The organism is Pseudomonas sp. ARP3 (genome assembly GCF_001029595.1).
GTDB lineage: Bacteria > Pseudomonadota > Gammaproteobacteria > Pseudomonadales > Pseudomonadaceae > Aquipseudomonas > Aquipseudomonas rhodesiae.
Genome location: NZ_LEKF01000032.1, coordinates 1 through 50,627, shown reverse-complemented (window position 1 = coordinate 50,627; position 50,627 = coordinate 1). Strand labels below are relative to the sequence as shown.

Annotated in this window: 48 protein-coding genes; 17 read left to right on the top strand and 31 right to left on the bottom strand. The window is 59.3% G+C overall.

Annotated elements, in window-relative coordinates; all coding sequences use genetic code 11:
- On the top strand, window positions 1–857 hold an 857-nt coding region (locus ABX75_RS26340; protein WP_144419329.1), incomplete at its 5' end, for an IS3 family transposase.
- Window positions 858–1,125: 268 nt separating this feature from the next.
- Here the strand turns inward: ABX75_RS26340 and ABX75_RS26335 are convergent.
- The 13 genes from ABX75_RS26335 to ABX75_RS26275 form a co-directional block, all read right to left on the bottom strand.
- Window positions 1,126–2,046: an LD-carboxypeptidase gene (locus tag ABX75_RS26335; protein ID WP_034100907.1), complete on the bottom strand. Its 921-nt coding sequence runs from the start codon at window positions 2,044–2,046 to the stop codon at window positions 1,126–1,128.
- 151 nt (window positions 2,047–2,197) lie between these two features.
- Window positions 2,198–3,199 carry a lipoyl synthase gene (gene lipA / locus ABX75_RS26330; RefSeq protein ID WP_162276709.1) on the bottom strand — a complete coding sequence of 334 codons (1,002 nt, stop codon included), beginning with the start codon at window positions 3,197–3,199 and terminating at the stop codon, window positions 2,198–2,200.
- A 26-nt stretch (window positions 3,200–3,225) separates the two neighbouring features.
- Complete coding sequence (gene lipB / locus ABX75_RS26325) at window positions 3,226–3,873, bottom strand: lipoyl(octanoyl) transferase LipB (protein ID WP_047882938.1); 648 nt, start codon at window positions 3,871–3,873, stop codon at window positions 3,226–3,228.
- The gene (locus ABX75_RS26320; RefSeq protein WP_034100910.1) at window positions 3,873–4,148 is read right to left on the bottom strand and encodes a DUF493 domain-containing protein; all 276 of its coding nucleotides are present in this window, start codon (window positions 4,146–4,148) and stop codon (window positions 3,873–3,875) included. Before ABX75_RS26320 ends, lipB begins: the two co-directional genes overlap by 1 nt.
- An 84-nt stretch (window positions 4,149–4,232) precedes the next feature.
- Window positions 4,233–5,390: a D-alanyl-D-alanine carboxypeptidase family protein gene (locus ABX75_RS26315; protein ID WP_034100911.1), complete on the bottom strand. Its 1,158-nt coding sequence runs from the start codon at window positions 5,388–5,390 to the stop codon at window positions 4,233–4,235.
- A gap of 185 nt (window positions 5,391–5,575) precedes the next feature.
- Window positions 5,576–6,574 carry a septal ring lytic transglycosylase RlpA family protein gene (locus ABX75_RS26310; RefSeq protein ID WP_034115208.1) on the bottom strand — a complete coding sequence of 333 codons (999 nt, stop codon included), beginning with the start codon at window positions 6,572–6,574 and terminating at the stop codon, window positions 5,576–5,578.
- Window positions 6,574–7,584 carry a lytic murein transglycosylase B gene (gene mltB / locus ABX75_RS26305; protein ID WP_034100913.1) on the bottom strand — a complete coding sequence of 337 codons (1,011 nt, stop codon included), beginning with the start codon at window positions 7,582–7,584 and terminating at the stop codon, window positions 6,574–6,576. Before mltB ends, ABX75_RS26310 begins: the two co-directional genes overlap by 1 nt.
- Window positions 7,585–7,601: 17 nt before the next feature.
- Window positions 7,602–8,705 (bottom strand): rod shape-determining protein RodA, encoded by a 1,104-nt coding sequence (rodA, locus tag ABX75_RS26300; protein WP_015886065.1) that lies wholly within the window; start codon window positions 8,703–8,705, stop codon window positions 7,602–7,604.
- A gap of 31 nt (window positions 8,706–8,736) precedes the next feature.
- The gene (gene mrdA / locus ABX75_RS26295) at window positions 8,737–10,635 is read right to left on the bottom strand and encodes a penicillin-binding protein 2 (RefSeq protein ID WP_034100915.1); all 1,899 of its coding nucleotides are present in this window, start codon (window positions 10,633–10,635) and stop codon (window positions 8,737–8,739) included.
- A gap of 15 nt (window positions 10,636–10,650) precedes the next feature.
- The gene (gene rlmH / locus ABX75_RS26290) at window positions 10,651–11,118 is read right to left on the bottom strand and encodes a 23S rRNA (pseudouridine(1915)-N(3))-methyltransferase RlmH (RefSeq protein WP_003176297.1); all 468 of its coding nucleotides are present in this window, start codon (window positions 11,116–11,118) and stop codon (window positions 10,651–10,653) included.
- A 9-nt stretch (window positions 11,119–11,127) separates the two neighbouring features.
- Window positions 11,128–11,622, bottom strand: coding sequence for a ribosome silencing factor (rsfS, locus tag ABX75_RS26285; RefSeq protein WP_034100916.1), 495 nt, complete (start codon window positions 11,620–11,622; stop codon window positions 11,128–11,130).
- A gap of 69 nt (window positions 11,623–11,691) precedes the next feature.
- A complete protein-coding gene (gene nadD, locus ABX75_RS26280) occupies window positions 11,692–12,336 on the bottom strand; it encodes a nicotinate-nucleotide adenylyltransferase (protein ID WP_034100917.1) in 645 nt (214 codons plus the stop codon).
- Window positions 12,336–13,601, bottom strand: coding sequence for a glutamate-5-semialdehyde dehydrogenase (locus tag ABX75_RS26275; protein WP_047882937.1), 1,266 nt, complete (start codon window positions 13,599–13,601; stop codon window positions 12,336–12,338). Before ABX75_RS26275 ends, nadD begins: the two co-directional genes overlap by 1 nt.
- Before the next feature lie 174 nt (window positions 13,602–13,775).
- Between ABX75_RS26275 and ABX75_RS26270 the strand changes: the two genes are divergently transcribed.
- Together ABX75_RS26270 and ABX75_RS26265 are read left to right on the top strand one after the other, a co-directional pair.
- Window positions 13,776–14,459, top strand: a complete 684-nt coding sequence (locus ABX75_RS26270) for a DNA-3-methyladenine glycosylase (protein ID WP_034100919.1) — start codon at window positions 13,776–13,778, stop codon at window positions 14,457–14,459.
- Between the two features lie 30 nt (window positions 14,460–14,489).
- Window positions 14,490–15,806: a bifunctional DedA family/phosphatase PAP2 family protein gene (locus ABX75_RS26265; protein WP_047882936.1), complete on the top strand. Its 1,317-nt coding sequence runs from the start codon at window positions 14,490–14,492 to the stop codon at window positions 15,804–15,806.
- Here the strand turns inward: ABX75_RS26265 and ABX75_RS26260 are convergent.
- The 3 genes from ABX75_RS26260 to ABX75_RS26250 are packed head-to-tail and all read right to left on the bottom strand — an operon-like array spanning window position 15,803 to window position 17,490.
- A complete protein-coding gene (locus tag ABX75_RS26260) occupies window positions 15,803–16,393 on the bottom strand; it encodes an LON peptidase substrate-binding domain-containing protein (protein WP_034100921.1) in 591 nt (196 codons plus the stop codon). The genes ABX75_RS26265 and ABX75_RS26260 overlap by 4 nt on opposite strands.
- Window positions 16,394–16,414: 21 nt before the next feature.
- A complete protein-coding gene (locus ABX75_RS26255) occupies window positions 16,415–17,131 on the bottom strand; it encodes an LrgB family protein (protein ID WP_034100922.1) in 717 nt (238 codons plus the stop codon).
- Window positions 17,128–17,490, bottom strand: a complete 363-nt coding sequence (locus ABX75_RS26250) for a CidA/LrgA family protein (protein WP_034100923.1) — start codon at window positions 17,488–17,490, stop codon at window positions 17,128–17,130. The genes ABX75_RS26255 and ABX75_RS26250 overlap by 4 nt, the downstream gene beginning before the upstream one ends.
- A gap of 202 nt (window positions 17,491–17,692) precedes the next feature.
- On the opposite strand from ABX75_RS26250, the gene ABX75_RS26245 reads away from it, so the two are divergent.
- From ABX75_RS26245 to ABX75_RS26235, 3 genes are all read left to right on the top strand, one after another.
- A complete protein-coding gene (locus ABX75_RS26245) occupies window positions 17,693–18,148 on the top strand; it encodes a MaoC family dehydratase (RefSeq protein WP_034100924.1) in 456 nt (151 codons plus the stop codon).
- Between the two features lie 105 nt (window positions 18,149–18,253).
- Entirely contained in the window at window positions 18,254–19,972 is a 1,719-nt protein-coding gene (locus tag ABX75_RS26240) for a C13 family peptidase (protein WP_047882935.1), read from the top strand.
- Window positions 19,973–20,001: 29 nt separating this feature from the next.
- A complete protein-coding gene (locus ABX75_RS26235; protein WP_034100926.1) occupies window positions 20,002–20,643 on the top strand; it encodes an oxidoreductase in 642 nt (213 codons plus the stop codon).
- A gap of 62 nt (window positions 20,644–20,705) precedes the next feature.
- Here ABX75_RS26235 and ABX75_RS26230 read toward each other — a convergent pair whose 3' ends face one another.
- The 6 genes from ABX75_RS26230 to ABX75_RS26205 form a co-directional block, all read right to left on the bottom strand.
- The gene (locus tag ABX75_RS26230) at window positions 20,706–20,990 is read right to left on the bottom strand and encodes a YceK/YidQ family lipoprotein (protein WP_034100927.1); all 285 of its coding nucleotides are present in this window, start codon (window positions 20,988–20,990) and stop codon (window positions 20,706–20,708) included.
- Window positions 20,983–21,612, bottom strand: coding sequence for a flavin prenyltransferase UbiX (gene ubiX / locus ABX75_RS26225; RefSeq protein WP_034100928.1), 630 nt, complete (start codon window positions 21,610–21,612; stop codon window positions 20,983–20,985). Before ubiX ends, ABX75_RS26230 begins: the two co-directional genes overlap by 8 nt.
- A complete protein-coding gene (gene mpl / locus ABX75_RS26220) occupies window positions 21,609–22,958 on the bottom strand; it encodes a UDP-N-acetylmuramate:L-alanyl-gamma-D-glutamyl-meso-diaminopimelate ligase (RefSeq protein ID WP_047882934.1) in 1,350 nt (449 codons plus the stop codon). Before mpl ends, ubiX begins: the two co-directional genes overlap by 4 nt.
- 288 nt (window positions 22,959–23,246) lie before the next feature.
- Window positions 23,247–24,224 carry a hypothetical protein gene (locus tag ABX75_RS26215; protein ID WP_144419328.1) on the bottom strand — a complete coding sequence of 326 codons (978 nt, stop codon included), beginning with the start codon at window positions 24,222–24,224 and terminating at the stop codon, window positions 23,247–23,249.
- Between the two features lie 181 nt (window positions 24,225–24,405).
- Window positions 24,406–27,630 carry a hypothetical protein gene (locus ABX75_RS26210; RefSeq protein ID WP_047882933.1) on the bottom strand — a complete coding sequence of 1,075 codons (3,225 nt, stop codon included), beginning with the start codon at window positions 27,628–27,630 and terminating at the stop codon, window positions 24,406–24,408.
- Window positions 27,631–27,785: 155 nt separating this feature from the next.
- Entirely contained in the window at window positions 27,786–29,678 is a 1,893-nt protein-coding gene (locus tag ABX75_RS26205) for a sigma-54-dependent Fis family transcriptional regulator (RefSeq protein ID WP_034115220.1), read from the bottom strand.
- A gap of 272 nt (window positions 29,679–29,950) precedes the next feature.
- Here ABX75_RS26205 and ABX75_RS26200 point away from each other — a divergent pair, with 272 nt between their 5' ends.
- The 9 genes from ABX75_RS26200 to ABX75_RS26160 all read left to right on the top strand — a co-directional run bounded on the left by ABX75_RS26200 (window position 29,951) and on the right by ABX75_RS26160 (window position 39,378).
- Complete coding sequence (locus ABX75_RS26200) at window positions 29,951–31,471, top strand: aldehyde dehydrogenase family protein (RefSeq protein ID WP_034115221.1); 1,521 nt, start codon at window positions 29,951–29,953, stop codon at window positions 31,469–31,471.
- 145 nt (window positions 31,472–31,616) lie between these two features.
- Window positions 31,617–33,050, top strand: a complete 1,434-nt coding sequence (gene eat, locus ABX75_RS26195; protein WP_034100934.1) for an ethanolamine permease — start codon at window positions 31,617–31,619, stop codon at window positions 33,048–33,050.
- A 62-nt stretch (window positions 33,051–33,112) separates the two neighbouring features.
- Entirely contained in the window at window positions 33,113–34,507 is a 1,395-nt protein-coding gene (locus ABX75_RS26190) for an ethanolamine ammonia-lyase subunit EutB (protein WP_034100935.1), read from the top strand.
- A complete protein-coding gene (gene eutC / locus ABX75_RS26185) occupies window positions 34,504–35,340 on the top strand; it encodes an ethanolamine ammonia-lyase subunit EutC (RefSeq protein ID WP_034100936.1) in 837 nt (278 codons plus the stop codon). The genes ABX75_RS26190 and eutC overlap by 4 nt, the downstream gene beginning before the upstream one ends.
- 89 nt (window positions 35,341–35,429) lie before the next feature.
- Window positions 35,430–35,888 (top strand): N-acetyltransferase, encoded by a 459-nt coding sequence (locus ABX75_RS26180; RefSeq protein ID WP_047882932.1) that lies wholly within the window; start codon window positions 35,430–35,432, stop codon window positions 35,886–35,888.
- A gap of 386 nt (window positions 35,889–36,274) precedes the next feature.
- Window positions 36,275–36,931: a DedA family protein gene (locus ABX75_RS26175; protein WP_034100938.1), complete on the top strand. Its 657-nt coding sequence runs from the start codon at window positions 36,275–36,277 to the stop codon at window positions 36,929–36,931.
- Window positions 36,932–36,937: 6 nt separating this feature from the next.
- Window positions 36,938–37,753, top strand: coding sequence for a zinc-dependent peptidase (locus ABX75_RS26170; RefSeq protein ID WP_034115223.1), 816 nt, complete (start codon window positions 36,938–36,940; stop codon window positions 37,751–37,753).
- Between the two features lie 109 nt (window positions 37,754–37,862).
- Window positions 37,863–38,390, top strand: coding sequence for an inorganic diphosphatase (gene ppa, locus ABX75_RS26165; RefSeq protein ID WP_003176323.1), 528 nt, complete (start codon window positions 37,863–37,865; stop codon window positions 38,388–38,390).
- A 214-nt stretch (window positions 38,391–38,604) separates the two neighbouring features.
- Window positions 38,605–39,378: a S24 family peptidase gene (locus ABX75_RS26160; protein ID WP_034100940.1), complete on the top strand. Its 774-nt coding sequence runs from the start codon at window positions 38,605–38,607 to the stop codon at window positions 39,376–39,378.
- Between the two features lie 300 nt (window positions 39,379–39,678).
- On the opposite strand, the gene ABX75_RS26155 is transcribed toward ABX75_RS26160, so the two are convergent.
- From ABX75_RS26155 to ABX75_RS26115, 9 genes are all read right to left on the bottom strand, one after another.
- Window positions 39,679–39,915, bottom strand: a complete 237-nt coding sequence (locus ABX75_RS26155) for a hypothetical protein (RefSeq protein WP_034115225.1) — start codon at window positions 39,913–39,915, stop codon at window positions 39,679–39,681.
- Between the two features lie 333 nt (window positions 39,916–40,248).
- Window positions 40,249–41,406: a glutathionylspermidine synthase family protein gene (locus ABX75_RS26150; protein WP_034115226.1), complete on the bottom strand. Its 1,158-nt coding sequence runs from the start codon at window positions 41,404–41,406 to the stop codon at window positions 40,249–40,251.
- A 13-nt stretch (window positions 41,407–41,419) separates the two neighbouring features.
- Complete coding sequence (locus tag ABX75_RS26145) at window positions 41,420–42,127, bottom strand: DUF1190 domain-containing protein (protein WP_034115227.1); 708 nt, start codon at window positions 42,125–42,127, stop codon at window positions 41,420–41,422.
- Between the two features lie 18 nt (window positions 42,128–42,145).
- Window positions 42,146–42,574, bottom strand: a complete 429-nt coding sequence (locus ABX75_RS26140; RefSeq protein ID WP_034115228.1) for a DUF350 domain-containing protein — start codon at window positions 42,572–42,574, stop codon at window positions 42,146–42,148.
- Between the two features lie 15 nt (window positions 42,575–42,589).
- Window positions 42,590–43,261 (bottom strand): DUF2491 family protein, encoded by a 672-nt coding sequence (locus tag ABX75_RS26135; protein WP_034115229.1) that lies wholly within the window; start codon window positions 43,259–43,261, stop codon window positions 42,590–42,592.
- On the bottom strand, window positions 43,248–44,282 hold the full coding sequence (locus ABX75_RS26130; RefSeq protein WP_034115230.1) for an ion channel: 1,035 nt from the start codon (window positions 44,280–44,282) through the stop codon (window positions 43,248–43,250). The genes ABX75_RS26135 and ABX75_RS26130 overlap by 14 nt, the downstream gene beginning before the upstream one ends.
- A gap of 73 nt (window positions 44,283–44,355) precedes the next feature.
- Entirely contained in the window at window positions 44,356–44,916 is a 561-nt protein-coding gene (locus tag ABX75_RS26125; RefSeq protein WP_034115231.1) for a rhomboid family intramembrane serine protease, read from the bottom strand.
- Between the two features lie 55 nt (window positions 44,917–44,971).
- Window positions 44,972–45,670, bottom strand: a complete 699-nt coding sequence (locus ABX75_RS26120) for a PspA/IM30 family protein (RefSeq protein ID WP_034115232.1) — start codon at window positions 45,668–45,670, stop codon at window positions 44,972–44,974.
- A 17-nt stretch (window positions 45,671–45,687) separates the two neighbouring features.
- Window positions 45,688–46,269: a YjfI family protein gene (locus ABX75_RS26115; RefSeq protein ID WP_034115237.1), complete on the bottom strand. Its 582-nt coding sequence runs from the start codon at window positions 46,267–46,269 to the stop codon at window positions 45,688–45,690.
- A gap of 369 nt (window positions 46,270–46,638) precedes the next feature.
- On the opposite strand from ABX75_RS26115, the gene ycaC reads away from it, so the two are divergent.
- The gene (gene ycaC / locus ABX75_RS26110) at window positions 46,639–47,271 is read left to right on the top strand and encodes an isochorismate family cysteine hydrolase YcaC (protein WP_034100941.1); all 633 of its coding nucleotides are present in this window, start codon (window positions 46,639–46,641) and stop codon (window positions 47,269–47,271) included.
- 250 nt (window positions 47,272–47,521) lie between these two features.
- Window positions 47,522–50,627: DUF6531 domain-containing protein (locus tag ABX75_RS26105; RefSeq protein ID WP_047882931.1), on the top strand; the 3,106-nt coding region annotated here is incomplete at its 3' end.

The following is a 50,627-nucleotide window of genomic DNA, read 5'->3' as shown; positions in this document are numbered from 1 at the left end:
GACATCACAAAGCTCGAATAGTCACTGAGCTGAGACAAGACTTTCCGCTGGCGGACCTGCTCAAACTGCTAGGGCTGGCGCGAAGCACGTACTACTACCAACTCAAGGTCATGGGCGTTGCGGACCGTTTCGTCTCAGTCAAAGCCTCAATCCAGAGCCTTCAGCAAGAGCATAAAGGGCGCCTGGGCTACCGCCGTATGACGCTGGAACTGCGTAAAGAAAGACTACAGATCAACGGTAAAACGGTACGACGATTGATGGGAGCGTTGGGGCTCAAATGCACGGTGCGACCCAAGAAATACAGAGCATATAAAGGGCCGATGGGAGAAATCTCACCCAATACCTTGGCTCGTCGGTTCGAAGCCGAGAAGCCGAATCAGAAATGGGTGACGGATGTCACCGAGTTCAAAGTGGCAGGTAAAAAGCTGTATTTGTCGCCGATCTTGGACTTATACAACGGAGAAATCGTGGCTTATCAGACCGCCATACGCCCCCAATATGCCCTGGTTGGCGACATGCTGGAGCGAGCGCTCGAGCGCCTGCCTGAGGGCGCTAAACCCATGCTGCACTCGGATCAAGGCTGGCACTATCGACACTCGAAGTATCGCGAGCGACTAGAACAGGCGGGGCTGGAACAAAGCATGTCACGCAAAGGAAACTGCTATGACAACGCCACGATGGAGAGCTTCTTCGGCACGTTGAAGTCAGAGTTTTACTACCGCGAAAGCTTCGACAACGAGGCTCAGTTGCAGGCTGGACTGGATCAATACATCCATTACTACAACCATAAGCGAATCAAAACGAAGCTTGGCGGACTGAGCCCTGTAGAGTACAGAGCCCGTTCCGCTGTAGCCTAGACAATTACTGTCCAACTTTTGGGGCGCACTTCATAATGCTATCGGGGGCAAGCCCCCTCCCACAGTTGACCGAGTTGTCATGTCGAGCACTGATCAATGTGAGAGGGGGCTTGCCCCCTCTCACAGTTGACCGAGCTGTCATGTCGATCACTGATCAATTTGAGAGGGGGCTTGCCCCCTCTCACAGTTGACCGAGTTGTCATGTCGATCACTGATCAATGTGGGAGGGGGCTTGCCCCCGATGGCGGTTTAGCGAGTGATCCCAGATTCAAAGTGTAACGACCACATCCTGCTCCAACACCACCCGCTGCTCCCCCGCATCCAGCCGCACCAACGCGCCCATCGGCAGGGTCAGGTTCGGATCGCAATGTCCACTGCGCCAGCCGGCCAGCACCGGAATGCATAACGGTTCAAATGTCTGTTTGAGCAGGCGCTCCAGCGCGACGTTATCCACACCCGCCACGTCCCCGACCAGCACCCCAGCTACCTGAGCCAACTTACCCGCCAGGCGCAAATGCGTGAGCAGACGATCGATGCGGTAGATCGGCTCGTTGACGTCTTCGATAAACAGGATGATGCCCTGCGCGTCGATTTCGTAAGGCGTGCCCATCACCGCCGCAATCATCGACAGGTTGCCCCCCAGCAAGCGCCCACAGGCGATGCCAGGCTCAATGGTGGTCAGCGGGTAGGCCGCAGGGTGCGTGATGAGGTTGCCCGCGCCCAGTTGACCCCGCAGCAGGCTGAACAGTGAGGACTCGGTGGGTTGCTGCTTGTCGCCCAACAGGTCGGCATTGAGCATTGGCCCGTGGAACGTCACGAAGCCCGCGTAGCGGTTGATGGCCAGGTGCAAGGCGGTGATGTCGCTGTAGCCGACGAAGGGTTTGGGGTTGGCGCGCAGCAGGTCGAAGTCCAGACAGTCCAACAGCCGTGGCGTGCCGTAGCCGCCCCGCAGGCAGAAGATCGCATCGATTTCAGGGTCGGCGAAGGCGGCGTGCAGGTCATGCAAGCGCACCTCATCGCTGCCGGCGAGGTAGCCGTCGCGCTCATACACCCCAGGGAAAATCCGCAGGTCGTAGCCGCGGGTGCGCATCCATTGGCCGGCCTTTTCAACATCCAGCACGGCGGGACCGGCGGGAGCGATCAGGGCGATGGTGCCTTCAGAACGAAGGGCTGGAACGGCGGTTGTCATACACAACTCTCCCTGGTTAACGCACAACGAAATGTGGGAGGGGGCTTGGCCCGATAGCGGTGGATCAGGTAGCACATGAGTGACTGACCTTTCGCTATCGGGGCAAGCCCCCTCCCACATAAGCCCCTCGCATTCCGGATTTAAACTCCGATCAGGAGATCAGGCTTGCCTTGACCAGCTTGGCCTGCTCGTCGGCGTGGTACGAAGAACGCACCAGCGGGCCCGATGCCACGTTTTTGAAGCCCATCTTGTAGCCTTCCTCAGCGAACCAGGCGAAGGTGTCCGGGTGCACGAAACGCTGCACCGGCAAGTGGTTACGCGACGGTTGCAGGTACTGGCCCAAGGTCAGCATGTCGATGTCGTGTTCGCGCATGCGCTTCATGACTTCGATCACTTCCTCATCGGTCTCGCCCAGGCCCAGCATCAGGCCGGATTTGGTCGGGATGTGCGGCATCATCTGCTTGAACTTCTGCAGCAGGGTCAATGACCACTGGTAGTCCGAACCGGGACGCGCGGCCTTGTACAGGCGTGGCACGGTTTCCAGGTTGTGGTTGAACACATCCGGCGGCTCGGCGGCGGTGATTTCCAACGCCACGTCCATACGGCCACGGTAGTCCGGCACCAGGGTTTCGAGCACAACGTTCGGCGACAGTTTGCGAATTTCGCGAATGCAGTCGGCAAAGTGCTGGGCACCGCCGTCACGCAAATCGTCGCGGTCCACCGAAGTGATCACCACGTACTTGAGTTTGAGGTCGGCGATGGCGATGGCCAGGCTTTCCGGCTCGTTGACGTCCAGTGGCTTCGGCCGGCCGTGGCCGACGTCGCAGAACGGGCAACGGCGGGTGCAGATGTCACCCATGATCATGAACGTGGCGGTGCCGCCGGAGAAACACTCACCCAGGTTCGGGCAGGAGGCTTCTTCGCACACACTGTGCAGCTTGTGTTTGCGCAGCAGGGCTTTGATACGGTCGACTTCCGGCGAGACAGGGATGCGCACGCGGATCCAGTCAGGCTTTTTCGGCAGTTCGGTGGTCGGAATGATCTTTACCGGGATGCGTGCAACCTTCTCGGCGCCGCGCAGCTTGACGCCGGCTTCCACCTTGGCACGCGGGGCCGGGGCCGGACGCTCGGTTACGTCCAGCGTCGGGATCATGGTTTGCACTGCATCAGTAGTCATAGTCAGTCGATTCCGCCCGTAAGGGTCGTCTGCTCAGCATAGTCGAGGTGTTTGACGAGCTGCGCGCGCAGCCGGGCACTTACCTCGGCAAATTTAATCGGTGTCACATGCTCGCTCAGCTGTGTCATCGCTAACCCGGCATAACCGCACGGGTTGATGCGCCGGAAGGGCGCCAGGTCCATGTCCACGTTCAGGGCCAGGCCATGAAAGGAACAACCGTGGCGAATCCGCAGCCCCAGGGAAGCGATTTTCGCGCCATCCACATACACCCCCGGAGCATCGGGCTTGGCCGCGGCGGTGACGCCGTAACTGGCCAATAGCTCGATCAGGCACGCCTCGATGCGGCTGACCAGATCACGCACACCAAACCCCAGCTTGCGCACATCCAACAATAGGTAAGCCACAAGCTGACCGGGGCCATGGTAAGTCACTTGGCCACCCCGGTCGACCTGCACCACCGGAATCTCCCCCGGCAGCAGCAGATGTTCGGCCTTGCCGGCCTGGCCCTGGGTGAACACCGGTGGATGTTCCACCAGCCAGACCTCATCCGGCGCCGAGGTGCCGCGCTCGTTGGTGAAGCGCTGCATCGCATGCCAGACGGGCTCGTAGGCCATCTGGCTAAGTTCACGAAAGCCCAGGACCTGCGACATCACAACACCATGTGTACGAAGCCGGTGGCCCGCAGTTCACTGTTGATGTTGTAGAGCTGGTCCTGATCCGTCGCCACGATGTGCAACTGGATCGTGGTGTATTTACCGTTGGTACTGGAGCGCTCGTCCACACGGTTGTCGTTGATCGTGGCGTGTTTACGCACGATGTCGAGGATCTTGTCTTTGTTGCCAACACCGGTATCGCTGATCACCTTGACGGGATAATCCGTCACCGGGAACTCGATCTTAGGCGCCTTCACTTCTTTATCGGTCATGGCAGAACGGCCTCGTAAGCGGTAAGCCGTGGCGACGGCAAAGCCCCGCGTCGGTTCAACGCGGGGCTTTGCAGGTGCACACAATCAGTTGAACAAGCCGTAGAAGAATAGACGGATGCTATCCCACACGCGGCGGAAGATACCACCTTCGTCGACGGCGTCCAGCGCGATCAGGTCGGCGCTGTGCACCACCTTGTCGTCCAGTTTCACTTCGACTTTACCGATCACATCGCCCTTGGCGATTGGCGCGACCAATTGCGGATTCATGGTCATGCTGGCAGCGAGCTTTTTCAGCTGGCCTTTAGGCATGGTCAGGGTCAGGTCTTCGGCCAGGCCGGCCTTGACTTGGGAAGCCGCGCCTTTCCACACCGGGGCGGTCGCAAGCTCAGCACCCTTCTGGTAGAAGGTCTGGGTTTCGAAGAAACGGAAACCGTAGGTCAGCAGCTTTTGCGTCTCGGCCGCACGGGCCTGCTCGCTGTTGGTACCGAACACCACGGCGATCAGGCGTTGGCCGTCACGTACCGCCGAGGACACCATGCAGTAGCCGGCCTCTTCGGTGTGACCGGTTTTCAGACCGTCGACGGTCTTGTCGCGCCACAGCAGCAGGTTGCGGTTAGGCTGTTTGATGTTGTTCCAGAAGAACTCCTTCTGGGAATAGATCGCGTAGTGCACCGGGTCGACGCGGATGATCGCGCGCGCCAGGATCGCCATGTCATGGGCCGACGAGTAGTGCTCTGGGTTCGGCAGACCGGTCGGGTTCATGAAGTGGCTGTTGGTCATGCCCAGATCGGCCACGGTTTTGTTCATCATGTCGGCGAACGCGTCTTCGCTGCCGGCGATGTGCTCGGCCAGGGCGACGCTGGCGTCGTTACCGGACTGGATGATGATGCCGTGCAGCAGGTCGCTGACGGTGACTTGGGAGCCCACCTTGATGAACATCCGCGAACCGCCGGTACGCCAGGCGTTTTCGCTGACGGTCACTGGGTCGTTTTCGCCGATCTGGCCGCGACGGATTTCCAGGGTCGCGATATAGGCGGTCATCAGCTTGGTCAGGCTGGCCGGCGGCAGGCGCTGGTCACCGTTGTTCTCGACCAGCACGTTGCCGCTGGCGGCATCCATGAGCACCCAGGCCTTGGCGGCCAGTTGCGGTGAAGCCGGCACCATTTCAACCGCCCAGGCGGCCGGGGTGATGATCAGCGAGATAAGCAGGCACGTGCGTTTGGCTAAGGTGGTGATGTTCATCCGTCTCTCGAAATTGCTTATGGAAACTTGCCCTCGCGGGCAAAACTTATTCAGACAGCCCGCTACCAGACTGTCGCGTGTTCGGTTGCCCGCTCACCCCTTGCTCCCGGGTTTTTATTGTTCAAACGAGCCAACAACCAGAGTTCAAGCCCGCGTACGTGCCTGAACTATCAATCCGTTACTGCTTACTCGGCGGTGACCACACTGGGTTGCCCCAGGTTGGCCAGACGCACACTGTTCTGCACTTGCGCCACCTCGCTCGGCGAGCCAATCGGGCCCATCCGCACGCGGTGCAAGGTTTGCTGGTTGCGCACGATGGAACTGATGAAGACCGGCGCATTGACCATGCTGCTGAGTTTGGACCTTAACAGTTCCGCCGCATCCGGGTTGGCGAAAGCGCCGACCTGCAGGTACTGCCCGCCCGCCACGGAAGCACCCGGCGCGGCCTGGGGCACGGCCACGGTGTCCGGGGCGTGCTGTTGCGGTGGCGGCGTCCACTGTTCGACCTTGCCGGCCGATGCGGTGATCTGCGGTTGCGGGGTCTGCGGCTCGTTGAGCATCAACGGCGCCGGCTTGCCACGCTGAGCCCAATACTGCGCCGGATCGATGCCTTCGACCTTGACCCGCGCAGTGCCGGTTTCGGCGTAGCCAAGCTTTTTGGCGGCGGCGTAGGACAAGTCGATGATACGGTCCGAGTAGAACGGCCCACGGTCATTGACCCGCAGGATCACCGTGCGGTGGTTGTCCAGGTTGGTCACGCGTACATAGCTGGGCAACGGCAAGGTCTTGTGGGCCGCGCTCATGCCGTACAGGTCATACACTTCGCCATTGGCGGTGTTCTGGCCATGGAACTTGGTGCCGTACCAGGAGGCTGTGCCAGACTGCACGTAGGTCTTGGACTCTTGCAGCGGAAAGTAGGTCTTGCCCAGCACGGTGTACGGGTTGGCCTTGTAGGCGCCGGTGTGCAGGGTCGGCGTGGCGTCCGGGATTTTCGAGACATCCACGTCCCACCACGGCGCGCCGTCTTTGTGTGCGCGGTTGATGTCCAGGCCCGGTTGGGACCGGACCACCGCGCCGCCGGACTTCTGCGTCGGCGCGCGGCTGGTGGAACAACTGACAACCAGCAAGGACAACGCGGTGAACGCCACCAGCTTGAGCGGTTTATTGAACGGCGATGCCCGCATTACTTGTTGCCCCGTGCTTGGACCAGCATGTCTGACAGCTGATGCACGGCCATGGCGTACATCACACTGCGGTTATAACGCGTGATTGCGTAGAAATTCTTCAGGCCCATCCAGTATTCAGGGCCATTTTCGCCTTCCAGGCGGAATGCCGTTACCGGCGTGTCGTCGTGTGGCGCATTCTGACTCGACCAACCCAGCGCCCGCAACTCCCCGACGGTCTTGGCCGGCTCGATCCCCTGGGTCAGGCCTTCGTCGGCGCGCTCCCCGGTGACATCCGCGCGGACCACCACCGGCTCGCCGGCAACCCAGCCGTGGCGCTTGAAGTAGCTGGCCACGCTGCCGATGGCATCGTCGGGGTTGCTCCAGATATTGATGTGGCCGTCGTTATCGAAATCCACCGCGTAAGCGCGAAAGCTGCTCGGCATGAATTGCGGCAAGCCCATCGCTCCGGCGTAGGAGCCCTTTAGGGTCAGTGGATCAACCTGCTCTTCGCGGGCCAGCAGCAGGAATTCGCGCAGTTCCTTGCGGAAGAAGTCGGCACGGGGCGGGTAATCGAAGCCCAGGGTCGACAACGCGTCGATCACCCGGTAGCTGCCGGTGTTGCGCCCGTAGAAGGTTTCGATGCCGATGATCGACACAATCACCTGGGCCGGCACACCGTATTCCTGTTCGGCGCGGGCCAGGGCGGCCTCGTGCTCGCGCCAGAAGTCCACACCGCGGGCCACGCGGGCGTCGGTGAGGAACATCGGGCGATATTCTTTCCACTGTTTCACACGTTCAGCAGGGCGGGAAATGGCGTCGAGGATCGCCTGCTTGCGCTGGGCCTCGCGGAACACGCCCATCAACTGCTCACCGGCGAAACCGTAGTCGCGGGTCATTTCACCGACAAACTCGGCGACCTGAGGTGAACCATCGTAGTCACCGGCCAGGGTCTCCTGCGTTGCCCCCAGCAGCCCGATAAGGCCCACCCAGGACGCATGCCGAGTCGCCCAGCCGCGCATTACTTGCATTGACATCTTCACCTTATTCAAACCTGTGCGATCCACTTGCGATGCGTATGAATCGACATCAAAACCCCAAACGCTGACAGCAATGTCACCAGCGAAGTTCCGCCGTAGCTAATGAATGGCAACGGCACCCCAACCACCGGTAACAGGCCACTGACCATACCGATGTTGACGAAAACGTAAACAAAAAACGTCATGGTCAGCGCGCCGGCAAGCAATTTGCCGAACAGCGTCTGCGCTTGCGCGGTAATCACCAGGCCACGCCCGATCAACAACAGGTAGATCAGCAGCAACGCGCAGATCCCCACCAGGCCGAACTCTTCGCCCAATACGGCGATGATGAAGTCGGTGTGGCTCTCGGGCAGAAAGTCCAAGTGCGACTGGGTACCCAGCAACCAGCCTTTGCCAAAGACCCCACCCGAACCGATTGCCGCCTTGGACTGGATGATGTTCCAGCCGGTGCCCAAGGGATCGCTTTCCGGATCGAGGAACGTCAGGATCCGTTGCTTTTGATAGTCGTGCATAAAGAAGAACCACATCGCCACCGCCACCGGCACCGCAGCGGCCAGCACGCTGAGGATCCAGCGCCAGCGCAACCCGCCCATAAACAGCACGAACGCACCGCCGGCCAGGATCAGCAGCGAGGTGCCGAGGTCGGGCTGGCGCACAATCAGGATAAACGGTACGCCGATCAGGATCAGGCTGATGCCTACGTGTTTGAGCTGCGGCGGCAGGGTGCGCTTGGACAGGTACCAGGCGATGGTAGCCGGCATCAGGATCTTCATGAATTCCGACGGCTGGAAGCGAATCACCCCTGGGATGTTGATCCACCGCGTCGCGCCCATGGCGTTGTGGCCCATCACGTCCACCACCACCAGCAGCAACACCCCCGCCACATAGCCCAGCGGCACCCAGCGCGCCATGAAGCGCGGCTCCAACTGAGCGATCACCACCATCGACAACAGGCCCAGGCCGAACGACGACGCTTGCTTGATCAGCAGGTCCCAGTTCTTGCCACTGGCCGAATACAGTACAAACAGACTGCCGGCCGCGAGGGTCAGCAACAGGATCAGCAACGGGCCGTCGATGTGCATGCGTTGCAGCAACGTCGCACGGCGACGCATCACATCCTCGCTGGAGAGGATGCGGTCAAAATTACTCTTCACTGGCCGTAACCTCGGGGCTTGAAGGGGGGCCGCCATATTCAGGCTTGAGCCTGCCGTCCTCGGCCAGAAGCCAGGCGTCCATCACCTGGCGCACCACGGGCGCGGCGACGCCGGAGCCGGACTCGCCGTTCTCGACCATCACCGCCACCACGATTTTCGGGTCGTCCGCCGGCGCAAAACCGACAAACAAGGCGTGGTCGCGGTGACGTTCCTGAACCTTGGAACGGTCGTATTTCTCGCCTTGCTTGATCGCCACCACCTGGGCGGTACCACTCTTGCCGGCGATGCGATATTGCGCACCGATCGCCGCCTTGCGCGCTGTGCCGCGCGCACCGTGCATCACCTGCTGCATGCCGTGGTTGACCTTGGTCCAGTCCGACGGGTCGCGCAGCACAATGTCCGGGATCGGGTTGTCATCCACCGGCTTCTCGCCTTCGATGGTCTTGGCCAGGTGCGGACGGTTCCACACGCCCTTGTTGGCCACCAGCGCCGTGGCCTGAGCCAGTTGCAGCGGCGTGGCCTGCATATAGCCCTGGCCGATCCCCAGGATCAGGGTTTCCCCCGGGAACCACGCCTGGCGGCGGGTCGCGCGCTTCCACTCCCGCGATGGCATCAAGCCTGGCGATTCTTCGAACATGTCCAGGGAAACTTTCTGGCCGAGGCCGAACTTGCCCATGTAGGCCGACAGCCGATCGATGCCCAGCTTGTGGGCAAGGTCATAAAAGTAAGTGTCGTTGGAGCGCATGATTGCGGTGTCCAGGTCGACATAACCGTCACCGGTACGGTTCCAGTTACGGTACTTGTGATCGTAATTGGGCAGCATGTAGTAACCGGGGTCGTACACCCGGCTGGAAGCGGTCACCACGCCAGCGTCCAGGCCGGCAATCGCCACCGCCGGCTTGATGGTCGAACCCGGTGGGTACAAGCCACGCAGCACACGGTTGAACAACGGCCGGTCGATGGAATCACGCAGCTCGGCGTACGCCTTGAAGCTGATACCGGTCACGAACAGGTTCGGGTCGAAGCTGGGTTGACTGACCATGGCCAGCACTTCGCCCGTCTTCGGGTCCAGCGCCACCACCGCGCCGCGTCGGCCGCCCAACGCCATCTCGGCCGCTTCCTGCAGCTTGATGTCCAGGCTCAGTACGATGTCCTTGCCCGGCACCGGGTCGGTACGCTTGAGCACGCGCAGCACACGGCCGCGGGCGTTGGTTTCAACTTCTTCGTAACCCACCTGGCCATGCAGCTCGGGCTCGTAGAAACGCTCGATGCCGGTCTTGCCGATATGATGGGTGCCGCTGTAATTCACCGGATCGAGGGTTTTCAGTTCTTTCTCGTTGATGCGCCCCATATAGCCGACGGAGTGAGCAAAGTGCGGCCCTTGCGGGTAGTGCCGCACCAACTGCGCCACCACTTCCACCCCCGGCAGACGGAACTGGTTCACCGCGATCCGCGCGATCTGCTCTTCGGTCAGCTCGAACAGAATCGGCACCGGCTCGAATGGCCGGCGCCCCTGCCTCATGCGTTTTTCGAAGATCACCCGGTCTTCCGGCGTCAGCTGCAGGACTTCGACGATCACGTCGAGCACTTGCTGCCAATCGCCGGAACGTTCGCGGGTCATGCTCAGGCTGAAGCTGGGCCGGTTATCCGCCACGACAACGCCATTGCGGTCGAAAATCAGCCCACGGGTCGGCGGAATCGGCTGCACATGCACCCGGTTGTTTTCCGACAGCGTGGAGTGATAGTCGTACTGGATCACCTGCAGGAAATACAGGCGCGCAATCAACACCCCGATCAGCGCCACCACCATGATCGCGCCAAACACCACGCGCGCACGTACCAGACGTGCGTCTTTCTCATGGTCCTTGATGCGGATCGGCTGAGTCATCGGGAGGGGCGCAGACTATTTGTGGTAAGGGTGCCCGGACAGAACTGTCCAGGCGCGATACAGCTGTTCACCGATCAGAATCCTTACCAACGGGTGCGGCAACGTCAGTGCCGACAGCGACCAGCGCTGGTCCGCCCGCGCGCAGACTTCCGGCGCCAGCCCTTCGGGGCCACCGACCATGAAGTTGACCGTGCGCGAGTCCAGGCGCCAGCGATCCAGCTCCACCGCCAACTGCTCGGTGCTCCAGGGCTTGCCGTGCACTTCGAGGGTGACGATACGCTCATTGGGGCCGACCTTGGCCAGCATGGCTTCGCCTTCCTGACGGATAAAGCGCGCCACGTCGGCATTCTTGCCCCGGGTGTTGAGCGGTATTTCCACCAGTTCCAGCGACAACTCGGCGGGCAGACGCTTGGCATACTCGTGCCAGCCTTCTTCCACCCACTTGGGCATGCGTGAACCGACAGCAATCAGACGCAGGCGCACAGCCGTTCCTTATTCCTGGTCTTTGTTGAGCTTGTCGAAGTGAGCGTGGCCCACTTCCGGGCTGTGGTGCTTGCCATCGGCGGCACGGCTCTGCTCGGCGCCTTTCCACAGACGCTCCAGGTCGTAGAACTGGCGAGCGTTGGAAGTCATCATGTGGACGATTACGTCGTCCATGTCCAGCAGCACCCAATCACTGTCGCCCTTGCCTTCTTCACCCAACGGCTTGACGCCCTGGGCTTTGACGGCTTCGCGCACTTTGTCCAGCATCGCGCCGATCTGGCGGTTGGAGGTACCGGTGGCGATGATCATGTAGTCGGTGATGCTCTGCTTGTCGCGCACGTCCAGCACCTGGATGTCCTGGGCCTTCACGTCTTCCAGGGCCGCCACGGCGACTTTCACCAGCTCTTCGCCGACCAGTTCCGGACCGGTGTGGGCTTCTACAGGCAGAGGGGCGCTTTTGAACGTGCCTTTGCGCTTAACTTTGCTTACGTCTTTGTTGGTCATATAAAACTCGTTTTGCTCGTATGTTCGGGCGCTCGCTGTACGACTGTTCGTACCCTCAAGCACGCCTTTTCAGTTCGACGCACGGTAAAGCCCGTGCGCATCGATGTAGGCCAGGACCGCGTCAGGCACCAGGAACCGTACCGACTTACCGCTGGCCAGCAGTTGACGGATCTGGGTGGCGGACACCGCAAGCGGGGTCTGCCAGACGAATGCAATATTCCCGTTCGGCCCGGTCAGGGCCAAGGGGTCACTTACCGACCGCGCGGCCAGCAGGTTGCGCAAGGCATCCGGCGGTTCGCTGTCGGCATCCGGGCGTTGCAAAACCAGGATGTGGCAATGCTGGAGGAGATCCTCCCAGCGATGCCAAGAGGGCAGTCCGCAAAATGCGTCCCAGCCCAAAAGCAGAAACAACTGGTCGTCCGCGGCCAGTTCGGCGCGCATCAGTTCCAGGGTGTCGACAGTGTAGGACGGTTTATCGCGCTTGAGCTCGCGGTCGTCCACCACCAACGGTGCAATGCCTTCCACCGCCAGACGCACCATTTCCAGACGCTGCTGGGGCGACACTTGCGGGGTGTCGCGATGGGGCGGCCGGAAATTGGGGATCAGGCGCAGTTCATCCAGCGCCATTGCGTCCGCCACTTCCAGAGCGCTGCGCAGATGGCCGATGTGCACAGGGTCGAAGGTACCGCCGAGCAGCCCGATGCGCTTAGCCATCAAGTGCGCACGTGCCCGTCGCCGAACACCACGTACTTCTCGCTGGTCAGGCCTTCCAGGCCCACCGGGCCGCGTGCGTGGAGCTTATCGGTGGAAATTCCGATCTCCGCGCCCAAGCCGTACTCGAAACCGTCGGCAAAGCGCGTCGAGGCATTGACCATCACCGAAGCGGAGTCCACTTCGGTGAGGAAGCGCCGGGCATCGCTGAAATGCTCGGACACGATCGCGTCGGTGTGCTTGGAACCGTAGGTGTTGATGTGCTCGATGGCCTGATCCAGGTCGTCAACGATGCGGATCGATAGGATCGGCGCCGTGTATTCGGTGTACCAGTCCTGCTCGGTGGCTTCGATCACGTCGGCGCCCAGCAACGCGCGGGTACGCTCGCAACCGCGCAGCTCAACGCCCTTGTCGCGGTAGATCGCGGCCAACGGCGGCAATACGCGCTCGGCGATGCCGGCGTGCACCAACAGGGTTTCCATGGTGTTGCACGGCGCGTAGCGATGGGTCTTGGCGTTGTCGGCGATGCGGATCGCCTTGTCGATATCGGCCGCAATGTCGATGTACACATGGCACACGCCGTCCAGGTGCTTGATCACTGGCACCTTGGCATCGCGGCTCACGCGTTCGATGAGGCTCTTGCCGCCGCGCGGCACGATGACGTCGACGAATTCCGGCATGGTGATCAACGCGCCAACGGCGGCGCGGTCGGTGGTTTCCACCACTTGCACCACTTCGGCCGGCAACTCGGCCACGGCTAGGCCCTGCTGGATGCACGCGGCGATGGCACGGTTGGAATGGATAGCCTCGGAGCCGCCGCGCAGGATGGTGGCGTTGCCGGATTTGAGGCACAGGCTTGCGGCGTCGATGGTCACGTTAGGACGCGACTCGTAGATGATGCCGATCACGCCCAGGGGCACGCGCATCTTGCCCACCTGGATGCCGGACGGCAGGTAACGCATATCGCGGATTTCACCGATGGGGTCAGGCAGCTTGGCTACCTGACGCAGGCCTTCGATCATGTCGTCGATACGCGCCGGGGTCAGTGCCAGGCGGTCCAGCAGGGCCGGCTCCAGGCCATTGGCACGGCCGTAGGCCAGATCCTGTTCGTTGGCGGCGGTCAGCTCGGAGCGCGAGGCATCCAGAGCGTCGGCGGCCGCCAGCAGGGCGCGATTTTTCTGCGCAGTGCTCGCACGGGCGATCAACCGCGACGCCTGGCGGGCAGCGCGACCCAGGCGGGTCATGTAGTCAAGAACGGACTCAGTCATGGTCGGGGAGTCTTGGCAAAGAGGAAAGCGGCAGATTATAGCCGTGACGCCGCCCGACTGACAGCGGTGAGGGGCGGATGGTCGAAATGAACTGTAAAAACATGAGCTTCAGCCGTAATTAAGGTGGGAGTTGTTATCATCCGGTCACATTTAGCCGTAATAACTGCCGACGCCATGCCCAGTTCCGCTCTTCCAACCCCCGCCAGCGCCCTGCCCGACAGCTTCTTCGACCGCGATGCGCAAGTGCTCGCGCGTGAATTGCTCGGAAAAGTCATTCGCCACCGAGTCGGCGAAACCTGGCTTTCGGCGCGAATTATCGAAACCGAAGCTTATTACGCGGCCGAAAAGGGCAGCCACGCGTCTCTCGGTTACACAGAAAAGCGTAAGGCTTTGTTTCTGGATGGGGGGCACATCTACATGTATTACGCCCGTGGCGGCGATTCTCTGAATTTCAGCGCCCATGGCCCAGGTAATGCGGTGCTGATCAAATCCGCCTATCCATGGGTCGACGCAATCGCCGGCCCAGCCAGCCTGGCGCAGATGCTGTTAAACAACCCGGACGCCAAAGGTCTGCCCCGCCCCTCGCACAAACTGTGCGCGGGCCAGACGCTGTTGTGCAAGGCGCTGGGGCTGAAGGTGCCGATGTGGGACGCCAAACGGTTTGACCAAGAACTGCTTTACGTCGAAGACGTCGGCCAGACCCCGACGCAGATCATCCAGACCACCCGCCTGGGCATCCCCAGCGGGCGTGACGAACACCTGATGTACCGCTTCGTCGATGCTGGCTACGCGCCTTATTGCACGCGGAACCCGTTGCGCCGAGGCCAGGTCGAAGGCCGCGACTATTTTTTGCTGTGAATTCCCAAGAACACCGATGGAGTGGATTGTATGGGCCAATGGCTCGATAGCATTACCGGCTGGCTGAGCATCAACCCTCAATGGCTGGCCGTGGCGGTGTTCATCGTCGCGTGCGTGGAGTGCCTGGCGATTGCCGGCTTGATCGTACCGGGCACGGTGCTGCTGTTCGCTATCGCCGCCTTGGCCGGTAGCGGCGCGCTGTCCTTGAGCGAGACGCTGCTGCTGGGGTTCCTCGGCGGCTTGCTCGGCGATGGGGTTTCCTACTTTCTGGGACGACATTTCCATCAGAACATACGGCGTTTGCCCGGCTTACGTCATCACCCCGAATGGATGAACGGCGCCGAGACCTACTTTCACAAATACGGGATCGCCAGCCTGCTGGTGGGCCGTTTTATCGGCCCGCTACGCCCCATGCTGCCGATGGTGGCCGGCATGTGCGACATGCCGTTCCCGCGTTTCGCCGGGGTGAGCATTCTGGCGGCGGCGGGTTGGTCGGTGGCCTATTTGCTGCCGGGTTGGGCGACCGGCGCCGCGTTCCGCTTGCCGTTGCCGGAAGGGTTCTGGCCGGAAGCGGCGGTGGTCGCAGGGTGCCTTGCGGTCGTGATCGGGCTAAGCCTGAATAGCAGCCTGCGGGGGCATCGTCGCGCCACGTTATGGATAGGCGGCGCCAGCCTGACGTTATTGATCGCGCTGTTTATCGGCTATCACTCGCTGGACAATTTTGACCATGGCCTGAGTGCGCTGGTGCAGGAGCATCGCAGCCCTTGGCTGGATGAAGTAATGGTGCGGATCACCCAACTGGGCGAATTCAAAAAAATGTTTTTCGCCAGTGCGGTGTTTACCGGCTTGCTGGTATTGGCGCGGCAATGGCGTCATGCGCTGTTTGTCGGTGCCACGCTGGCGGGGTCTGCGCTTATCAATACCGGGACCAAACTGTTTTTCGCTCGCGGCCGCCCGGAAATCCTCACAGACCCATTGACCAGTTTCAGCATGCCCAGCGGCCATGCGTCCGGCGCGTTCGCGTTTTTCCTGGCGTTGGCGGTCCTGGCCGGTCGCGGCCAGCCCACGCGGCTACGCCTGACCTGGATGCTGCTGGGCTGTATTCCGGCGGCATTCATCGCACTGTCGCGGGTCTACCTCGGCGCCCATTGGCCCACGGACATCCTCGCCGGCACGTTGCTGGCAATGACGGTGTGCGCGTTCAGCCTGGGGCTTAGCGAATATCGAAGCCCCTTGCCCGCCATGCCACGGAAAACTTGGTGGCTGCTACTACCGGCGCTGGTGGCGGTGCTGAGTTTTATCGCGCTGGCGGGCACATCCCATGCCCTGTTGCGCTACGCCTATTAAGTGAACAGCTCGCCCTGAAGTTCGTCGAGCAGGACTTGGATCATATCCAGGCGCTGTTGCGGACTGTCCATTTCCAGCAGCTTGATCTTGTCGTCATCGGTGAACGGCAGCAAATACGCCAGCTGGTTGGCCAACGCTTGTTGGCCCTGAGCGTTGGTGTCCATGTCCAATGAGGCGACCATCGGGTGTTCGGCCAGGACCTGAAGCAAGGCCAGCAGGTCTTCGTCCTCTTCTTCAAGGGCGCTGTCCGGTTGCTCATCCAGCCAGCGCACCTCGCCCACCAGCAACTGGTCTTTCTGCACCGTGACGTCAGATACATGAAAACGTCGCCCGCCCTCAACCCGAATGCCCAGCAGGCCGTTGTCCTGCTGTTTGAAGTCGCGGATCAGCGCTTCACAACCGACCACCGCGTAAGCGTCCGTCATATCGTCGGCCCTGGCCTCTCCAAGGATGCACACCACCCCGAAACCTTCGCCCTTCTTCATACAGCGCCCGATCATATCGAGGTAGCGCGCCTCGAAGATCTGCAGGTCGAGCGTGCAGCCAGGAAACAGCACGGTATTGAGTGGAAACAGCGCCAGATTCATAAAGCGTTCCTTAAACCCGGTTTAAACAATGACCGACACGGCCAGCGGCAGGAACACCGCCGTAGCCACGCCCATCAAACTCATGGCAAGCGCCGCGAAGGCGCCACACTCTTCGCTTTCCTGCAAGGCCACCGAAGTACCGACGGCATGGGCAGTCATGCCCAGGGCCATGCCACGCGCCTCGGCACTGTGAACGCCCAGACGCGATAACAACGCCGGGCCGACCATCGCGCCGACCACGCCGGTGATCAACACAAATACCGCCGCCAGCGCCGCCACGCCGCCGATCTGCTCGGCCACCAGCATGGCGATCGGCGACGTCACCGACTTGGGTGCCATGGTCATCAGCACCATGTGTTCGGCGCCAAACCACCACCCCAGCAGCACGCAAAGACCGGTGGCGAAGACCCCACCTATCACCAGCGTAGTAAAAATCGGCCAGAACAATTGGCGAATCCGCCGCAAATTCAGGTACAGCGGCACCGCCAAGGCCACCGTCGCCGGGCCCAAGAGGATGCCCATGATCTCGGTGCTCTTGCGGTACTCGGCGTAGCTCAGGCCACAGCTGAGCAACACACCGATCACCAGCAGCATCGACACCAACACCGGTTGCAGGAAGATCCAGCGGGTTTTCTCGAAGCCCGCCAGCACCAGTTGATAGGCGCCCAGGGTGATACCGATCCCGAACAAGGGATGATGAATCACTGCCGTCCAGGCTCCGTGCCAGTCGAAGATCATTGGCCCTCCTCCTCACTGGCATGCCGCTTGGCCAAACGCTCCATCATCACGCCGATCACGGCCATGGCAATTACCAGCGACAACACGAGGGCGCCGACAATAGCCCAGAAATCCGCAGCAATAGCCTTGGCATACACCATCACCCCGACTGCCGGCGGCACCAGCAGCAACGGCAGGTAGCGCAACAGGCTGCTGGCGGCCAGGCTCAAGGGCTCACCCACCTCGCCGCGCCACACCAGAAAGCCAAGCATCAGCAGCAGGCCAATGATGGGCCCCGGCAGAACCGGCAACAGCAAATGATTGAGCGCCGTGCCGATCAGTTGAAACAGCACCAGCCACGTCAGGCCACGTAACAGCATCCGTCCTCTCCCCTTTAAGACCCGTCCGCATTATAAGCACGCTGGCGCTATGCCCAGGCATTCGCCATAAGCATGGTGGGTTGACCGAGCTGATGGGCCATGATGATCTACAGTGGATCTCTGTCACCCATAAAAGCCCCGCCGCCACTGGATAAATACATGGCTGTGCCGGGATAAAACCGATGAACCAAGGAGAGACGCAATGCCCTATGTACCCGTAGCGCAGCTCAACGATTATGTCGGCAAGGAACTGGGACGTTCCGAATGGCTCACCATCGACCAGGCCCGTATCAACCTGTTCGCGGAGGCCACCGGCGATCATCAGTTCATCCACGTCGACCCGGTCAAGGCCGCGCAGACGCCGTTCGGCAGCACCATCGCCCATGGGTTTCTGTCGCTGTCACTGATGCCGAAGTTGATGGAAGACATCCTGATCGTGCCTGAGGGCCTGAAAATGGCGATCAATTATGGCCTCGACAGCGTGCGCTTCATCCAGCCGGTGAAAGTCAATTCCAAGGTACGCCTGAACGTCACGCTCACTGACGTCACCGAGAAAAAGCCCGGCCAATGGCTGTTCAAGGCCACCGCCACCCTGGAGATCGAAGGCCAGGAAAAACCCGCTTACATTGCCGAGTCCCTATCGCTCTGCTTCGTATAAGGGTTTGCCTGTGGTGAGGCACGCACACTCACCACAGGGTATGTAAATTTATGTATGAAACTCGCAGCTGCGGCATACTCGGCGCTCAATTATCCGGATCCCGCTATGCGCCCACTCGCCCCTCTTGCACTTGTCCTGTTGCTCACCGCTTGCGGAGATGGCGAATCGCTGTTGCCGCCGGATGCGCGCCTGCCCGATGGCGGCCGTTACCGGGGCGATGTGGTCAATGGTTTGCTGCAAGGCCAGGGCCGCGTGGATTACCCCAACGGCAGTTGGTACGCCGGCACGTTCGACAAGGGCCAGTGGCACGGTCAGGGTGAATGGCATGGCAGTAACGGCGAGGTCTATAAAGGGCAGTTCAAGCAGGGCCTGTTCGACGGCCAAGGCAGCCTTACCACCGCTGGCAGCCAGTATGTGGGCGGGTTCAAGAACGGTCGTCGCCATGGCGAAGGCACCCTCAAAGAAGGGCAGATGACCTACCGTGGCGAGTTCAAGGACGACCAATATTCAGGCCTCGGTCGCCTGGAACTGGCCGACGGCAGCCAGTATCAAGGCCAGTTCGCCCACGGTAAACCCAATGGCGAAGGCCAGCGCAACGACGACAGCGGCAACCAGTTCAGCGGCCACTTCGTCGATGGCCAACTGGAAGGCAACGGCACCTTCAACAGCGCCGATGGCGACATCTACATCGGCCAATTCAAACAGAACCAGCTCAACGGCAAGGGCCGTTACGAAAACGCCGATGGTGACGTATGGATCGGCCAGTTCAAGGAAGGCGCGCTGACCGGTAAGGGCGAGTTGATCGGCGCGGATGGCAGCCACTATGTCGGCGAGTTCGCCGACTGGCGCTTTAGTGGACAAGGCCGCTTGAACCTCACCGACGGCAGTTTCTATATCGGTGGCTTCGACAGCGATAACTACCAGGGCCGTGGCACCCTCGTACTCACCGACGGCACCGTACAGGCCGGCACCTGGATCAATGGCATGCGCGTACGCGACGCGGAGGGCAAGTTATTACCCGACCCGTTAGAAATCGGCGTTCTGGCCCAAGGCCATCTGCTCGATGCCGCTCTCGCGGCCGTACCGGCCTCCACCCCCGCCGTCGAGCTGTACACCCTGGTGTTGGCCGGTGACGGCAAACAGAGCGTGTTCCTGCGCGAAGCCGATTACGTCAGCAATCTGCTGGCAATCCGCTTTGGCGCACGCGGGCAGATTCGCCTGGTCAATCACCGCGATCACATCGCCGACCGCCCGCTGGCCACCCGCGAGAGCCTGCGCCGCTCCGTGCAAACCCTGGCTGATCGCACTGGGCCGGAAGACCTGGTGTTCATCTACCTGACCAGCCACGGCACCCATGAACATGAACTGGTACTGGACCAACCGCGCATGGAGCTGGCCGACCTGCCCGCCGACGAACTGGCGGCCGTAATGGCGCCGCTGAAAAACCGCGACAAAATTATTGTGATTTCCGCCTGTTACTCCGGCGGGTTCATCCCCGCGCTGAAAGACGACCGCACCCTGATCATGACGGCGTCGCGCGCCGACCGCGTGTCCTTCGGTTGTTCCGAAGAAGCCGACTTCACCTACTTCGGCGACGCCCTCTTCGCCCAAGCGCTCAACCAGACCGACGATTTGCAACAGGCCTTCAAGCTGGCCCAAGGGCATGTGAGCGAACGCGAGCAGGCGGACAACTTCGAAGCGTCCGAGCCGCAGATCTGGGCTCCCAAAGGCGTGATCGCCCATTGGCAACTCTTGCGTAAACAGCAGGCACGAAAGGCGCTCGAAAGCGTCTCAATGAATAGCAAGGAAGCCAAAGGCAACTAAGCTGAACCGTGTAACAAGGGGGAAACACCATGTACCTGACGCCTCAGCATATTTTGCTTGCCGGAGCCTCCGGCCTAACTGGCGAACACCTGCTCGACCGCCTGCTCAACGAACCCACCGTCACCCGTGTACTTGCGCCCAGCCGCAAACCGTTGGCCGAACATCCGCGCCTGGAAAACCCAGTGGGCGACCCGGCGGTGTTCCTGCCCCGGCTCAGCGGCCAGGTAGACATTGCTTTCTGCTGCCTGGGCACCACCATCAAGCAAGCAGGCTCCGAAGAAGCGTTCCGCGCGGTGGACCTGGACATGGTGGTGGCTTTCGCCAAGCGAGCCCGGGAAATGGGCGCGCGGCACCTGATCGTGATCAGCGCGATTGGCGCCGATCCGAAGTCGTCGATCTTCTACAACCGCGTGAAAGGGGAAATGGAAGAAGCGCTCAAAGCTCAGGACTGGCCACAACTGACCATCGTGCGCCCGTCGTTGCTGCTGGGCGAACGCCTCAAACCGCGCCTGGCAGAACAACTGGCCGGCCCGCTGTCGCGTCTGATTCCGGGTAAATACCACGGCATCGAAGTGTGCGAACTGGCCCGCGCCATGTGGCGCTTGGCACTGGAAGAGCAAGACGGGGTGCGGGTGGTGGAGTCGGACGAACTGCGCAAGCTCGGTAAATAACCCCAAATATGGGAGGGGGCTTGCCCCCGATGGCGGAAGAACAACTGAGCTATAAACCCAGGTTAAAGCCCGCCCGTGGCGTTGAACCCCACCCCCAGCACCGTCAACACCGACAGTGGCAACAGCAAGGTGTCGAGCAACGCACTGGCCGGCAGGTCGACGCCGGGATAGCTCGGCGCCTCGGCCCCAAACCGGTCCTTGGCGCAGCAGCCGCCATTCATCGCATATAAATCCAAACGCGTGCCGGCATACACCACCGGCGCGTTCGGCTTGGCTGCGTCCAACGTGCGCGCCGTGGCGCAGCCGGTCAGGTGCAACGCCAGCAGCACCAGCAGCGCCTTATTCATCGCTGCTCAAATGGTGCTCGCCCCACCGCGGCAGCATGTCTTGGGGAATATTCAACAGATTGAGAATGCGCGCCACTACAAAATCCACCAGATCATCGATGGTTTGCGGCTGGTGATAGAAGCCTGGCGACGCCGGCAAAATCGTCACGCCCATATTCGATAGCTTGAGCATGTGCTCCAGGTGAATGCTCGAATACGGCGCCTCGCGCGGCACCAGGATCAGTTGGCGCCGCTCCTTCAAGGTCACGTCCGCCGCGCGCTCGATCAAATTGTTGCAGGCGCCTGTGGCAATCGCCGACAAGGTGCCGGTAGAACACGGCACCACCACCATCGCCGCCGGGGCTCCGGAGCCCGAGGCCACCGGCGACATCCAATCTTCCTTGCCGTAGACCTTGATCTGCCCCGCCGCCGCACCGGTGTACTCGGTGAGAAAGGCTTGCATCGATTGCACCTTGGCGGGCAGCGCCACATCGGTCTCGGTGGCCAGCACCAATTGCGCGGCTTTGGAAATCAAGAAGTGCACCTCCCGGTCCTCGCGCACCAGGCAATCGAGCAAGCGCAAGCCATAGGGGGCGCCGGATGCGCCGGTCATCGCCAGGGTGACGCGTTCCGGCCCGCTCATTTCAGGGCCTCGGCCAGTTTGCCATGCAGGCCGCCGAAACCGCCGTTGCTCATGACCACCACATGGGTGCCCGGCGTGGCTTTTTGTTTGACGAACGCAATGATGCCTTCGATGGAGTCGCACACTTGCGAAGGCACTGTGCACTGCGCGGCAATGGCCGGCAGGTCCCAGCCGAGGTTGGCCGGGGCGTACCACACGGCCTGGTCGGCATCATTGACGCTTTCCGGCAAGCCGTCGCGGTGGGCGCCGAGCTTCATGGAATTGGAGCGCGGTTCGACAATGGCGATGATCGGCGCATCACCGACCTGTTTGCGCAGGCCGTCGAGGGTGGTGGCGATGGCCGTCGGGTGGTGGGCAAAGTCATCGTAGATGGTAATGCCATTCACGTCGGCGACTTTTTCCATCCGGCGCTTCACGCTTTTAAATGCGCTCAACGCCACAATGCCCATGGCCGGAACCACGCCCACATGCCGCGCCGCCGCCAGGGTCACCAATGCGTTGGCCACGTTGTGCTGACCGGTCATGTCCCAATCGACAACACCTTGGGCCTCGCCTTCGAACAGCACCTCAAATCGCGAGCCGTCGTCACTGAGCAACTTGACCTGCCACTGGCCGCCAACACCGGTGGTTTGCACCGGGGTCCAGCAGCCCATGTCGATCACTCGCTGCAGGGCCGGTTCGGTGGTCGGGTGGATCACCAGGCCCTCGCTCGGAATGGTGCGCACCAAATGGTGGAACTGCCGTTCGATCGCCGCCAGATCAGGGAAGATATCCGCGTGATCGAATTCCAAATTGTTCAATATCGCTGTGCGCGGGCGGTAGTGCACGAACTTGGAACGCTTGTCGAAGAAAGCGCTGTCGTATTCATCCGCCTCGATCACGAAAAACGGGGTCTGGCCCAGACGCGCCGATACCGAGAAGTTCTGCGGCACGCCGCCGATCAGGAAGCCCGGGCTCATGCCCGCATGCTCCAACACCCAGGCCAGCATGCTGCTGGTGGTGGTCTTGCCGTGGGTGCCCGCAACAGCCAATACCCAGCGACCTTGCAACACATGATCCGCCAGCCACTGCGGGCCGGACACATAAGGTAAGCCTTTATTGAGCACGTACTCGACCGCCGGGTTGCCACGGGACATGGCGTTGCCGATCACGACCAGGTCCGGGACCGGATCGAATTGCGCCGGGTCGTAGCCTTGGGTCAACTCAATGCCCTGAGCTTCCAGTTGCGTGCTCATGGGTGGGTAAACATTGGCATCGGAGCCGGTGACATGATGGCCCAGCTCTTTGGCCAGAACCGCCATCGAGCCCATGAACGTGCCGCAAATACCGAGAATATGAATGTGCATAGTTGACCTCGTAAAACATCGAGGCAGGTTAGCGCAGGGGGCGGGAAATCGCACCTTTTATACAGCAGACGCCCAGCGCAGTAGCGGGGGCCTGCACCTAGCGTGTGCGCCTCGGCGAATACAGGTAACTGCTGAAAAAACACACCCTAGGTGAGGACAGTTATAGTGCCCCTACTTAGGGTGTGTTATTGCTGAACAACAGTGAAAGCAGTTGCCCCGTTTAACCGAGCAACTGCTTATGAACAGTTCCTTCGGAACAGCCCACTACACGATGCGTATCGCCAGCATTCACTGTTGCTTGGACTTTATAACGTCCAACAGCCCTTTAAGGTATGCGATTCTCGTCTGCATACCAATGGCCCGACCCTTGATATCATCTGCTTGTGCGCCTAGTTTCGGAGGCTGAGATTCAGGGCCATCCTTTCCTGCTAATTTAGCAAACTCCACCTCAAGGAAATTAAGCATCTCATCAAGGTAGTCCATACGTTCATCATTTGTCTTGGACAACCACTCTACACTAGGTTCAATGCCCTTTTGTGAACCAAGAGCAGCATACGTATTCATTAACATAAACACGTTCCTCTGAGCATTTTCGACCAATTGCGACTCCATAACATGCTGCTCTGTGGCCGGAGTCGCCGGTGGATTAATTTTGGGTTTTAGATACTCGTAAGCGACGTTGGAGGCAAGTGTCGCGGGAGCCGCGAAGAGCGCGGTGATCGGCGCATTAATCAATGCGGTCTTGACCATATTGCGTATCTGAAGTGGTAGCGCTCGGCCTTCTTTCCCCGCCTTCAATACCGTCTCGACGCTTTCTTCAAGGCCGCTCTGCGAAAATGGTTCAGGCGTCTTTCCGTCTATGTGACCTGAGGTCGGCTGTGCAAATAACTGATCCCGCTTTTTTGCGTCTTGTTCAGCTTGCCACTTCTTCTGCTGTGCGTCTCTATATTCAACCTGTTCTGGAGTAAGAGTGGTCTCTGTAGTGGGAGCAGACCCAGGTTCTTTCTGACCAAGGACCTGTCCTTCCCCTTCAAATTTACCCACTTGTTTATCAATGTAGGTTTGATCGTAATCGGTCTTGCCACCGTCTCCCGACTTTGGTGTTGAAACGTCTCCTGGCTTAGGCCCATCCACTTTCCCTCCCCCAGGCACATCCACTTTAGGTGGTTTAGGTGGTTTAGGTGGTTTGGGGGGGAGAATTATTGAACCAATATCCCCAATAATTCCAAAAACGACAGGCCGCGCAACCGAATTTAAAAACATCATAATATTCTACCTAATGATTGATTTACATTAGGAAGTCGTCCCTTACTCCCAATCACTAAGTAACCCAAAGAGCTAAAACAGTTCCGCACTACTTCAAGTAAAACTACACAACCATCCCGCCACCCACCAGCCGAAATATTTAATATTCACACGATAACTTCCCCCGCTTATCCCATTGCAATCATTGCTGGCTAGGCATCGTTTGGCTCAGAACACCAAACTGCACTAACTGGGGACCAAACGGTGTATTCTTGACGGTACTGTATGCATACCACGCCCCCTTGCGAAATATAGCGATCACCGGCATACGCACTCCATCAGACTCCACCTGATGGAAACCCTTGACGACATCACCTTCTTTATAAACTCTTGTCACATCATAAGTTCTATAATTCCCTTTTAATCGAGGCAGTATCTCGTCTGCATGCTTGTACAGTTTCTTCGCATCCTTACCAAGTGCCCCAAGCCCTCGGTAAACGTTTTTCGGGAGATCTATCGCATCGGTAACGCCTACGGAAGCGCCAACCCCAGCCAATATAGAACGCTTGAGTATCTTGCCTAACGACTTACCGGCCTTCGCCGCTTTTTTCGCGGCGCCAAGCCCGGGAATAAGAAATCCTAAAATATCGAAAACGATATTAGTAACCGCCCCTACAACCTGACCTTTGATCGCCTCATCAATTCCGTCATAAAAAGGAATAAGCGAAAGAAGAAAATCATTGACAGCTTTGTTACCCTTAATATTTTTCTCAATTACTGTTTGTCCGTAAGCCGCCCCTTTTAACTCACCGAAATTTTTCGTGAAAAAGTTCCCCACCACTGACGCCAGCGCGCCATTTCGTCGAGAAAAATAAGGAACTTTTTCTTCCTCGCTAACACCGGTTGAATCCTGCTTATGATTGGTCTCACCAAATTTCTTGAAAACGTCATACGTGCCTGATACACGCGCCTTGGTACCCGAAGGAAAATATTTACTATCATCAAAATCTACTCGTTCTTGCGGTACACCCTGTTCCTTAATGAACTCTCCTGAAGTGGGATAATAACTGTAATATTCGACCTTGCCATCCGCCCCCTCAACTTTCATAAGGACACCATGCCCCCCTTCTAACGCCATGAGTTCACGCGGGGTTGGTTCTCGCAGCACTTCAGCGGGGTGCAGGCTCAGGCCAGTATTACTCTTTAACTCTGTCTCCAAGAATGGACGAGACAGTCCCATGAACGTTATATCTGATTTTTTTATACGCTCTTGCACAGCAAAAGGAAGCAAAGAAAGATGATATTTGAATAAAACAGCCCTCGCTGCGGTTTGACTTTTTGTGTACTCGCCAAACCTGTCAGAAAACTTTTTATCAATATCGGTTGCCAGCTCAGAAAAGCGCGACTTTATTGATTTCCAAGGGAGTTCCTTTTCATCTTTCGACACCCAGAAATCCAACCAATCTGGAAGACTGGACTTCGTCATATAGACATCTAGGGGAGAGACGACATAGTTCTTGTCATTGATACTGCGCAAGCTTGCCTTAGTCGGATCGACATCCGGGAACACCCGCTTGAACTCCGCCAGCGCCACATCCCGTCGAGTCGGAGCCGGCTTCATTAGTTCAGCACCTGCCCACTTCAATTCCTTTTTCTGCTTTTCCAGTACCTCTTGTGATTTTTCAACCTCCTCGATCGTGTACTGCCCGTTGGGGTTGCTTTTAATCACCTGATTAACAATGCCCCACGCAGTAACTGCATCCTTTGATGCTGCTGCTAACTCGAAGTCACCGTCGAGAATTCCAAGCTGCGCCTCCGCGTACCTTATGACCTGACTGAACGTCATGTTCGCCGATGCGCCAGGCGCTTCCTGCTCTACCAATGCAACCGCTGTAGAGAAGGTCGTCCATGTATGAGAGCTATTAGCAAGATCAGGAGGAATGTCTTTCACCAGAAATTCAGGAGCAACGGCTGAGAGTAATAGCCGCGCAGCAAGCGGTGCTGCTGCAACTCCCACCTTGGTTTCAAGGTAAGCGGTAAAACGTTTAACGATTTCAGCAGCGCTAACCCCTGCATTGTCGAGTTGATAGAGGTTATAGCCTGCCAAGTTGAAACGGGACCTTCCAGAATTAGGATCAAGCTCTTGCACGAGCGCCGCAGTTAACGCCTCGATTGCAGCGGTCGGCGATTCGGCTAATCTGAGTTTCTCTTGTATGGCTTTACCCAATGCCTGCGCCTCGGGCGACCGAATGAGCTGGTCCAGTGCCGATGATGGATTGTGCGCAATATCCTTCTTTGCAGCCGGAGACAGCCCGGTGATCAGACTATGCAACAAACTACCTGCCCCGGCCCCTGCTTGAGGTTCTAGTGCTTGGTTTGCATGCTTGAGCTTCCAATCACCCACCACCGCTTTCATCTTGCGTACTAAGGTTTTGTTCAGTTGCCCGACAATATGCCTCACTCCCCCGGCGTCAGTTCCAGGCGACCGATGGACAAGGTCAAAGGACAGTGCTTCAGCCAACGCATGCGCTTGCGTACTGTCGCCGGGAAGTTTATGCCCCTGCTTTTCAAGTAATTGCGCAAGACTCATTTCCTGACGCTGTTCGGTGAGATACAAACTTGACCGTCGGTCAATCGGTACCCTGGCGTTATTCAGGTCGATCTTCCCGTCGGCATCGCCTTTCAGCGATCTCAGCGCCTCAAGAAGCGCATGACGGTTAGCGTCATTACCCAGCGCCTCATTCTGCTGCGCTAAAGCCTCTATAGAGCGCTGCGATGCATGCTGCAAAGGTGCAAACTCAAACGTGGCCCCTGCTTTCAATTTCTCCCGGTGCGCGGCGGCTTGCGAAGGAGAGAGGTCGATAGGTTCTCCATAAAATCGCCCCACTGTGTATGACGGCACCTTACCTTCCGGCCATGGATAATTGAACGCCTGTCCGGGCATTGGAGCGATCACCCTTGCAATCGACAACAGCACTCGAGAAATATCTGCCCAACCCGAATCGTCTTTAAGGGAGAACGTCTTCATCTTGCCATTGACTATCCCCGTCAACTCCCCGAGGTACGGATCCAGCTTGACACTTTTGAGATCAAGCCCCTGCTCTTTCGCCCACGCTAAAAATCCAGGGCTTTTAAATGCACTGTCCAATAGGGTGCGCCAACGTCCGAGTGTCGACTCTGGGGCAACTTGAATATCAGACTGCGCTATCGAGGTTTGATAGGAGCGCGTCGCTAATGCGATCGCATAGGGTTTGCCCAACTGAGCGTCAGCCTTTGCACGCGCTTCAGGAGTGTCAGGCACTTGCGCGAAAGTTCTGTTGCCAACAACTGCACCAGTGCTGCCCGGCTCGGTGGTAATAGAAGGATATTGCCCAGCCACGTCACTCGCAAAGTTTGACGTTGGCCTGGTACTTTCTAAAGTTTTCATTTTCCACACCAAAGGACGATTTCAGATTAATAGCTGCTCGTACCCTGAGTGGCGAAACCCCATATAAATAATACAAATAAAATTCGAAAAACCTTATCAAAACGCTTCAAGCCTGAATATTGCCTTCACCTTACGCACCCCGTTAATCATGCAGGTCACATTTGCAAACAACGTTCGATTCCGTACTTTCGCAACTTCCGATAAAGCGTATTGCGGCTTATTCCCAAACTTTCTGCCGTGTGGGACATATGCCAACGGTGCTGCTCCAAGGCGTTGAGCAACACCCCACGCTCTGCATTGTCCAGCGCGCGCTCCTGACGCGGCCCGACAGCCGCGCCCGCTCTCGCCTGACGAATGAAATGCGGCAAATCTTCGAACCTGATTTGCCCGTTCTCGCACAAGGCCACCAACGTGCGAAGGACGTTGCGCAATTGCCGAACGTTGCCAGGCCAGGCGTAGTCGAGCAAAGCGTGATGCGCCTTTTCCTCAAGCGCCACAACCTGTCCTGGCGCTTCATTCGCAAGCAAAAACGCCAGCAATTGCGCTTTGTCGCTACGTTCACGTAAGGGTGGCAGGGTAATTTCAACGCCGTTGAGACGATAGTAAAGATCTTCGCGGAAGCTATCGTTGGCCACACGTTCTGACAGGTTGCGATGGGTGGCGCTGATGATTCTGACGTTCACTGCCTGCGGGGCACCGCCGATGGGTACCACCACGCGATCGTCCAGCACCCTTAAAAGACGGGTTTGCAACGCAAGAGGCATGTCTCCAATCTCATCGAGAAACAGCGTGCCGCCGTCGGCCTGTAGTAATTTGCCGCGCATGCCTTCTCTCAACGCGCCGGTAAAGCTGCCGCCGCGATAACCGAACAGCTCACTTTCGATCAGGTTTTCGGGGATGGCAGCGCAGTTGAGAGCGACAAAAGCCTTATCGGCACGCGCGCTGGCCTGGTGCACTGCTTTGGCGAAAGCTTCTTTACCGCAACCCGTTTCGCCATTAATCAATAACGGCACGTCGCGTTCAAAGATGCGCAGTGCTCTACGGAAATCAGTTTGAAGGGCCGGGTCGACCAGGCATACACCTGAATGCGGCGCCACAACTTTTGCTGGTGGCGTCGGCAAGCTGCGGGCCTGGCCGCGCAATGCAGCGTATAACTGCCGACCATCGCAGCTACGCAATGGCCAGCTGGCTGTGGCGTTGGCACTGGCGCGACCGAGCAACTGGTCCAAAGCGCAATCGAACACTGCCTCCACCGAACGGCCCAGCAAGCCGCCACGCACCTGCCCCAACAGGTTCAGCGCACTTTGATTGACCGCACAGATGCGCCCCTCGCCATCGAACGCCAGCAACCCTTCGCTGAACAGCCCCACCGACTCGGCCTGCAGGTGAAAGCGCAACAGCCAGTGCTGTTCAAAGTGACGCAGGAAGTAACAGCTTTCGATCATCTTGGCCGACAGGTTCACCAGCGCCATGGTGTGGAACTGGCTCTGGCGCGACACCGCCTCACGAGCCGATGACACATCCAACACGGCCAGCAGCTCGCCATGGGGGTCGAACACCGGGCTGGCCGAACAGGTCAGCCCGGTGTGCCGGCCGCGAAAATGCTCATCGCGATGAATCGTCAAGGGTTGACGTTCAACCAGGCAGGTGCCGATGCCATTGGTGCCTTCGCTGGCCTCACTCCAATCGGCACCGAGCCACAACCCCGCGCGCTCGAAGACCCTACGCTCGGAGGGCGCGGTGACACAGTTGAGGATCACCCCGCGCGCATCGGTCAGCAGCACCGCGTGGCCGGCACCTGAGAGTTGTTGATGCAGGCTGTTCATCTCGCTGCCGGCGATTTGCAGTACTTGCTGCAGACGCTCACGGCTTTCGAGCAGGCGGCCGTGTTCGAGCACGGTGGGAGCGATGGTTTGCGCAGGGTCGAGGTGGTAATCCTCCAGGCACCGCAGCCAGGAACGCGCGATGGACGGATCGCTCGATGGGTCGCGGCCACGCGCCACTGTCAGGACTTGCTGGGCATGGCGACTGAAATGATCGTTGTGCATGTTCTTATTATTCTCCCGGCGTGAGAGCGTCCAGCATCCTCCAGGCCTGTGATGGATGCAATCCCGAGTGGGCCCACTGGCCATACGCTGTACCGCTTATGGCACAAACTGTCACACCCGCTGTATCGCGCGTGTCACAGCAACCCTTTGCAACAAAGCCCAACCCCTTGATTTATCTGGCCCACAACGCAGTGGCCCAACCTTTGCTCTACGCTTTACCAAGCGCTTAAGCGCTGCACTCCAATAAACATAAAAGCCAGGAGATACCCACCATGCGTTACGCACACCCCGGTACTGAAGGCGCGATCGTTTCGTTCAAGGCCAAGTACGGCAACTACATCGGTGGCGAGTTCGTTGCGCCGGTCGATGGCAACTATTTCACCAACACCTCGCCGGTCAACGGCAAGCCTATCGCCGAATTCCCCCGCTCCACTGCCAAAGACATCGACAAAGCGCTGGACGCCGCCCATGCCGCCGCCGACGCTTGGGGCAAAACCTCAGCCCAGGACCGCTCGCTGGTGCTGCTGAAAATCGCCGATCGCATCGAGCAGAACCTCGAACTGCTGGCCATCACCGAGACCTGGGACAACGGCAAAGCCGTGCGTGAAACCCTCAACGCCGACATCCCCCTCGCTGCAGACCACTTCCGTTACTTCGCCGGCTGCATCCGCGCCCAGGAAGGCACCAGCGCCGAGATCAATGAGCACACCGCGTCCTATCACTTCCATGAGCCGCTGGGCGTGGTCGGTCAGATCATTCCGTGGAACTTCCCACTGCTGATGGCCGCCTGGAAACTCGCCCCGGCCCTGGCCGCCGGTAACTGCATCGTGCTCAAGCCGGCCGAGCAGACGCCGCTGGGCATCAACGTGTTGATGGAAGTGATCGGCGACCTGCTGCCACCGGGCGTGCTGAACGTGGTGCACGGGTTCGGCAAAGAAGCCGGCGAAGCCCTGGCCACCAGCAAGCGCATCGCCAAGATCGCCTTTACCGGTTCCACCCCGGTGGGCTCGCACATCATGCACGCGGCGGCCACCAACATCATCCCGTCCACCGTCGAACTGGGCGGCAAGTCGCCGAACATCTTCTTCGCCGACATCATGAAAGCCGAACCGTCGTTCATCGAAAAGGCCGCCGAAGGCTTGGTGCTGGCATTCTTCAACCAAGGCGAAGTCTGCACCTGCCCATCCCGCGCGCTGGTGGAAGAGTCGATCTACGACGATTTCATGAAAGTGGTGATGAAGAAGATCGAGCAGATCAAACGCGGCGACCCGCTGGACACCGACACCATGGTCGGCGCCCAGGCGTCCGAGCAGCAGTTCGACAAGATCCTCTCGTACCTGGACATCGCCAAAGGCGAAGGTGCGCAACTGCTGGCTGGCGGCCAGGTCGAGAAACTCAGCGGCGACATGGCCGGTGGTTACTACATCCAGCCGACCCTGCTTAAGGGCACCAACGAAATGCGCGTGTTCCAGGAAGAAATCTTCGGCCCGGTGGTGAGCATCACCACGTTCAAGGACGAAGCCGAAGCCCTGGCAATTGCCAACGACACCGAGTTCGGCCTGGGTGCCGGCGTGTGGACCCGCGATATCAACCGCGCCTACCGCATGGGCCGGGCGATCAAAGCAGGCCGCGTATGGACCAACTGCTACCACCTGTACCCGGCGCACGCCGCGTTCGGCGGTTACAAGAAGTCCGGCGTGGGCCGTGAGACTCACAAGATGATGTTGGATCACTACCAGCAGACCAAGAACTTGCTGGTGAGTTACGACATTAATCCATTGGGCTTCTTCTAACTCACAACACCCTCCCATCTTTGGAATGCCATCAACTGTGGGAGGGGCTTGCCCCCTCCCACATTTAGATATTTATAAGTACTTGCGAATACATCCGGCCCACAGAGGCCGAGTTAAAAACAATAACAATGAAAGGTACTTTTCCATGCCTAGCGAACCTACTGGATCTTCTGTCGACTTCGAAAAAGTCGACACCGACTACTTCCAACAACGCGAACTGAAAAAAGGCGCCGCCGGCTGGGTACTGCTGGTGGGCCTCGGCGTTGCCTACGTGATCTCCGGCGATTATGCCGGCTGGAACTTCGGCCTGGCCCAAGGCGGCTGGGGCGGCATGTTCCTCGCAACTTTACTGATGGCCACCATGTACTTATGCATGTGCTTTTCCTTGGCCGAACTGTCCTCAATGATCCCCACCGCCGGCGGTGGCTACGGTTTTGCCCGCAGCGCTTTCGGGCCCTGGGGCGGGTTTCTTACCGGAACGGCCATCCTGATCGAATACGCAATCGCCCCGGCCGCTATCGCGGTATTTATCGGCGCCTATTGCGAGTCGCTGTTCGGCATTGGCGGCTGGATGATTTATCTGGCGTTCTACATCCTGTTTATCGGCATCCATATCTTCGGCGTCGGCGAAGCGTTGAAGCTGATGTTCGTGATCACCGCCATTGCGGCGATTGCCCTGGGCGTGTTCCTTGTGGCTATGGTGCCGCACTTCAACATGGCCAACTTGCTGGATGTGCCGGTGACCGAAGCCAAGGGCGCCAGCACCTTCCTGCCCTTCGGCTACGTCGGGGTATGGGCGGCAATCCCTTATGCGATCTGGTTTTTCCTCGCCGTGGAAGGCGTACCGCTGGCCGCTGAAGAAACCAAGAACCCCAAGCGCGACCTGCCCCGTGGCCTGATCGGCGCCATTGTGGTGCTCACCAGTTTTGCCCTGCTGATCCTGGTGATCGCACCGGGCGGCGCCGGCACCTATGCGCTGGTCAAATCGGGTAACCCGTTGGTGGAAGCACTGGCGTTGTCCTACGGCGGCTCGACCTGGATGGGCAGCTTCGTCAATCTGGTCGGCCTTGCCGGTCTGATCGCGAGCTTTTTCTCGATCATCTACGCCTATTCGCGGCAGATTTTCGCGCTTTCCCGCGCCGGCTACCTGCCGCGCAAGCTGTCGCAAACCAACAAAAGCAAGGCGCCGGTACTGGCGCTGGTGATCCCCGGCATTATCGGGTTCGGCCTATCCCTCACTGGCCAGGGCGATCTGCTGATCTTGGTGGCGGTGTTCGGTGCGACGATTTCCTATGTGTTGATGATGGCTGCGCACATCACCCTGCGCGTCCGTCGCCCCAAAATGGAACGTCCTTACCGCACGCCCGGCGGCATTTTCACGTCCGGCGTCGCGCTGGTACTGGCCTGTGTGGCCGTGGTGGCGGGCTTTCTGGTGGATCCGCGGGTGGTGATTGGCGCGGCGATCATCTATGGAGTATTAATTGCTTACTTTGCTTTCTACAGCCGGCATCACCTGGTAGCAGGCACGCCCGAAGAAGAATTCGCCGCGATCCAGGCCGCAGAGGCCGCCTTGCACTAAGCCGTAAACCTCGACGCGGGCGCTGTTCATTCATTTGGCCCGCGTCGTCAAGGAGACACTGTATGGCAAGCTTTTCCCACGCGGTCGGTGCACAAACCTACCGCTTTGATAGCCTCAAAGACGTAATGGCCAAGGCCAGCCCCGCCCGTTCCGGGGACTTCCTGGCCGGCGTGGCCGCGCAGAACGACGGCGAGCGGGTGGCGGCGCAAATGGCGCTGGCGAATATCCCGTTGAAACACTTCCTTGAAGAAGCGCTGATTCCCTACGAAAGCGATGAAGTGACCCGTCTGATCATCGACACCCACGACAAACAGGCATTTAGCGCAGTCAGCCACCTGACCGTCGGCGGCCTGCGCGACTGGCTACTGAGCGACGCCGCCGACGAACAATCCCTACGCGCCCTGGCGCCCGGGCTGACGCCGGAAATGGCCGCCGCCGTGTCGAAGATCATGCGCGTGCAGGACCTGGTGCTGGTGGCGCAGAAGATCCGCGTCGTCACCCAGTTTCGCGGCACCATGGGCCTGCGCGGGCGCTTGTCGACGCGCCTGCAACCCAACCACCCCACGGACGAACCGGCGGGCATCGCCGCCAGCATTCTCGACGGCCTGCTCTACGGCAACGGCGACGCCATGATCGGCATCAACCCGGCCACCGACAGCATCGCCTCCATCTGCGCAATGCTGGAGATGCTCGACGCGATCATCCAACGCTACGAGATCCCCACCCAGGCCTGCGTGCTGACCCACGTCACCACCTCTATCGAAGCCATCAACCGTGGCGTGCCCCTGGACCTGGTGTTTCAGTCGATTGCCGGCACCGAGGCGGCCAACGCCAGTTTCGGCATCAGCCTGAGCGTGCTGCAGGAAGGCTACGAGGCGGGCTTGAGCCTCAAGCGCGGCACTCTGGGACAAAACCTGATGTATTTCGAAACCGGCCAGGGCAGCGCCCTGTCGGCCAACGCGCACTTTGGCGTCGACCAGCAAACCTGCGAAACCCGCGCTTACGCGGTGGCGCGGCATTTCAAGCCGTTTCTGGTTAACACCGTGGTCGGCTTTATCGGCCCGGAATACCTGTACAACGGCAAGCAAATCATCCGCGCCGGCCTTGAGGATCATTTCTGCGGCAAGCTATTGGGCGTGCCGATGGGCTGCGACATCTGCTACACCAACCACGCCGAAGCCGACCAGGACGACATGGATACCCTGCTGACGCTGCTGGGCGTGGCCGGGATCAACTTCATCATGGGCATCCCCGGCTCCGACGACATCATGCTCAACTACCAGACCACCTCCTTCCATGACGCGCTATACGCCCGGCAGACCTTGGGGTTAAAACCGGCACCGGAATTTGAACAGTGGCTGGCGAAAATGGGCATTTTCACGCAGGCCGACGGTAAGGTGCGCTTCGGCAGCAGCCTGCCTCCGGCTTTTCGCCAAGCCTTGGCGCAACTGGGATGAAGGAGCCTACCGTGCAACCCGACCTGCCCGACAACCCCTGGCTGGAACTGCGCCGCCTCACCCCGGCGCGCATTGCCCTGGGCCGCACCGGCACCAGCATTCCCACCAGTGCGCAACTGGATTTCCAGTTCGCCCACGCCCAGGCGCGCGACGCGGTGCACCTGCCGTTCGACCATGCGGGCCTGAGCCAGCAACTGGCCGAACGCGGACGTGACAGCCTGTTGCTGCACAGCGCCGCCACCGACCGCCACAGCTACCTGCAACGCCCGGACCTGGGCCGCCGCTTGAGTGATGAATCGGCCCAGGCCCTGCGCGCGCATGCCCAGGCCAATCCGGGAGGCGTGGACCTGGCAGTGGTGGTGGCCGATGGTTTATCGGCGTTGGCGGTGCATAAACACACGTTGCCGTTTCTGACACGCCTGGAGGAACAAACCCACGCCGAGGGCTGGTCGTTATCGCCAGTGATACTGGTGGAACAGGGCCGTGTGGCCGTGGCCGACGAGATCGGGCAATTGCTCGGCGCCAAAATGGTGGTGATCCTGATCGGCGAACGACCGGGGCTCAGCTCACCGGACAGCCTGGGCCTGTATTTCACCTACAACCCCAAGGTCGGCCTCACCGATGCCTACCGCAACTGCATCTCCAACGTGCGTTTGGAAGGGCTGAGTTACGGCATGGCCGCGCATCGCCTGCTTTACTTAATGCGAGAGGCGTGTCGACGGCAGCTGTCGGGGGTCAATCTCAAGGACGAGGCGCAGGTTCAGACGATCGAGTCGGACGATCCGGACCTGATGAAAGGGAATTTTCTGCTCAGCTCACCGGATGACCAATAGCGGCACGATTGCGCTTTTTGGCGCCATTAGGCAGCATCCGGTCACGGCCACTTGTGTGGTCATACCCCATTTGGAAGTTGAGGCCTGGCATGCGGATTACTCAAGCGACCCTGGAACACTTGGACCTGTTGACCCCCTTGTTCGTCAAATACCGCGAGTTCTATGGGGCGCTGCCCTACCCGGACTCGTCCCGGGCCTTCCTGGAAAAACGCCTGCGGCGCAAGGAGTCGGTGATCTACCTGGCCCTGGCCGATGACGACGACAACAAGCTGCTTGGGTTTTGCCAGCTGTACCCGAGCTTTTCGTCGCTGTCGCTCAAGCGGGTGTGGATCCTCAATGATATTTATGTGGCCGAAGACGCACGTCGCCAATTGGTGGCGGACAACCTGATGCGCATGGCCAAGAAAATGGCCAAGGAGACCCACGCGGTGCGGCTGCGGGTGTCCACCAGCAGTGATAACCAGGTGGCGCAAAAAACCTACGAGTCGATGGGTTTTCGCGAGGACACCGAATTCAAGAACTACACGTTGCCGATCAGCGACGACTGATGCCCGGATAGACACACCGTTATCGAGGGCAAGCCCTCTCCCACATTGATCTTATTGTCATGGCGGTTTTGCGACCGGTTCTGCGGGTGTAAATGCAGGGAAACGCTCCGAGCCAGGTGCCTTGACACTACTCCAATGTGGGAGGGGGCTTACCCCCGATGATGGTCTGACTGCTCCACCACTTTCGCGAGCACGCTGGATTGGCGGCGATCTGCAGACCGGGTTCAACGACATCCCCCGCTACAAAAGCCACACGCTTTTCACCTCCCGATCCGTATAATGCGCACCTTTCAGGGTTGTAAGAATCGCGGCATACACTTGTAGCCTTACTTACCCGAGCTTCCGCACAGGCCTGCTGAGTCGGGCCGTTCACACAGGTGCCATCCATGGATTTCAACCCGCTCGACCTTATCCTGCATCTCGATGTTTACCTCGATCTGCTGGTCACCAATTACGGTCCGTGGATCTACGCCATTCTGTTTCTGGTGATCTTTTGCGAGACCGGCCTGGTGGTCATGCCCTTCCTGCCGGGCGATTCGCTGCTGTTTATTGCCGGTGCGGTGGCGGCCGGCGGCGGTATGGACCCAGTGTTGTTGGCCGGCCTGTTGATGCTGGCGGCGATCCTTGGCGACAGCACCAACTATGTGATCGGGCGAACCGCCGGCGAGCGTTTGTTCAGCAACCCGAATTCGAAGATCTTCCGCCGCGACTACTTGCAAAAAACCCACGATTTCTATGACAAGCACGGCGGCAAAACCGTGACTCTGGCGCGCTTCCTGCCGATCCTGCGTACCTTTGCGCCGTTCGTCGCCGGCATCGCCAAAATGCCGTACGCCCGCTTTTTCGGCTTCAGCGTGCTGGGTACCGTGCTGTGGGTCGGCGGCCTGGTGACTCTGGGGTACTTCTTCGGCAACGTGCCGTTTATCAAGAAAAACCTGTCGCTGCTGGTGGTGTTCATCATTCTGCTGTCCTTGGTGCCGATGATCATCGGCGTGTTTCGCAGCCGCTTTGGCCGCACCAGCTCCGAAGCCAAACAGCAGTAACCGGCGATGTGGTCCCTCAGCGCCTGGCGTCGTCGGCGCCTGCTGGCCAAGCACCCGATTGCCGACGAAACGTGGCAGCGGGTGCGCCATCACCTGACCTTCCTCGACGGCATCAGCGCCGAGCAGGACCAGTGGCTGCGTGAAGCCTGCGTGGTGTTCCTCGCCGAAAAACACCTCACCGCCCTGCCCGGCGTCGACTTGCATCAGGAACAACGCCTGCTGCTCGCCGCCCAGGCGCAACTGCCGCTGATGAACCTTGGCGACCTCGATTGGTATCAAGGCTTCCACGAAATCGTGCTGTACCCCGACGACTTCCTCAGCCCGCAGCGCCATCGCGACGCCAGCGGCGTCGAGCACGAGTGGGATGGCGAGCACAGCGGCGAAGCCTGGCAACAAGGCCCGGTGATCCTCGCCTGGCCCGGCGTGCTAGCCAGCGGCCAATGGGAAGGCTACAACCTGGTGATCCACGAACTGGCGCACAAGCTCGACATGCTCAACGGCGACGCCAACGGCCTGCCGCCGCTGCACAGCGACATGCGCGTGCAGGAGTGGGCCAGCGTGATGCAAAGCGCGTTTGATGACCTCAATCGCCAGTTGGACGCCCACCCCGATGCCGAAACGCAGATAGACCCGTACGCGGCGGAAAACCCGGCGGAGTTCTTTGCCGTTACCAGCGAATATTTCTTCAGCGCCCCGGATTTGCTGGTCGACAGTTATCCCCAGGTATACGCCCAACTCAGCCGCTTCTATCGCCAGGATCCCCTGGCACGCCTCACCCAACTGCAAGCCGCTGACCCGCGCTATCAGCCACAAGGCGAATGACCGTACGACGTCTGGCGCATGGCATCGGCGTCAGAATGTGCCTATAATCGCGGCCACTTTTAGGCCAATCCGGCCAAGTTTCTTGGCCAACTAACGGGGGCAACGCCCAATGAGCTACAGCAAGATTCCGGCTGGCAAAGACCTGCCGAACGACATCTACGTCGCCATCGAGATTCCGGCCAACCACGCGCCGATCAAATACGAAATCGACAAAGACAGCGACTGCCTGTTCGTTGACCGTTTCATGGCCACCCCGATGTTCTACCCGGCCAACTACGGTTTTATCCCCAACACCCTGGCTGACGACGGTGACCCCCTCGACGTACTGGTCGTAACCCCTTACCCGGTTACCCCTGGCTCGGTTATCCGCGCACGCCCAGTCGGCATCCTGAACATGACCGACGACGGTGGCGGCGATGCCAAAGTCATCGCAGTGCCTCACGACAAACTGTCCCAGCTGTACGTGGACGTGAAGGAATACACCGATCTGCCGCCACTGCTGCTGGAACAGATCAAACACTTCTTCGAGAACTACAAAGACCTCGAAAAAGGCAAATGGGTGAAGATCGACGGTTGGGGCAACGCAGACGCCGCCCGTGCCGAGATCATGAAGTCGGTGGCTGCCTACAAAGGCTGATACCGAATCCTCATTGTCTGAGGCCATCAAAAAAAGCCCCGTTCATTCGGGGCTTTTTTTTGGAAAAAATAAACGCACAGTTCAACAACCAGCAACTAACGTTTAATCACGCAATAAAAATGAAAAAATAGGCCACAACTAAGCAAAAACCTACAAGTGCAAATCAACGCATGGTTTATTTGATTAGTTTTCTCGGCCAGTAAACTCTGCGTTTATGAATAAATCAGGTGATCGTTTAAAAGCGCTACTGCGGGAAGTTCATCTTTCCGCTTCCGACTTCGCCAAGAACCGCGGTGTCACACCTCAACATGTGAACAACTGGTTCAAACGCGGCGTGCCCATGGGCCGACTCAATGAGATCGCAGAACTGCTCTGTGTCTCCAGCCGTTGGCTACGCACCGGCGAAGGCCCCAAACACCCACCGGCCAACTTCCTGCTGGAAGGCCCCGGAACACGGAAAGGACTCCCCACCCGCGAAGAAAGTGGCAAATACCTTACAGGCCCCGCCTGCCCGCCGGAAAAACTGGATGTGGAGATCCCCCTCCACCCCACCTTCACTTCAACCGAACGTATTCGCATCTCTGTGCACGCTCTCAAAACCCTCAACATCAATCCCGACCGCGCGCTGGGCGCCTATATGGTCGACAACAGCATGATCGACATCATCCAGCAAGGCGCCACCCTCGCCATCGACAAAGGCCGCACCCAAATCATTGACGGCGAAATCTACGCCGTCGAACACGACGGCATGCTGCGCATTAAATACCTCTACAACCGGCCTGGCGGCGGTTTGCGCATGCGCAGTCACAACGCCAGCGAACACCCGGATGAATACCTCACCCACGAGGAACGCTTCGAACAGAACTTCGAGATTGTAGGCTGGGTGTTTTGGTGGTCCACCCTCAACAACCGCCGCCCTCCGGTACCGCTAGATGAGCATCTATTAGGCTGGGAAGGCTCTAAATCGGACACGGAGGTGGGCAACTGAGAGGAATGTGGGTATCATCCGCCGCACATTTGGCAGGGGGTGGCCCAAGGCTACCCACCCTGCTCGGCGAAGCGGAGGAGTTCCCGCGGATGCCCCTACTATTCAGCCCGACGCCATGTGGGTTGAGCGATTTGAAGGCTGGTAAGGTTTGTCAAAAACAAATTGAAGCAGTCCCCGAGAAGCCGGCCACAAGCCGGCTTTTTAATGCCTGATAAGTATCCCAACTCAATTGTCCAACAGCGGTTGGACAATTGAGTAATCAAAAGCGGGCTGCTATACCCTGCCCTTCTCTCAGTCGCCTTATGCGGGCCGCATACACTCCACAGCCCGATCCGCCACCACCTTCGCCATCTCCACCAGATGCATCACCGCCCTCTGCGGTGCAGCCACCGGTTCCCCAAACAATTGCGAAGTCACCACCGCATACTGCAACAACTCAGCCACGCGCACCCAGGCATCTTCAAAGCTCAGCTCTTCATTGACAGTAAAAGGGTTGGTCGCAGGCGATGAGAGCGAATTCGAAACAACGTTATCCATAGCAAACCTCCAATCGATAATTTGGAGCTGCCACTTCTCGCGACTAAACAAAAGGCGGCAGCTGTACGCAGGTTAGTCGACCGGTCGATTGGAAACCCGGCGCACCCGGAGGTGCCCTGCGCACAGCCACCATAAGATGCAGGCGAAGGGGGGCCTGACTCATGAGTTGCTTATGCGCCAATCGAATCCGGGCGACTAAACCCGATCACTGAATAGGCAGTGACGGACCGCAGCCTAGTCACTGAATTTCGCTGGCGCAATGCGGTTGGGATTCTCTCGGAAACGTCCTGCAAATGAAAAGGATCAGCCCTGCTGGCCCTTTAAGCGCCAGCCTCAATCCAATATCAAATGCGGCAAAAACCGGCTCGAATCCTTGGTAATCAAACTATTATCCTCCCGCACCCCAATCCCCGCCGCCTGGTCCCCGATCACCCAGGACCCAATCAACGTATAGCTGTCCCCAAACCGCGGCAACGGCGCAAATTCCTGCAGGATAAACGGCGCATCCGTGTAGGGCCCGTCCTCCTTCACAACCAGCCCATCTGCAGTTTGCAGCTCAATGTTGGCGCCTTCCCGCGAGAAAAACGGCTTGCGCACCCATCCCTTCGGCACCGCTTTACCCGGTTCGGTATCCAGATGGGCGGCGAGCAGATTCGGGTGGCCCTTGTTGAATTCCCACAACAGCGGCAGGATGCCTTTATTGGAAATGATGGATTTCCACGCAGGCTCGAAAAACTGGGTATCACTCTCGGCAATCGCGGCGCCGAAGGGTTCGTGGAAGATGAATTCCCAGGCGTGCAGTTTGAACAGGTGGGGAATCCAACGGTCCTGGAGGTCGACGAAGCGGCCTTCGGGGGTCAGGCCGATGTCTTCGATGTCGATGTGGCGTGATTCGATGCCGACTTTTTCCGCGACCAGGCGCAGGTAGTCGGTGGTGCCTTTGTCTTCGACCGAGTCTTTCATCGAGGCGAAGTAGAACGGCTGGTTGACCTGCAACTGCGCGAAAGCCTGGTGCAGTTTGGTGTCGATGCTGTTGAACTGGTCGGCATGCTTGGGCAGCAGGCCGCGCTCGATGCATTGCTCCAGCCAGCCCCACTGAAACGCCGCAGCCTCGTAAAGGCTGGTCGGTGTGTCGTAGTTGAGCTCCAGCAGCTTGGCGGGGCCGGTGCCGTTGTAGGAGAAATCCATGCGCCCATACAGGTGCGGATGACCTTCCAGCCATGACGTTCTGATCATGTCGAAGAAAGGCGCGGGGATGCTCAGGCGTTCGAGCAGTTCCTCGCTCTGGACGACGCGTGCCACGAGGTCCATGCACATGTCATGGATCTCGGTGGTCGGGTCTTCCAGGTCTTGCTCGATTTGCTTGAGCGTGAACTGGTAGTACGCGCTCTCGTCCCAATAGGGTTCGTTGTCGATGGTGTGGAACAGAAAGCCGAGGCTGTCTGCCGTCTGTTTCCAGTCATGACGCTCTGCGCAATGGATCTTCTTCATGCCCGGGATTTCCTTAACTGCTCGACCCGCCGCCCCAGCCGCTGCGTGCGCTGGCCTTGCTGCCGAAACCGCCACGGGAGGTGGCCGACGCCACGGAGCCCGACGTGCCGGAGGAGCGCAGCGTGTTGGTGTAATTGCTGCTGCCATACCGGGCCTGGTTCGAGCGGCCGAACGTGGCGCCATTGGAGGCGCGCTGATTGAGCGTCGAGTTGGCGTAGTCGCCGCGATCATCGCGATAGCGATACACGGGCTCAGAGCGGTAGCTGTTGCGATTGCTGCTCAGCATGTTGCCGATCAGCAGACCGGTCAGCAGGCTGCTGGTGGAGAAGCCGGAGCCGCCGCTTGCCTGAGCGTTGCCCGCCTGAGCGTTGGCAGCGTCGACCTGGGATTGTGTCACCTGGCCTTCGGCGGTCAGCTCGAAACCGCCCAGCTTGGGAATGAACTGGCCGTTGGAGTCCAGTTGGCACCAGCCGGCGACAAAGTCGGCATCGCAGTCGGCCTGGCTGGCGTACACCGGGGCGATGCGGCGATGCTCGGCCATGGCGGTCATGTAGGCGTCCGAGCAGACGTCCACCGGAAGCTTTTCATCGGCGCATTGCTGAACGGACTGGAAGTTGTACTTTTTCTGCAGATCGTAGGTTTTTTCCGTCGGCCCGCAGCCGGAAATCGCCATGGCGACCGACGCTGCCAGCGAAAGCTGGACGTACTTGCTTCGTTTCATCGGGAGCTCCGTGCGCAATCAGTTCTGGGTGGGCGTCATGCAGGCGGCATTCAACATGCCGACGCTGATAGCCACGGCGGCCACGTAGATGCCTGCCGCGAGCTCGCCCTTCCTGATGCGCTCGGACGTGCCTTTGAGCACCAGGCTGGTCAGCAGAAACGCCAACAGTTGGACGACGGCCGCGATCACTGCCCAGACGACGAAGTCGAGAATGCTGATCGAGTAGGCAATCACATTGCTGGCCGGAATGGCGAACCCGACGATGGCACCGCCCAGGGCAACGGCTGCGGAAACATTGCCTGCACGGATCAGTTCAAATTCTTTGTGCGGGGTGATGCGGGTGTAGATGAACTGGAACAGTGCGAACAGTACGGCAGCGCCCAGTATGTAGGTCACAAACCCGAGCACAGCGGTTTTGTTCAATGAAATGGAGAGAGCTTCTAGCATGTGTTTCTTCCTTTTTTAGAGCGCTTTCAAGTCGGTTGTGTACAGCGAAATGCCCAGCGATGTGCTCAGGCTGACGGTGCCTTCAGCGTCTTCCTCGACGGAAAACAGCAGGAACTCACGTCGATCGGTCAGGCCTGTATCCCGTGCGTATAGCATCGAACGGTGCTCAACGCTGTAGGCGTCTTCGGGGTTGATCACCTGCTCACTCATGGCCACCAATTCTGTCTGACCTTCCTCGCTGCCCCATACACGCGCGTATTCGACGCCGTTGTGGGTGTAGGTCGGCAAACCGATCAGACTCTGCGGCCCCGCCAGGCGGCGCAGTTCGGCCTCGCTGCTGAGGGTGACGTAACTCAGGTAGTTGAACAGGATCACCGACTCGACCTGCCCGGTGATATCGCCCGTGGTGTGCACCTGCAGCCAGTAATCTTCGTCGTTCATGTAATAGCGCGAAAGCCAGGTCGACAGCCCGAGGTCAACGGTGCCGTTGCTCCAGATTTCCTGGGTGCCGGGGATGATCACCGTGGTTTTGCCGTCGAGCAGCAATTTCAGGCTCGTGTCGAATATCACGCCTTTGCCCGGCGCCAGGCCCAGCGGCCCGGTGGTCGGCACGGCTTGGCCAGGCCCTTTCGATTGTGTATTGGCGTGCGGGGCCTCAAGCCCCATCAACTGTTTAAACCATCCCATTGGAGATTTCCTTGAGGCGGGTGGAGGCGATGTAGAAGAGTTCGCCACCTGCAACGCGCGTGTTGCTGGGCGGGTTGATCGAGGGTTGCGGGGCACCTATGGCGCGATAGCCGATGAGAGTGGCGTTATGGCGTTCTTTCATTTGGGTGTACAGGTCGCCGAACTTGGCCTCAAAGGCCTCGGGCAATTTCATCAAGTATTGGGTGGCACCCTGGCCCACGCACAACAGCTCATTGATGACCACCGACGAGCCCGGATCCTGGGACGCGCGCACCAGCATTTCGATAGCCATGCTTGATGTGCATTCCAGGCTCGGGGCGTAGGAGCTGGCCAGGGCGGCAATTTCGCTTTCATTGAAGTGGGCCACCACATGACCGACCGGGCTCAGTTGATTCACCGCCAGCACGGTGGCCAGCGTCAGATCATCAGACGGAGTGCGCACCAGCACACGCTCGGCACCGGGCACGCCGGCACGCAGCAATAACGCTGTGGAAGACAGGCTTTCGCCACGGATGAACGCCGCCTTGCCCGGCATTGGGTTTTCTTCGAGGGTGCAATCGCAAATGACGATCAGGTTGTCGTTCGAGGTCTCGTCCTGGAGCAACAACTCAATGACTCGCTCACTGGACGCGCCCTCCCAGCCAATGAGCACGGTATGACCGACCTTACCGGTGAAATCGCCTTTGCCCTTCATGCCTTTTCTCCATGCATCGATGACAGTGCTGGTGGTTTTGCCGATGGCTGCCGTCAGCAGCGCAATGCCCCCGAGCATCACCCAGGCAGCCACGAACACGCGCCCCGCCGAGGTCTGCGGCGCAAGATCGCCATAGCCGACCGTCAGCGTGGTGGTGAGGTAGAAGTAAATAAATGTGGCGGGAGCGGTGAGGTGCTGTTCGCCCAGGTACACCAGGCCCAGGTAGGCGGTGATCAGGTGTATCCCCAGGGCGATCACCAGCCCCGCCCAACCGAAGCGGTGAAAGAGCGAGGAAGCGTACCTGCGCAACAGAAGAAAAATCGACACGTTGTCCCTGGCTCCTTGGGTACTTGATTACCTGATGACGTTGTCGCCTCGACATCGGGATGCTCAAGCGCGCTCAGCCGGCATTAAACCTGCTGCGTGGTTTGGAGAGAAGTACCTTGGCTGCAATAAATCCGGCGAATGCGCCAAACAGATGCCCTTCGAAGGAAACACCCTGGCGAGGCAGGAAGCCAAGGATCAAGCCGCCATACAGTGCCGCGACGACAGCGGCCGTTATCAGGTTGCCCCAACTCCTGTGGAACCAGGCGCGAGACAACAGGTAGGCCCATAGCCCGAAGACCCAGCCGCTGGCGCCCACGTGTATGCCGGCAAAACCGAACAGCCAGACCAGCAAGCCACCCAGCACAATGATGATCGCGCTGACGGTCACAAACCGATTGAGCCCTTCGATCATCACCAGGCTGCCCAGCATCACAAAGGCAATCAGGTTGGCGCTCAGGTGGGCGAACGAGCCGTGCAGAAACGGTGACGTGAGAATGCCGGGCAGCCCCTGCAGCGTTCTCGGGATCAGGCCAAACGCCATAAGGCTGTAACCGGTCGCCACATTGAGCAGTTGCAGCGCGACCATCAAGAAGGCCAAGCCTGCGATTGTCTTGAAACCCTTCAGGGCATCCATCCTGACCTCGATAAAAAAGGGAGGGCAGACACTGCCCTCCCAGCGGCGACGTTGCTTACTCCGCCGACTTTTGCTTCAGGCGCTCCAGAATCGCATTGGCGCTGCCTTCATCCGGCGTGATGCCGGCGTCGCGCAGCTTGCGCTCCAGATCGGTCCCCGTCGAAGCGTCAGCCAGCTCATCCTGGGCTTGCAGTTCAGCGGCGCGTTGCTGCTGCTTGGCCTGCAAACGATTCAGCGTACCGACGGCGGTTTCCAGCTTGCCGTTGGCACCGCCGCTGGCGATGGAGGCGCTGACCTGGGCCTTCTGTACGCTGTCGCGAGCCTTGGCCATATCCACTTGCTGGCGCAGGCTTTTGATCCGGCTTTCGGCCTTGGTGATGTCCTTGCGCATGCCTTCCGCATAGCCACCGAACTCAATGGCTTGCTTATTCTCGACATCCCGCTCGTTGGTCAGGGTCGAAATCGCTTCGGCCACTTCCAAGGCGAGGTCTTCACGATTGGCCTGCAGGGCCGCCACTGCCTTGGACTCCAGGTCCTTGATCTTGGCGTCGTACTCGTTGACGCGATCAGTCGCCAATTTGTGCTTGGCCATGATGCTGACCAGCTCACGCTTGGCGTTGGCCAGCGCGGTGTCGGCATCGCGAATTTCCTGATCGAGGATGCGCAGGGCCTGTTGGTCGACGATCGATTCGCCGACTTCGTTGGCACCGCCACGCAGCGCGGTGAACAATTTGCTCCAGATGGACTGAGTCATTGGATACTCCCGAGTACTTAATTGAAGAAACGTTCGAAGGCTTCGCTGGCGCGCTGCACGTTGTCGACCAGGGTTTTCACCTCGGTCACGATATTGGTCAGGCTGGAGTCGGAGCTCAATGCGCCGAACATGTTGTAGACCACTTGCCCGTTCGGCATGGTCTCGATACCGATCGAGGACAGCGGGAACATCTCCCGGCTGCGCAACACCGCGTCATTGAAGGTTGCGACATCGTTGATGGACTCGGCATCGACCAGCACGGTATCGACGATGATCTGCTCGCCCACCACCGCGATGTAAATCGGCAAGCCACCGAAGTCGTTCATTTCCAGCTTGATGCTGGACTCGGAGCCTTGGACCAGAGACAGCGTAATGTCCTTGGACACCACCTCGTCCAGGGCCTGAAGAGCGGTGAAGAGGCGATCGATATTCCAGTTGGTACCTGCGCTCATGAAATTCTCCGACATGAATGAACCAGCCAGAATCGGCTGGCGAAGCTGTTTCTCCATTTGCTTGAGCAGGCTTCGATTTTCGGGAAGCACCCAAGTCTCGTGTTTCACATAGCCGGCGGCCGCCAGGCCTGCGCGCATCTGCTTCATGTAGAAGCTCGATGGCTTTTTGACCGACGGTTTCAAGCGCTCTCCTTGAAGACGGGTTGAATCGGTATCGGCCCCTGGGGACGGGCTCGATGGAGAGCTGCTTTTCATGGTGCTGACCTCGCTGTGAAAAACTCACGCGTGAGAAAATCTACAGGCAATTTTCAGCAGGCTCAATAGCTCACGCGTGAGATTTTTTGTCGTACTTCTTTCACTGACACTAAAGGTCGCTGCTGCTAAATGACCGAAATTGTCACCTTTGAGTTGACGGTATTACCCATATCAGACGATTTATCATGCCGTCACCACCCATTAATCTGTGCCCATGTTGAACGCAACGCCCTAACCCACTTAAACAAAAAGGATTCAACCATGAGCACTGCAACCTACAACCGCCTCAACAAAGACGACGCCATCGTACTGCTGGTCGACCACCAGACCGGCCTGATCTCTCTGGTTCAGGACTTCTCGCCCAACGAGTTCAAGAACAACGTACTGGCCCTGGCCGACCTGGCGAAGTTCTTCAACCTGCCGACCATCCTTACCACCAGTTTCGAACAAGGCCCCAACGGCCCGCTGGTGCCGGAGCTGAAAGAGATGTTCCCGGACGCGCCGTACATCGCCCGCCCTGGCCAGATCAATGCGTGGGACAACGAAGACTTCGTCAAAGCGATCAAAGCCACCGGCCGCAAGCAGATCATCATTGCCGGTGTAGTCACGGATGTCTGCGTAGCGTTCCCGACCTTGTCGGCGCTGGCGGAAGGGTTTGAGGTGTTTGTGGTAACCGATGCATCCGGCACGTTCAACACCACGGTGCAGCAAGCGGCGTGGAGCCGGATGACACAAGCCGGTGCACAGTTGATGAACTGGTTCTCGGTGGCTTGTGAGCTGCATCGCGACTGGCGTAACGATATCGAAGGGCTGGGCAATCTACTGTCTCAGCGTATCCCGAACTATCGCAACTTGATGAATGGGTATGCGGCGCTGACGGCGCATCAGAAGTAAGCCAGCCTTACCGTGCGATAAGCCTGCCCTGAAAAGCAGGCTTTCGTTATTCAACCGAGCTTCCAACTTTGAGAACCACAGCGCACTGCTCTTCAATCAGCATAATCGCCATTTGAAGTAGCCCCCAACTGTGATTGGGGCTGACTATTGCGCGACCTTCATAAGCCCTTTCTGATTTTCCCCACCGTTCATCCAGCCGCTTTTTACTGCGGCAGACTCCGACGCCTTGCCCTCTGCCGAGACGTCACGGATGACCCACGCTTCCCACATTGCCTCTATCGAACATGAGCTGGATGGCTTTCATCAGAGCCTGGTGACTTATCGCCAGCAGATGGGCGCCTGGTATTCGCGGACGGTGGATTCGGTGAGCCATGCGGCAGATATGCCGTCGTTGCTGGGGATGGATCGGGTGTTGCGCGTCGGTGACTCGCAGACAACCGTGAGCATGAGCGACGCTAACTTTATCGGCAGTGTTGCCGTGTGCCAGTTGGGCGGCGAGCTGAAGATAGAGAGCAAATTCGACTCAGTGTATGACGTGCCGATTGGCGACATTCCGGTCGAGGTGATCGGGCTGGATGACGGCAGTTCCACGCGGGTCATGTTGGATGAGCACGGCAGGGGCTCACACCACTGCGCCGCTGGCGGGCGCTATCAGGTGCGGGTACAGGGTGGCGTTTCCCAGGAGCAGGTTGACGCGTTGTTCGCCTCCTACGCCGGGCTGATGGCGGACCTGGAGCGGTGGCTTCGCGAACAGTGGCAAGGCTTCAAGCCGCATTGGCAGCAGTCCACGGCCAGTGCGATTGGCAGCGGCGTGCTGGCGGGCAGTTGGGCCGCGATCCGGGACGTGTGGGACAGCATCAAGCTGGTGCAGGCGATTCTTGAAAACCCGATGAAGTACGTCGAACAGCTGGGAGCCGAAGCGGCCAAGCTGGCACAAGTTGCCACCGATGCGCCCAAGGTCATGGAACAGGCAATGTTGCTCGCCAGTGATGAGGCGGCGCTGTTCCTGCTGGTGCGCACGGCGATGATCTGGTTGGACGCATTGCCGCCCAGTGAGATTGCGCAAGTGGCCGCTGAGTTTGTGGTGTCGCTGCTGATTGACCTGGTGATTGGCGCGGTGCTGACCATCGCATTGCCGGCGGCAGCTGTGGCGTATTTGAGCCTGCGGTTGGCCAGGTATGGCGCACAGATTGTTAAAGCGGCTGTTGGTTTTGTTCAGAGCGTGCTGGCGATTCTGACGAGGTTCACGCAGGCGGTGGATCGCTACAAGGCGGTGGCGGTTCGCGGTGTGGTCGGCAGTGTGAAGCAAGGCACGCTGCAGATGCGCTGGCGGGCGCGGCAGAACTCGGTGCTGAAGCAAAAAGAGCCTGTGGATGATGTGCCTGCTGTATCAACGAACTCGAAGGGCGATGCGACGGCTTCTTCGGATAAGACCGTCACCAATGGCTGCCCCGTGTCGATGGTCACCGGCGAGGAATTGCTGACCCTGACTGACGGTGTTCTGGATGGGGTGTTGCCGTTCGAGTGGACACGCCTGTATCGCACCAGTGCGGTGGAAGTCGATGTAGGGCTAGGGGTTGGCTGGAGCCATGGGCTGGCACAGCGGCTGGTGGTTTCAGGCGATTCGGTGGTGTGGACCGACCATGAAAATCGCTCTATCTCGTTTCCAATCCCCACCGTTGCGCGACCGGCAATCACCAATAGCCTGGCCGAAGCGGCGATCTATCTGGGCGCTTCGCCGGATGAGCTGGTGCTGGCCCAGGCGTCGCGGTTCTACCACTTTCGCGATGGTGTGCTGACAGCGATCAGCGATGCGTATGACAACCGCCTGCGAATTTTCCGCGATGTGCTCGGGCGTATCGAGCGGGTGGATAACGGGGTGGGTCGCTCGTTGTTTCTGCGCTATGGGGCTGGGCGCATTGTCGCGGTGGACTACCAGATTCAGCGCGCCGAAGGCCGTGGTCCGTATGTCTGGACGACTGAGCAAAACGTCGTTTCCTACGCCTATGACGACCTGGGCCGACTGGTCTCGGCGACCAATGCCGTCGGCGAAAGCGAGGTGTACCGCTACGACGATCGGCACGTCATTGTGGAACGCGGCCTGGCCGGCGGGGCTAGTTTCTTCTGGGCGTGGGAACGCTCCGGCAAGGCGGCGCGCTGTGTGCGGCACTGGGCCAGCTTCTCGCAGATGGACACGCGCTATGTGTGGGGCGATGACGGCCAGGTCACGGTGCACAACGCCGATGGCAGCCAGGAAATCTATGTCCACGATGACCGTGCGCGATTGGTGCAACGCATCGATCCCGATGGCGCGCAGCACTTCAAATCCTACGATGCCCAAGGGCGGTTGACGGTCGAACAAGACCCGCTGGGCGCGGTGACGGCCTATCAGTACGACGAAGCCGGACGCTTAGTGGCGTTGTTTCCTGGGGAAGATGAGCCCACTACGTACGAGCATGACCACGGGTTCGTACGCGTGGTGCGTCGGGGTGAGGCGGTCTGGAAATACGAGCGTAACGATCAGGGCGATGTCATTCGTAAGATCGATCCTGACGGTCACGTTACCGACTACAGCTATAACAAACATGGGCAACTGACCGGCGTCTGGTACCCGGATCACAGCTGCCATCGCTTGGTGTGGAATGAGCGCGGGCAACTGATTGAGGAGCAGTTGCCCAATGGCGGCATCAGGCGCTATCGCTACGACGACCTGGGCCGCGAGGTGGCGCGCGAAGATGAACACGGCGCGCTGACCCAGTATCAGTGGGACGCTGTGGGTCGACTGACTCGTCTGACCCTGCCAGGCGGTGCCACCCGCGAATACAGCTACAACCCCTACGGAAAAATCACCGCCGAACGTGACGAACTCGGCCACGTCACCCGCTACGACTACGCCGACGGCCTGCACCTGATCAGCCGTCGCCTGAATGCCGATGGCACTCAGGTCCAGTACCGCTATGACAACGCCCGATTACTGCTCACCGAAATTGAAAACGAAGTCGGCGAGACCTACCGGCTCGACTACCACCCCAACGGCCTGATCCAACAGGAAGTCGGGTTTGATGGGCAGCGCACCGCTTACGTTTACGACCTCAACGGCAACCTGCAGCAAAAGACCGAATACGGCGACGACGGCAGTCAGCTCGTCACTCGTTACGAACGCGACCATGCCGGACGCCTGGTACGAAAAATCCTGCCCGATGACAGCGTCGTTGAATATACCTACGACCGCCAGGGCAATCTCCTCAGCGTCGACGACGGCCATTGGGCGTTGGCCTACGAGTACGACCGCCAAAACCGTCTCACCGCCGAACACCAGGGCTGGGGCACCCTGCGCTATGGCTACGACGCCTGCG

What these genes read in the sequence shown, in the direction of transcription:
- ABX75_RS26205 (WP_034115220.1), bottom strand. Translation starts at nt 29,678, where the DNA reads ATGCACAACGATCATTTCAGTCGCCATGCCCAGCAAGTCCTGACAGTG.
- lipB (WP_047882938.1), bottom strand. Translation starts at nt 3,873, where the DNA reads ATGTCGCAGGTCCTGGGCTTTCGTGAACTTAGCCAGATGGCCTACGAG.
- ABX75_RS26320 (WP_034100910.1), bottom strand. Translation starts at nt 4,148, where the DNA reads ATGACCGATAAAGAAGTGAAGGCGCCTAAGATCGAGTTCCCGGTGACG.
- ABX75_RS26260 (WP_034100921.1), bottom strand. Translation starts at nt 16,393, where the DNA reads ATGAATCTGGCGCTGTTTCCACTCAATACCGTGCTGTTTCCTGGCTGC.
- rodA (WP_015886065.1), bottom strand. Translation starts at nt 8,705, where the DNA reads ATGCGTCGCCGTGCGACGTTGCTGCAACGCATGCACATCGACGGCCCG.
- ABX75_RS26150 (WP_034115226.1), bottom strand. Translation starts at nt 41,406, where the DNA reads ATGAAGAAGATCCATTGCGCAGAGCGTCATGACTGGAAACAGACGGCA.
- ppa (WP_003176323.1), top strand. Translation starts at nt 37,863, where the DNA reads ATGAGCTACAGCAAGATTCCGGCTGGCAAAGACCTGCCGAACGACATC.
- ABX75_RS26175 (WP_034100938.1), top strand. Translation starts at nt 36,275, where the DNA reads ATGGATTTCAACCCGCTCGACCTTATCCTGCATCTCGATGTTTACCTC.
- nadD (WP_034100917.1), bottom strand. Translation starts at nt 12,336, where the DNA reads ATGGCTAAGCGCATCGGGCTGCTCGGCGGTACCTTCGACCCTGTGCAC.
- ABX75_RS26135 (WP_034115229.1), bottom strand. Translation starts at nt 43,261, where the DNA reads ATGGGATGGTTTAAACAGTTGATGGGGCTTGAGGCCCCGCACGCCAAT.
- ABX75_RS26180 (WP_047882932.1), top strand. Translation starts at nt 35,430, where the DNA reads ATGCGGATTACTCAAGCGACCCTGGAACACTTGGACCTGTTGACCCCC.
- ABX75_RS26245 (WP_034100924.1), top strand. Translation starts at nt 17,693, where the DNA reads ATGCCCTATGTACCCGTAGCGCAGCTCAACGATTATGTCGGCAAGGAA.
- ABX75_RS26115 (WP_034115237.1), bottom strand. Translation starts at nt 46,269, where the DNA reads ATGAAGCAGATGCGCGCAGGCCTGGCGGCCGCCGGCTATGTGAAACAC.
- ABX75_RS26275 (WP_047882937.1), bottom strand. Translation starts at nt 13,601, where the DNA reads ATGACTGAGTCCGTTCTTGACTACATGACCCGCCTGGGTCGCGCTGCC.
- ABX75_RS26310 (WP_034115208.1), bottom strand. Translation starts at nt 6,574, where the DNA reads ATGCGGGCATCGCCGTTCAATAAACCGCTCAAGCTGGTGGCGTTCACC.
- ABX75_RS26120 (WP_034115232.1), bottom strand. Translation starts at nt 45,670, where the DNA reads ATGACTCAGTCCATCTGGAGCAAATTGTTCACCGCGCTGCGTGGCGGT.
- ABX75_RS26210 (WP_047882933.1), bottom strand. Translation starts at nt 27,630, where the DNA reads ATGAAAACTTTAGAAAGTACCAGGCCAACGTCAAACTTTGCGAGTGAC.
- ABX75_RS26200 (WP_034115221.1), top strand. Translation starts at nt 29,951, where the DNA reads ATGCGTTACGCACACCCCGGTACTGAAGGCGCGATCGTTTCGTTCAAG.
- ABX75_RS26235 (WP_034100926.1), top strand. Translation starts at nt 20,002, where the DNA reads ATGTACCTGACGCCTCAGCATATTTTGCTTGCCGGAGCCTCCGGCCTA.
- lipA (WP_162276709.1), bottom strand. Translation starts at nt 3,199, where the DNA reads ATGATCCCGACGCTGGACGTAACCGAGCGTCCGGCCCCGGCCCCGCGT.
- ABX75_RS26160 (WP_034100940.1), top strand. Translation starts at nt 38,605, where the DNA reads ATGAATAAATCAGGTGATCGTTTAAAAGCGCTACTGCGGGAAGTTCAT.
- rsfS (WP_034100916.1), bottom strand. Translation starts at nt 11,622, where the DNA reads ATGACCAACAAAGACGTAAGCAAAGTTAAGCGCAAAGGCACGTTCAAA.
- ABX75_RS26335 (WP_034100907.1), bottom strand. Translation starts at nt 2,046, where the DNA reads ATGACAACCGCCGTTCCAGCCCTTCGTTCTGAAGGCACCATCGCCCTG.
- ABX75_RS26270 (WP_034100919.1), top strand. Translation starts at nt 13,776, where the DNA reads ATGCCCAGTTCCGCTCTTCCAACCCCCGCCAGCGCCCTGCCCGACAGC.
- ycaC (WP_034100941.1), top strand. Translation starts at nt 46,639, where the DNA reads ATGAGCACTGCAACCTACAACCGCCTCAACAAAGACGACGCCATCGTA.
- ABX75_RS26265 (WP_047882936.1), top strand. Translation starts at nt 14,490, where the DNA reads ATGGGCCAATGGCTCGATAGCATTACCGGCTGGCTGAGCATCAACCCT.
- ABX75_RS26240 (WP_047882935.1), top strand. Translation starts at nt 18,254, where the DNA reads ATGCGCCCACTCGCCCCTCTTGCACTTGTCCTGTTGCTCACCGCTTGC.
- mltB (WP_034100913.1), bottom strand. Translation starts at nt 7,584, where the DNA reads ATGCAAGTAATGCGCGGCTGGGCGACTCGGCATGCGTCCTGGGTGGGC.
- ABX75_RS26125 (WP_034115231.1), bottom strand. Translation starts at nt 44,916, where the DNA reads ATGGATGCCCTGAAGGGTTTCAAGACAATCGCAGGCTTGGCCTTCTTG.
- ABX75_RS26315 (WP_034100911.1), bottom strand. Translation starts at nt 5,390, where the DNA reads ATGAACATCACCACCTTAGCCAAACGCACGTGCCTGCTTATCTCGCTG.
- ABX75_RS26155 (WP_034115225.1), bottom strand. Translation starts at nt 39,915, where the DNA reads ATGGATAACGTTGTTTCGAATTCGCTCTCATCGCCTGCGACCAACCCT.
- mrdA (WP_034100915.1), bottom strand. Translation starts at nt 10,635, where the DNA reads ATGACTCAGCCGATCCGCATCAAGGACCATGAGAAAGACGCACGTCTG.
- eat (WP_034100934.1), top strand. Translation starts at nt 31,617, where the DNA reads ATGCCTAGCGAACCTACTGGATCTTCTGTCGACTTCGAAAAAGTCGAC.
- ABX75_RS26255 (WP_034100922.1), bottom strand. Translation starts at nt 17,131, where the DNA reads ATGATCTTCGACTGGCACGGAGCCTGGACGGCAGTGATTCATCATCCC.
- ABX75_RS26145 (WP_034115227.1), bottom strand. Translation starts at nt 42,127, where the DNA reads ATGAAACGAAGCAAGTACGTCCAGCTTTCGCTGGCAGCGTCGGTCGCC.
- eutC (WP_034100936.1), top strand. Translation starts at nt 34,504, where the DNA reads ATGAAGGAGCCTACCGTGCAACCCGACCTGCCCGACAACCCCTGGCTG.
- ABX75_RS26140 (WP_034115228.1), bottom strand. Translation starts at nt 42,574, where the DNA reads ATGCTAGAAGCTCTCTCCATTTCATTGAACAAAACCGCTGTGCTCGGG.
- ABX75_RS26170 (WP_034115223.1), top strand. Translation starts at nt 36,938, where the DNA reads ATGTGGTCCCTCAGCGCCTGGCGTCGTCGGCGCCTGCTGGCCAAGCAC.
- ABX75_RS26230 (WP_034100927.1), bottom strand. Translation starts at nt 20,990, where the DNA reads ATGAATAAGGCGCTGCTGGTGCTGCTGGCGTTGCACCTGACCGGCTGC.
- ubiX (WP_034100928.1), bottom strand. Translation starts at nt 21,612, where the DNA reads ATGAGCGGGCCGGAACGCGTCACCCTGGCGATGACCGGCGCATCCGGC.
- ABX75_RS26250 (WP_034100923.1), bottom strand. Translation starts at nt 17,490, where the DNA reads ATGCTGTTACGTGGCCTGACGTGGCTGGTGCTGTTTCAACTGATCGGC.
- ABX75_RS26190 (WP_034100935.1), top strand. Translation starts at nt 33,113, where the DNA reads ATGGCAAGCTTTTCCCACGCGGTCGGTGCACAAACCTACCGCTTTGAT.
- ABX75_RS26215 (WP_144419328.1), bottom strand. Translation starts at nt 24,224, where the DNA reads ATGATGTTTTTAAATTCGGTTGCGCGGCCTGTCGTTTTTGGAATTATT.
- mpl (WP_047882934.1), bottom strand. Translation starts at nt 22,958, where the DNA reads ATGCACATTCATATTCTCGGTATTTGCGGCACGTTCATGGGCTCGATG.